Origin of the sequence: Gordoniibacillus kamchatkensis (assembly GCF_000829455.1) — a bacterium.
Taxonomy (GTDB): domain Bacteria; phylum Bacillota; class Bacilli; order Paenibacillales; family NBRC-103111; genus Gordoniibacillus; species Gordoniibacillus kamchatkensis.
In genome coordinates, this window is the sequence record NZ_JXAK01000049.1 from 1 (window position 1) to 54,948 (window position 54,948).

Consider the following 54,948-nt stretch of genomic DNA (forward strand, 5'->3'; position numbering starts at 1 on the left):
GACGAACGGCGCACCGTACAGCGCCGCGCCGATGGTGTTCGCCAGCGCGGAGATGATCCGCCAGTCGGTGCGCTGCGGTCTCGGCTTCGCGTTGCTGCCGCAGTCGGCGGTGAGCGCCGATCTGGCCGCTGGCGAATTCGCCGAGCTGCCGCTCGGCTCCGCCGCTGCAGCGAGCCGGGCCCCAATGGCGGCGCACGGTTCTGCAGCGGCACCCGCCGCGCACAATCCCCCTGCGCGCCCGCCGCCTCCGAGGCGGCACAAAATATCGCCGCTGCACCCGCCGCCCCGGGCGAAGCGCCCGCACCGCACGACTCGCCCGCGCCGCGCGATCCGCTGCTGCTGACGCATGGGCTTATCCGCGCCCGCGGCCGGGAGCTCGCGACGCCGGCGCGGCTGTTCGCCGAGGCGGCGGTGCAGCACTTCCGCCGCGGCGGGGCGCCAAGCTGAGCCGCGGCCCGGGTTGGCGCAGGAGCGCAGCCGATGCCGCGCGCAGCCGCTTGAGACGCGGGCTGCACGCGCGCCCGGCGCGGCTGCAGCAGCGTTTTGGCTCGGTGTGTCGAATACTCGACGCGCAAGTACTCCCGCCATTCACCGGATATTGACACGCGTTCGCCACTGTCCTTTGCTGAATTAAACCGGGAAATAGGATGCGCGAACCCCGAATTATACGGTTGACATCGCTTACAACTCGGCTTATAATGGGGGCAAGTTCATAAATGTGATGGAGAAACGGAGATCACACGAATTGTGTCCAGGTCGGATAATTCGTGTGGTCTCTTTTTTTCGTCCTCTATGACGAACATATAAACGCTATGAGGAGGAGAAAAAATGAAGGACAACAAAAAGGTTGCGCGCTTTCTTGTCATTTCACTGGTGCTATGTCTCATAAGCATGATAGGCGCGTCACTCGTACAAACAGCGGGGGGGAAAGTTACCATCAAAGATTTGCGCTGGGAAACCCCTTCCGGGCATCTGATGAGCGCATTGCTCTTTATTCCTCCGAACGCGACAAAAAATTCGCCGGCGCCCGGTATTGTGACCAGCCACGGCTGGTATAACAACAGGGAAATGCAGGACATGAACTATGTCGAATATGCCCGGCGCGGATACGTTGTCATGTCCATCGATATGTATGGACACGGCGATTCCGATGCCGTCGCTCCGGCCGAATGGCAAAATCGGGGCACAGGAATGTATGACGCGGTTGAGCTTATGTCCGGCCTTCCGTATGTCGACAAAGCGCGTATAGGCATAACCGGTCACTCCAATGGCGCCAGAGCCGCTAACTGGTCGATCGATGCCGATAATTTAAAAGATAAGCCTCTGATTTCGGCTGTTTTGCTCGTTGCCAACGATGCTACCTATGTCAACCCCGAAACAAAGCAATACTACAATAAATATGGCAATCGGAATGTCGGTATCGTCGCCGCCCAATACGACGAATTCTTTTTCCGCACGAAGTTGAAAGACGGTACTATAACAATGCCGCGCGATTATATCAAAACCGATAATGCCCAGTCCTTCTTGAATTTTGGCGCGGATCCAAAATCTGGCGGGGAACCGCGCACCAGCTATACCGTTTACAAGCAAGAAGTGAACGGGAAAATGGCCAGCCGCGTTATTTACAACCCTGCCCAAAACCACCCTTGGAATACGTTTTCTGCTAGCGTTGCTTCGAACAGCATAGATTTTTTCCAGCTTACTTTGGGAGCGCCGAACCCGATACCGTCGGGAAATCAGATTTGGCAATGGAAAGAATTTTTCAACCTTCTAGGGTTAATCGGCTTTGCGATGTTCATTGTAAGCTTCACCAAAGCTATGCTGAACACAGCGGCCTTTGCATCCTTGAAAGCTCCTAAAGAGGCGGTCATCGGGCCGGCTCCGGCGGGCGTAGGCAAGCTTTGGTTCTGGGGAGGTTTGCTTGTCAGCGCACTGATCTCCGGATTCTCCTACATGAAACTTTTCAATTGGTCCAACCAGATTCGGCCGGCATTTTTCCCCCAGGCACCCGTCTTTTATATCGGAATATGGTGCGTGGTTACAGGCCTGACGTCCATCATCATCATGTACTTGTCGTATAAGTTGTTTGCGAAAGGCCAGGGTATGGACCTCCGCGAAACCGGTGTTGCCATCAGCTTTAAAACGCTATGCAAAACGGTCGGTCTATCCTTGATCGTGACGGTAGCGTCCTTTGCTTTGGTTTTCATTGCGGATTACTTCTTTAAGACGGACTTCCGGATTTGGGTACTTGCCGTCAAAGCATTTACTCCGGACAAAATTGTAATATCGCTGAAATACTTGCCATTCTTCCTGGTGTTCTACGTCGCGAACTCCGTGGCGATTAACGCTTTCAACTACACAGGCAAAAAGGAATGGACGAACACGGCTTTGCTGGCGTTGTTCAACGCTATCAGCGGCATTATTATTCTTGTTATTCACTACACGGCGTTCTTTTCGACCGGGCAAGCATACTTCACAAGCGTATCCAATATCGTTGAAATTTGGCTTTACCCGATCGTTGTCATCTTACCGGTTGCCGCCATTATTTCCCGCAAAATTTATAGGGTAACCCGTAATCCGTATCTTGCCGGCATTATTAACGCTCTAATTATTACGGTTATAAGCTGCACGAACACGCTTACGCAGTACTAGTCTTGGTTAATGTCGCGAATCTTTTCGCAAACCGCCCGGTCAACGGGTGGTTTCATTTTTGACTATCTATGCGATCATCGTCTCAATCGGACTCGGTCTGGTGGAAATCTTCCCCTATTTTTATTGATGAAGAGGCGAAAACGCATGACTTTTCACAACCAAACCATTTTGCCGGCAGCTCGCAAAGTAAAAGACTTTGAGAAATTGCTGGATTTATCTTACGAGTACATTGTCATATTGGATACCCATGTCAATCAAATCAAGTCGATCGTCGATTTGGCGAGATCCCGGGGAAAGAAACCGTTGGTCCATGCCGATTTGATCGACGGGCTGAAAAACGACGAGCACGCGGCGGAATACATTTGCCAGATCGTGAATCCGGCCGGCGTCGTTTCGACGAGGGCAGGAGTTATCGCAAAGACGAAGCAGAACGGGCTGCTCGCGATTCAACGCTTGTTTTTGCTGGATACGAATGCACTGGAGAAAAGTTACACGCTGATTGAGAGAACGAACCCCGATTACATTGAAGTGTTGCCCGGCGTCATGCCGCATATCATCTCCGAGGTTTGCCAAAGAACCGGAATCCCGGTTTTCGCCGGCGGTTTTATTCGTACCGTGAACGATGTGGAGCAGGCTTTGCATGCGGGGGCGTCTGCAGTAACGACATCTAATGCGGAGCTATGGAAATATTACGAGAGGATCGGAACGAGGGGAAACGAATGACTCAACCGTATGTACTTGCTATCGACCAAGGAACAACCAGTTCCAGGGCTCTCATTTTCGATAAAAACGGCCGTATCGTCAGTTCGGCGCAGCAAGAAATCAAGCAGCATTTCCCAAAGCCGGGATGGGTCGAACACGATGCGAACGAAATTTGGGTGAGCGTGCTCGGCGTGATCGCCAGTTCAATGTCGAAAGCCGGAATTAATCCCGAGCAGGTCGCGGCGGTAGGCATTACGAACCAGCGGGAGACGACAGTCGTGTGGGATCGCCATACGGGCCGTCCGATACATCGTGCGATCGTGTGGCAATCGAGGCAGACCAATGACATTTGCGAGGACCTGAAGCGTCAAGGGCATGAAGAGTTGTTTCGGCAGAAGACGGGACTCCTGATCGATGCCTATTTTTCCGGGACGAAAATCAAATGGCTGCTCGATCACGTCGAAGGCGCCCGGGAAAAGGCGGAACGGGGGGATCTGTTGTTCGGGACGATCGATACTTGGCTCGCGTGGAAGCTAAGCGGCGGCAAGATACACGTTACTGATTATTCCAATGCGTCAAGGACGATGATTTATAACATTCACGAGCTATGCTGGGATGAACAGTTGCTCCAGATATTAAATATTCCGCGTGCAATGCTGCCGAAAGTGTGTTCGTCGTCAGAGATATACGGAACGACGGCGGGGCATCACTTCTTCGGCAGCGAAGCGCCTATTGCAGGAATTGCGGGCGACCAGCAGGCCGCTTTGTTCGGGCAAGCCTGCTTTGACAAAGGGATGGCCAAGAATACGTACGGTACTGGTTGTTTCTTGCTGATGAACACAGGGACGGAGGCTATAGTATCGAGGCACGGCCTGCTGACGACGATTGCCTGGGGCATTGGCGGCCAAGTCGAATACGCTCTGGAAGGAAGCGTATTCGTGGCAGGATCGGCGCTACAGTGGCTGCGCGACGGACTGCGGATGCTGAAATCCGCGGCGGACAGCGAAACTTATGCGGCCCGGGTAACATCAACGGAAGGCGTATACGTAGTACCGGCTTTCGTCGGCCTAGGCACGCCTTATTGGGATAGCGACGTGCGCGGTGCTGTATTGGGACTGACACGCGGGACGTCGAAGGAGCATTTCGTTCGAGCGACAGTAGAATCGCTTGCGTATCAAAGCAAAGACGTGCTTGACCTAATGGAGATGGATTCGGGGCTGAAGCTCAGATGTTTGCGCGTCGATGGCGGGGCTGTGAGAAACGAGTTCCTGATGCAGTTTCAAAGCGATCTGCTGGGTGTCTCGGTAGAACGCCCGATCGTCAATGAAACGACGGCTTTGGGAGCAGCATACTTGGCCGGATTGGCCGTTGGCTTTTGGAAAAATAAGAGGGAAATTCAGGGCAGCTGGGAGTTGGATCGGAATTTCAGGCCGGCGATGCCGGAAGAGGAGCGCCGCCGTTTGTACAGAGGCTGGCAGAAGGCGATACGGGCCGCGATGGCGTTTAACCCGTAAAAGCCCGCAAGCGGCCGTCTTGAACGGTATTTTTGTTGAGCATCATGAGAAAGAAGGAATTTGAGATGAGGCACTTATTTTCCGGAAAGACTCGCAAAGATAGACTGAAGAAAATGGAGACCGAAGTTTATGATGTGCTTGTGATTGGAGGCGGAATTACGGGGGCGGGTATTGCACTGGACGCGCAGACCAGGGGGATGCGGACGGCGCTCATCGAGATGCAGGATTTTGCGGCTGGGACGTCCAGCCGGTCAACGAAGCTGGTTCATGGCGGATTGCGGTATTTAAAGCAGTTCGAAGTAAAGATGGTTGCGGAGGTCGGGAAGGAACGCGCAGTGGTGTATGAGAACGGGCCCCATGTAACGACACCGGAATGGATGCTGCTGCCGTTTCATCAAGGCGGCACGTTCGGGGCGTTCACGACGTCGCTTGGACTGCGGGTATACGATTGGTTGGCGGGGGTTAAACGTGCGGAGCGGCGGAGGATGCTAAACCGGGAGGAAACGCTCGAAAAGGAGCCGCTATTGAAGAAACAAGGTCTAAAAGGCGGCGGTTATTATGTGGAATACCGGACGGACGATGCCCGTCTGACGATCGAAGTGCTAAAGAAAGCGGTGGATGCCGGAGCGGACGCTGTCAACTATACGAAGGTGGAGGAGCTTGTATACGAGAGCGGCAAGCTGATCGGAGTCAAGGCGAGGGATGTCATCGGCGGGGAAATGCATATGATCCAGGCGCGTAAAGTAGTTAACGCGACGGGACCTTGGGTCGACACGCTGCGCGAACTCGACCGTTCCAAGCAAGGCAAGACGCTGCGGCTTACGAAGGGCATCCATCTCGTGTTCGACGGCAAGCGGTTTCCGCTGCGGCAGGCGATCTATTTCGACACACCGGACGGGCGGATGGTGTTCGCTATACCGCGCGATGGGAAAACGTACGTCGGCACTACCGACACGGATTACGCCGGAGACATTGCCTGTCCGAGAATGACGATTGAAGATCGGGATTATGTAATAGCGGCTGGCAATTATATGTTCCCGGAGTTGAAGCTTGAAGCCGGAGATGTGGAGTCGAGCTGGGCGGGCTTGCGTCCGCTCATTTACGAGGAGGGCAAGCCGCCTTCCGAAGTGTCGCGGCGGGACGAGATATTTCGCTCGCCCTCCGGGATGTTGACGATAGCCGGCGGCAAGTTGACAGGATATCGGAAGATGGCCGAGACGGCGACGGACCTGCTTGCAGCAGAGCTTAAGGCAGACGGATTCGGACCGTTCGCTCCATGCTCGACGAGAACATTGCCGATTTCCGGCGGCGATGTGGGCGGGTCCGAGCAGTTTCCAGCCTTCATCCGTCGTATGACAGAGCGGGGCGAACAGCTTGGCCTTTCGAGGGAGACGGCCGAACGGCTAACCCGTCGCTACGGGACTAACGTTGCTGCAGTGTATGAGCGCATTCCGTCCCGGGAAGAAGAACCGTTGCGGGGACTGCCGGCGGATGTGCATGCCAGTCTCCTTTACGGAATCGAGCAAGAAATGGTAGTGAAGCCGGTCGATTTTTTCATTCGACGTACAGGGGCGCTATTCTTCGACATCGCCTGGGTACGGCGCTGGAAAGAAGACGTTATTCGGGCTATGGCCGAACACATGGGTTACAGCGAGGAAAAATTCAGAGAGTATGAGCTGGAGCTGGAGACCGAGCTTCAGGAGGCTCTGACGCCGACCGGGAGCTAGGCTGCCCTTGCGAAAATTGATTCAAACGACGAGCGCGTTCTTTATTGCGGTCGTCGTTTGTTTTTGCCCCCGTCAGAGGTATGCCGGTCGGCCCGGGCGGTTCGCTGGCTGGCGTGTCCGCATGTATGCTAGAATAAAGTAGATTTGAATCCCAGGATGCAAAGGTAGGGCGATCATGAGCGGTATTATCCATAACGTGTTGATGTTTTTGGAGGGGCTGGGCTATTGGGGCATATTTATCGGCCTTATGCTGGAAGTTATTCCGAACGAGCTGCTGCTTGCCTACGCCGGCAATCTCGTCTCCCAAGGCATCATCAACCCGTACGGCGCGCTCGTCTGCGCGGTTGTCGGCGGGACGCTGGCGCAGATTGTGCTGTACTGGATCGGGCGGTACGGGGGCAGGCCGTTTCTGGACAAATACGGCAAATATTTGCTGATCAATAAGCACCACATCGACGTCGCTGAGCGCTGGTTCAACAAATACGGGGTCGGGATGATCTTCACCGCGCGGTTCATTCCCGTCTTCGCCACGCCATCTCCATTCCCGGGGGCATGGCGCGCATGCCGCTCGGCCGTTTCACGCTGTACACGGCATCCGCGCTCGTGCCGTACTCGATTCTGTACATCTGGCTCGGCTACACGCTGAAAAACAATTGGCAAGCTATCGGTGAAGCCGCGGGTCCATACATCAAACCGATCATCATCGCCGCCGTTGTGCTGACCGTTGCCTACATCGTTTACAAAATCGTCCGCAAGCCGAGCCACGAAGCCGCTTACGGCGACGAAGGCGAGCGCAGCACGGCGCACCAGCTTCGTTATCTCGGCAGCGAATACCGCGTGCTCCATAACCGCCAAGTTCGGGCGGGCGGAGGCTCGCAGCAGTTCGATCATATTGTGGTCGGCCCGAACGGCGTGTTCCATATCGATTCCAAGCATTGGTCGGGCGAAGTTCGCTTCACGGCGCAGGGCGTCGAACGCAGCAAGGAGGGCAGCCACCAGGGCGATCCGACAGCACAGCTATACCGCCACGAGCATGTGTTGAAGGAGCTGCTGCGCGACGGCGGCGTGCAGGCTGATCTCGTCGGCGTCATTTGCTTCACGCATCCGCACTGCGAGCTGGTCGGAAGCAGTCCGGCGTTCCTGACGGTGAAGGTCGACCGGCTGCTGCACGCGATCAAGACGCATAAGCCGAAAAAGCCGCTGTCCGCCGGGCAAGTGGCCGGCATCGAGCGGCTGATCAAGGAGCACAGCTCCGTCCCGCACTGACCGGCAAAGCAAGCCAAGGCACGGGACGCGAGCTTCGCGGCTACACGGATATCGTTGTCAAAACCGCTTCAAGCCGGTCAAAGTTTTGCTCGTTTGCTTCAGGGGCATACTTCCTGACCTGGTCGAATTCAGCCGCACTCTTGAAAAGCTGGCGGAAAGTAAGCTTCGTTTTGCCGCCGAAGTCCTCGAAGGTGGCCATCACTTGAAACCGCGGACCTGACACATGATCAAAAACGATCCGTTCAGGCTGAACAATTTCTGCAAAGACGCTTTTGTTCCGATAATCGACGCCGTCCGGGCCGTGCATGATGAACTGCCATGTGCCGCCCGGCCGCATGTCGAACTCCTGAAACGTATTCGTAAAGCCCTTCGGTCCCCACACTTCGCCAAATGCTCGGGTGACGTCCAAGCCTTGAAAACGACCTCCCGCTGCGCATCGATAATGCGCGTAGTCACAATTTCGTTTTCGCCTATGCTCGTTGCCATTCCAATTCCTCCCGTTTTTAATTTGTACCCGCGCGATAACATGCCTTGGCAGTATCGACGTCCTTACGTTCGCCTATTCGCTTTGCAGTGCCTCGCCCGGCTTGTTCAACAACTTTTTTTGTGGCGTGTTCGCGCTGTGCCGGCATTTCGTTACCGTCGAGGAACGCTCCTTGCTCGCTGAAAATAAGCCGCGTGCCGCTGCCGGCCGGCTCGATCTCCACAGCCGCCGCCGAAACCGATATGCGCTCATTTCTAACAAGTGCGTATTGACGATGCACCGCAGGCATCATAGGTGTAAACCGGTCCTCCCCGCGACCCGCCGCGGTTCGTTCCCCGGCCATTTGGCTATTCCCCGGCAACCTCAATATAAACCATGACGTAGCGTCACGTTCAAGTCCGAAATACGATTTTGCCCAAATATCGGTATTCGAGCACGGATCCGGTCGCGATGGAGCGTGCTTTTTTTGGCGCGGCGTCCGCCATTTTGGTAAAATACAGTCAAACCGTTCCTAAGGAGGCTCGATCCGCATGAGCAAAAATATCGCGAACAAGCTGGGTAAAGGCCTAAAGCCGCAGCAATTCATCGACGGAATGACCAAAAACAAGGAGACGTTCCAATCATGGTACGACCAGTTCGTCTGGACGAACGAAGAGGATAAGGAATTTTTCGGGCAGCTCCAAAACCGGGACGACGTGCGCTGCGTCATTATTGCCGCCGACTGGTGCGGCGACGTCGTCCGCAACGTCCCGGTCGTATTCCGCGCGCTGGAGCCTACGGGCATGCCGGTCGAAGTGCTGATCATGGAGGAAAATCTGGAGACGATCGACCAGTTCCTCGTCATGGGCGGCCGGTCGATTCCGGTCGTTATTTTCGCCGATACGGGCGGCTTTGTGCTCGGCACTTGGGGGCCGCGTCCGAAGTACGTGCAGGAGCCGATGGTGGAGTTCAAGCGGGGCAATCCCGACCGCGAGGCGCCGGATTATCAGGCGAACCTCGACGCCGCCCGGCAGGAAATCCGCCGCCGCTACGGCGAAGGCCGGGACTACCAAGACGTCATCGTGCGCGAACTGCGCGAACTAATCTCGACGTTCTGACTCAGGAGGCTGAACCATTGATCAAGATTGAAACATTTACCCTCGGGCCGCTTCAGACCAATGCTTACTTGCTAACCGATTCGGATACGGGCAAAGGCGTCGTCATCGATCCGGGGATGAAGCCGGAGCCCTTGCTCAAGCGTATCGAAAGGGTGCCGATTGAAGCGATTCTGCTCACGCACGCGCATCTGGATCACATCGGCGGCGTCGATACGATCCGCAAGAGCAAGGGCTGTCCGGTCTACCTTCACGATGCGGAGGCGGACTGGCTCACGGACCCGAAGAAAAACCGCTCGGCGATGTGGCCCGACCTCGGCGGCCCGATCGTAACCGATCCTCCCGAGTTTGCACTGGACGAAGGGATGACGCTGAAGCTGCTGGACGGCAAGCTGCAGCTGCGCGTTTTCCACACGCCGGGGCATTCGCCGGGGAGCGTCAGCTTTCTGTACGAGAAGCACTTGTTCGGCGGCGACGTGCTGTTCAAGCTGTCGGTCGGCCGCACCGACTTGCCGGGCGGCAGCGAGCGCGAGCTGCTCGATTCGATTCACGGCAAGCTGTTCGAGCTTGACGACGACGTGACGGTATACCCCGGCCACGGCGGTCGCACGACGATCGGCTTCGAGCGTGAGCATAACCCTTACGTGTAGGAAAAAGCGGCGGCTGCTTTGAAGCGCGCCGCTTTTTTTGTGCAGACAGCTGCGGTCTTTCCGCAACCCCTAGTTTCGGGACTATTGACTATGACGTTGGTGTTATGGTTTATACTGCCGTTATCGAAGGAAAGAAGGTGAACGGCATGGACCGACATGGTGCCGATGCGATAGTTCTGGGCATATCCGGAAGCTTGCGCGAGCAGTCGTCCAATTCGAGGCTGCTCTCGTCGATACGAGGCTTATTGCCGGACGGTATGAAGCTTCTTCTGTATGATGGGCTTGGAAGGCTGCCGCATTTCAGTCCCGATTTGGACGGCGACGATGCCAGGCCGCACGAGGCGGTGCGCGAATGGCGGGAACAGCTGCAGGCAGCGGATGCGGTCGTGATCTGTACGCCGGAATATGCGCGCGGAGTGCCGGGCTCGCTCAAAAATGCGCTCGACTGGGTCGTCTCCTCGGGCGAATTTCTAAACAAGCCGACAGCTGTCATCAGCGCATCGCCGCATCCCGGGGGAGGCTCGACAGCACTCGCCTCACTGATGCTAACTTTGAACATGATGAGCGCCTCGATTCCGCCCGAAGCGGCGATCTCCATACCGTTCGTCAGTAAAAAGCTCGGCCCGGATGGGAACGTCATTGACGCGAAAACTTTAACGTCGCTGCGTAATCTTGTGCAGACGCTGATCCGGACCGTTCACAAAGGCTAACGTGATTGCGCCGGGGCCGGCGGAATCCTTAATGCGAAAAGTTCGAAAATCCGATGTTCGCGGCTGCCGGAGGCAGGACACCGCCAATACCGAGTTGGCCGAAAAACTCCGGCTAAAATTGGAGACGAAAACCGCCGGCATACGGGCCACGAGCCCTGATAGTTGGCGGATGTTTGGCTTGAGTCCCGTTTTTGCATTGCGGCAAAAACGGGGCTTTTTTGCGCCGGATTCGGTTTTCCCGCACTTGTCCCAGGCTGTTTGTCCGTTTCGGGCGCGTGTCTATTTTGCCGCGCTATGGGTATTTACCGTGTTCGGGACAAAGCCCTACCCATAGACTGTTGTTGTAATCGCAAGCGCACATCCGACTCATCCAAGCACATAGTCCCGAGTTTTTTTGCGAAGGAGGTGACCGATTTGGAAGTTAAGCCGTTAGCTCAAGCTCCGGTCTATATGCCAGCTCCTGCTCCGCTTCCGGCCCCAGTTATGCCGATGGCCCCGGTTATGGAGAAACCGCTGCACGATCACATTCACCTGCATACGTCATACAAGCATACTGCGATCGTCGTTCCGGAAGTGAAGCCGATCGCCCATGTGCCGCATCATCATCATGTAGTCGCGCCGTTCACCTCGACTGCTTCGATTCTTGTCCTATTCATTCTGCTTGTCATCATCTCTCGCGCTTATTGGGTTTAATTCATGCCTATCGAATCCTCGCCCTTGATTGGGCGGGGATTTTCTATTTGATGCTGTTGAGCGGTGCGGTGGCGTTCGGTGCAACGCCTCGTTTTGAATGGAATCGTGGCGCTGATGTGCACGGTGCGATTTTCTTGGACAAGCCGGGAGATTGATTGGCGATGTCGGCGGAGACGGGCAGTTGCGGTTTGTTTTCGCTGCGGGTTTTGGTATGCTAGGGACATTGGCATAACAGTACAGAGTATGGAGGCGTTATCGTTGACGATGAAAAGGACGGTCGTATGCTTAGGGGAGCTGCTTATCGATTTCGTGCCGGAAACGAACGGACAGGCGCTAGCGGACGTGCCCGCATTCAAGCGGGCGGCCGGGGGCGCTCCGGCGAACGTAGCGGCGGCAGTTGCCAAGCTGGGGGGCGCGAGCCGTTTTATCGGCAAGGTGGGACGCGATGCGTTCGGCGAGCATTTGCGGCAGACGCTCGAAGAGGCGGGCGTTGAGGCGGCGCTTGTCGAGACGGACGAAGCGCGGACGGGCATTGCTTTCGTTTCGCTGCGCGAGGACGGGGAGCGGGACTTTCTGTTTTACCGCAGCCCGGCGGCGGACATGTTGCTGCGCAGCGAGGAGATCGGGGACGACTGGCTGAACGATGCGGCTGTGTATCATTTTGGCTCGGTGTCGCTCGTCGCCGAGCCTTGCAGATCGGCAACTCTGGACGCCGCTAGGCGGGCAAGAGGGCTGGGGGCGATCGTATCGTACGACCCGAACGTGCGGCTGCCGCTGTGGCCGAGCGCGGACGCGGCCCGCAAAGAGATTATGGCGCATATGCCGCTTGCGGATTTGGTTAAGGTGAGCGAGGAAGAAGTGGAGTTTTTGTTGGGCAAAGGCAGTCTGGAAGGCGCGCGCGAGCTGCTGGCTATGGGGCCGTCGGCGATTGTCGTTACGCTCGGGCCGAACGGGTGCAGGGTGATAACGGCGACGAGCGATATTCATGTAGCCGGTACACCGGTAGCAGCTGTTGACACGACGGGGGCCGGCGACGGGTTTGTCGGCGGCATGCTGTATCAGCTTGCTTCTCGAGGAATTAGTGCGGAAACTTTGGGGGATACGCTGCGAGATCCAGTTAATTGCGGGGAGATTTTCGGCTTCGCCAACCGGGTTGGCGCTATTACGACGACTCGGCGCGGAGCGATTCCGTCGCTGCCGACACTGGCTGAAGTGAATGGATAGCCTGCTGTGCGCGGGTTGGCGTTGGCATGTACATGCACATGTCGAAAATTGCCCGGGAAATTCGTGTAGGATGATGTTGAACTATTTTCCATAATATGCTATTCTATTTTTGAATCTAGCACGTGCGGAAGAACCGCCTTTGCGAGACGGCTTATGCTGTCTGCAGAGGCGGTTTTATTATTTGTATGAGGTGGATAAATGTGGTAGACGAGGGCGGGCTCGTGTGCCATACTGGTCGTGTTGTAAGGTTGGATATACGGCAAGAGGATGGAAGGGGAGAAAAAGGAGGTTTCTGCTTGCGCTTGCGGTGATGGCTTGGCCAAAGGCGTCGAGCGGGGTCGGGGGGATGTGCAAGAAGGTATTTTAGGGGGGAGAAGGTTCGAGGAACAGGAATGAGATCAGACCGTATAACTGGTGCACAGGATGGTAGTTTGGAAAGGGAGGGCTGGAATCTTATGAAGAGAGAGTGGTATTTGATGGTGTGGAAAAAGGCACTGATTGTGGGAACTGCATTTAGCGCGATAGCGGCGTCTGGCTGTAACGCAAGCGGCAGCGAGCAGGCGCAAGCCGCTGCGGCAAGCACAGCGGAGAAGAGCGTTAACCTGAGCGACATCAATACGCATTGGGCGAAAGATGCGATTGTTCAGGCGGTGAAAAAGGGATATGTCGACGGCTATGAAGATGGGACCTTTAAGCCGGATGCCAATATTAGCCGCGCCGAATTCACGAAGATGCTCGTGACCGCGACGGGAACGAATGCGGGCAGCAAGGGAGCGCAATGGTACGACGCGTATGTCAACGCCGTAACGGATGCGGGAATTTATCATAGCGACGACGATTTTCCCGCGGACAAGTTCGGTGAGCCTCTTACCCGAGTTGAAATGGCGAAGCTGGCAGTTCGGTATTTGAACAATGACGCCCGGCAGCAAGGAGCGCATTTGTATGATGCTTCTGCGATGTATCGCGCGTGCGGCTTGGGAATCATTCAAGGACTAAGCGGCGGGGAGCTCGGGCCGGATCAGCCGACGACGCGGGCGCAAAGCGTGACGATCATCGAGAGGGTATTGTCCGTAGCGGCCGGGAACAAGCTGCCCGTAGACAAGCTGGCACTGGGCAATGCGGACCTAGAGTTGACCGGGTCGAATACGAGGGAGTATTTGCTGACCCCATCGGTGAAGCTTCCTCTTGAATATGACTACAGTGATAGCATCCACGTTATTGTTCATCGAGTGAAGGTTGTCGACATGGAAGATAGAAATGATCCAGTAGCCATGAAGATACTCACAACTGATCAAGGTACTTTGAAGGCAAATGAAGCAATAAAAACTAAGCTAGTTGTTGGATTGTACGTGACGATTGATAATAAATCAGCTGGGTTCGAGACAGGTTTGGATTTATATTCTACTGTTTTAGAGATTGTGGGGACCGGCGTTGCATGGGATGGTACGAGTCTATATGGAATGGATACAACAAAAGTAAGGAAAATAACTGGGTGGATTTACTATACCATTGATAAGAAATTGAATGCTAATTTTCTTAATGGGACATATCCGTTCCCATTATTCTTCACTATCAATGGCAAAGAAATATATCTAACAGACATTAGCAAGAAGAACTAGTTAAGTTAGGGGCTGTGCTTCTCGGACAGCCCTTTATATGTCGCATTCGAATTGACCCGACATCCATATTGGATCAATTCGAATGCGCACATAGAATGAGTAAAAACAGAGGGGCGATAGTATTGCGTAAGAAATCTGTAATTTCATACTTAACTGGAATGGCATTATTCATTCAATCATTGATGATTTCGTTATCATTTCCTGAGACTTTGGCAGCAACTTCGCCTTCCTCGGGGACGTATACCAAATATATTGACCTTTCAAGAGATTCTGTTGTTGATTCTGCACCAATACAGAAATATTATCCGAAAAATTCGTATCAAAAAACAATTGAACTTGGTGGGGGCAATATTACAGGGGTCTCCGTGAAAGTTAATGGTTCTACTGTTTCATCAACTCTGAGTAATAATAAGGTTTCATTTACCGCGAATGGTCAAGGAAATTTGGTATATGGCTGGTCTTACTCTCAACCGGGTCACCATGTCTATCAGGTCTCGAATGAATATGGACTGACGGGAGAATGGGAACATCAAGGAAGTAATCCATCCGACTATTCATCTCAGATTCCGGGATTTTCAAATTATGTGGCTGCATGCACAAAAGCGACCGCCAAGTGCGGGGATGACATACTTTTTGTAGGAGGAGTTGCTTCCCCAGGCCAGATCCCGACCACTGCCAAAAATGTTACTCAGAATAATTCTGCCATTGCTTCGGGGGATTATCCGATTAACTTGCGATATTCTTATAGCAAGGATCCAAATGATAAATTCCCTAACTGGAACATGGAAGGGGCAGCTGTCACAGCATCCTACGATGCACCATCTCCTCCTTCCATGTGCCTAACAAATATTAGTTATGGTGAATCATGTCCAAATTCCATTCCTAATGCACAAGTTGACCCTACCAGCATAACCGTTGTCAATGCGATAGCGGATGAGCGAAACGATGACGCAGAGCCATATTATTGGGGAAAAGGCCCCGACGGTCAAGGTCAAATTTATGTCCGTAGAATGCTCACGGCAACAACGGCTGGTCCTAAGACATTCATCCAAACCGGAAGTGATCGAAACTACTTTATGTCTGCCGACCTATCCTGGCAAGGAACAACTTATCTATACGTCATCACAGTAGACATCACCTACGCACCAATAACCGGCCCCGACTTGGGTGCCATCACCCTAGATCAGCCTGCTTGCGTAGAAACCGGAAAATCCGCCGACTTTACCTACCACTTCACCAACCTGGGGCTAGCTACCACCATACCTTTTAAAGTGAGCGTTAGAGCGGACGGGGTAGAATTTTTCAAAGTTGACATGAACGGAGCTGCAGCCGGTACGTCTTATCAAGGGACGTTCAGCTATACATTCGGGACGACCAAAGTCATCACCGTGGCGCTCGATCCGGATCGCAAACTAACGGAACCGAATACAAGCAACAACACCGAGAATTTTACAATTAGCCCGGTCGCCTCGTGCGGCAGTGGTCCTGGCCCCGTTAAAGTCACTGGCACGCTGAGCGTCAAATACCCGTCCGTAAAATTCGGCTCGGAGCAAGAAATCATCCAAATGAGGAACGTGAGTATCAGCGGGGGCGGGTGCTCGCTCCAGTCCGGAACGATGGTGTTCACTCAAGGGAACATCAAATGGACGCATAAGCTCGATCAATCCGGCAACTTCGACGACACGTTTACAGCAACGACAGGCAACGGCATCGGCCCGGGTGATGTCGATGTCCAGTACGATATTGTGACTACGTGCGGCTGGTCGACGACAATTGGACCTGGACATTTTCAAGTTACAACGGCACCTGGTTTGTTACCTCCGGAGTTTGAGATCGGATGGTTCGACGAGGATTACTACAGTGGCTACAATAAGCCGATCACCATGGTGCCGATCGGAGAAAAGATCAGTTTCGGCTTGATTCGAAGACCGAAAACTCCAACCGACAATGGCACGCCGTATGATCCAAACGGTGCCTCAGTGATGTACACCACAGACATCAAAACGAGCCCAGATCCCTGGATTCAGAGATTGTACTCCGTTCGCGGCTACGGGATACACGACGACCATTTCGATAATGTGTTGGCTGACGTAAAGGGCAGTCATACGATTCATATGACGGCCATCGACGACTTGGGGGCCGCAGCTCCGTCCCAGAGTGCCACAATTAATATAGTCGACCCGAATCCCATTCCGGTCATCACCTTACCGACGGGAAGAATTGTGGAAGGCCGCCCGCTGCCGGGTCCGATTAAGTGCGATCAAAGCTACAGCCCTTACAAAGCCAGAAGCATCGTGGCATGCGACTGGCACGGTACCAAGCAAGACATGTATACGCCTTACGGCGACTACACCATCAAGCTGGACGTTCAAGATAGCGCCGGGCTCTGGTCCTTATCCCCTGACATCAAAACGCTGCATGTAGCCGAAGATTTGCCTCCTACCATTGCAGCCAGTTTGCCTTCCAAAGGGTTGCGGGGCGTTACGATGAATATGAACGACGCAACCTTCAGTCCGGATGGAGATATACTTGTCCAGCACACCGACAAAATTATATGCGACACCAATATTAACGGGAACTACAACGATGATCCGGTCATTACGGTGACGCCGGACAGCAGCGGGAATTTCACGTTCACTCCCACGGTTTTGGCAAACTGCCTATTACGGATTTATGCAAAAGAAGATTGGGGTAAAAGCGCGACCAAGGACTTTCCGTTCACCATCGTGAATCAAGCACCTACCGTCGCACTAAGCCTGAAAGGCGAGCAGCCTTCCCCGCCCAACCTTACAGGGACTAATTACGACCTTGCAACGATGTTGGCAGATAAAAACCGGTTCCAAATCGAGGACTACTATAATTCGTCCCGATATGCCGATCTGTATTACGACTCAAACGAGGGTGCTTTAGCATCACCCGACCGTACGAATATGCTTTTTCTAGCTCCCGCTAATATGGGGGCGAGCTTGACCAATGCCAATCAAGCGTACAATTGTGATCGCTACTCGAGTGGGTGCTATCGTCCTTTGGGCATAAAGGCCACCGACACTTTGTATTACTACGCAGAATCATTTTACAGTTGTAGCGGTGGATATTATTGCACACCTAATGGCATCAATCTTTCCGTACTCAATTCACAGAGCAATACTTTATACGCTATCAAAAAGACTGACGGCAGGGAGTATATCGAGGCACATGTAAATGGTCTTGCCAATATGGTTTGGCTACGAATATCACCTGTTAATGGAGGGAGTTACCCGCAAGCGAGGGACGAATTTTACCGTTTATCCGATATTGCCGCCGGGATTCTTTATCCATACAAGACGGTTCCGTTCACGCCTTACCGTTACTATTACCCAATGCAATATGCGACTTGGGTGGTTCCTGATTATCCGCCGCCTGCGGATTGGGTGCCAGTAAACAATCTGCAAAAACCAGCTAACAATGTCCCGTATACTTGGGATGATGGGACAACTAAGACGGTTAATGCAGACGCGTTGCCGCCTTTTCAAGATAGAGAGGGCAACTTTTACGCATTCAAATGCTCGAAGACTTGGGTTTATCAAGGGTGGGAAGAAGATGATAACGGCAGATCCCATGACATTTATGGATGGCAGTACGATTGCAAGTTAGAGAAAGTCAGCCCTTCCGGCACAGTATTATGGGTTGGTTCGGATATTTACACCAACAAGTACCTCAATTGCTATTATAGTTCCTGTTCTTACGCCTGGACTACGTATCCAAAAATAGGTTTGGGTTACGTCACGGGAGATAATAAAAGATTGTATACCTTCTCGTCAGGCTATAATTCCCCCGCAAAGGTTATAGACAATGATACAGGAGCCGTGTTGGGCAATGGATATGATCTCGATATCAAAAACATTTATAACGATATAGCCATAATAACGTACCAGACCACTTACACAGGAACTTGCGGAAATGTAGATCCGTACGATTGCGATAAATTACTCACACATTATAGGTTCCTGAATCTAAAAGATGGCTCTATCATTTTCGACAGCATTAACTTGCCCGGGAACACATTTAATTACGATCCTTTTCCGGGCGGTGGCACCATTTCCTCGGACGGCAAATATGTTGGTTATCGCACGAGCATAACGAACGAGCTTTATACATGTCCGTGGGGAGGGACGTGTTCAAGGCCAATCATGAACCACACCTTCTATGTCTATGATTTAATGACCGGATCGCATTTATACGATACAGTTATCTCCGGAGGCCAAGATTACGACAGTTATAGGAATGTAATTGCCGGGGACGGTCAAGGTTACTTCAATACATCTACCAGATGCGGAGATTCGTGTTCCACGCTTAAAGGCCAAGGCTGGAAAACCGACATCCCGTCTTCGATGCAAGCCGGCAATTTCAGCTACGGCAACATCATCGATAAAACAAAAGATTTTTATGATGGCGCGATCTACTTATCCATGAAGTACACGAACTCTACGTTTAGTGAGTACAGTGGTGCGGGTATCATTTTCCGCGAGCAGGACAACAAAAACTATTACCAGGCAGCGCTAACTGCAAAAGGCGTTATTTTGTACAAAGTAACCGGTGGTATGAAAACTGTATTGGACAAGCAAACGAATCCTTTGACCGCCGGACAGTACGCAGATTTGAAAGTCATTGCCAAAAAAGACCATATTATCGTTTGCGTCAACGGAGTACCACTGATCGATGTCCGCGACGCCACCTTTACTCACGGCAGGCAAGGCATTTTCGCGGAAGCTCCGAACGTCTATCTGAAAAAGTATCGTATCGAGCAGTATCCTGTCTCGACCACGACCGTTGATGGGATCTCCATCGTGAACACGCCGATTCAATCGAATGTCCTGTTCACGGATCCGGATAACGATCCGCCTATTCCGCCTTTGGCGAAATGGACGTATACGAACACGGCACCCGAAAAGTTCCTCAACGCAGGCGACGGATTTTCGGATACGAATGCCGGCAATTCGTATGTGAATTACACCGTAAGCTCGCCGCTTCCGAAATTGAACAAGGTCGGCGTCTTCAAGGTCGATTTTACCGAGCCGGACGATCCGGCGCCGCCAGGTCACCGGTATCCCGATCCGATGTACGCAAGCTTCAGGCAGTACGCTGATCCGGATACGAAGTATATCATCGTGCACCGCGCGCCAATTAACGCGTTTACGGTGTCGCAAAAGGCAGACTATACCGTATCATGGAATGAGCAGGGCTACGATCCCGACCGATGGCTAAGCCCGACCACCTATTCAACGGAAAAACCTGACTATCAAACGAATCGCGGCATTTATCAAAGGCTCTACAGTTATACGGACCCGGATGGCAATGTTGTAACGGGCAAACTGGTCCGGCCGCAAAAGCAAGGGACGTACACGGTGCGCGAAGCCGTAGCCGATGAATACGGCGCATGGAGCGATTGGTACGAACAGCAAATTTATGTCGCTCTGTTGCCGCCCAATCGACCGCCGTCAGCGACGCTGACCTTCCCGGCAGGAACGCAAAGCAGCCCCGACTACGTAAGCAGCTTAACGCCGACAGTAACTTGGAATCAGTCCGACCCGGATGCCGGAACCGTGTTCTCGCAAGCAAGAATCGTCGTCAAAGACGAATGGGGCAATGTTGTAATTGACCGGACGATCAACCAAAATACGGCATCTGCCTTTGGACAATGGCAACTGGATACCGCCCTTACGATCGGTGCAAAGTACCAAGTTCAGGTGGCAGTTTCCGATGACGGAGGAGCCTGGTCGCCATGGTCAAATGTCGGCTGGATGATTACGAACCAGCCACCGAGCGCTAATATGACTTACCCTTCCGGCACGTCGCCAGATGGCCCGACAATCGTTCCCGTACTCCGGCCTACGTTCGTCTGGAACCAAACGGATCCCGATCCAGGTACGACGTTCACTTACTTCGAGCTTCAAGTATGGGACGAAAACAATGCGACGCTTCTTTTGACATCGGGCCAGCGCTGGCAGGGAACGATTGCGGCGAGTGGTTCTTGGGCCGCAGCCGCTGACTTGCCGGTTAGGCAAAAGCTTCGCGTTCGAGTTCGCGTTTTTGACGGCCGTGCGTGGTCTGCCTGGTCGCCGGATGCTTGGTTTCTCATCAACAGAGCGCCGGTAGCCGATTTTGACTGGTCGCCGAAGCCGGCTTGGGAAGGCGATACTCTCACGCTTATAGATCGTTCGCAAGACCTTGACGGCGACGCATTGTCAAGCGCATGGGTGATCAAACGACCCGACGGCGGCATCATCAATTCCTCGTTGAAAAACGTCGTTCTGCCCGCGGTATCCCCTGGCAAGTACGACGTTAAGTTGACCGTATCTGATGGTCTTGCCTCCGCTTCCGTTACCAAGGCAATCGTCGTCGCCCCGTTAACGATTGGGGCTGAAGTTGCGCATACGCCGGATTGGCTCGCTTATCATGAACGGCAAGACCATGAAACAACATCGGATCCGAAAGATTTTTATTCCGGCGAGAAATTTATTGTGCGTGCGGTCAGCTCGCCTACCGACGTGAAGAGTGTCACGGCATGGATCGATACGGCCGGGAAAGACGGGGGGAGACTGCAAATAGAAGCAGCTTTATCGGTGAACGGGAGTCCATACAGCTTTTCCGGGGAACTTTTCGATCCGAAGCTGCTCTCGTTAACCGAGGGGTTACCGGAAGGGCTTCAGACGATACATTTTCGCATTCGCTATGCCAACGGAGTGGACAAAACGCAGGACATCCCTGTTCGCATTATCGGTTCCGTGCTGGAAACAGTGGGTGTGCATCGAAGACAATAAAGTGAAATACAGAATATGGTAGACATAATAGATGCTGGATGATATAATACAAGTAATCAAACACGCACGCTTTGCGAAGAACGCAAGCTATCGGGTAGGTTCCGTTAGCTTGCGTTTTTTTCATGGTCACAGGGGGGAATGGGATGAATCGTAAACGGAATATCGTTATCGCAATAACAGCAGCCTTATGTTCGATTGCTTTGGTGTATGGGGTGTATGTGCTGCAAGTGCGGCAAATTGCGCTCCAGCAGACGGTGCGGGTGCTCGTGCCGAAAGATTTTATACGAGCCGGCTCGGTCATCACGGAAGATTTGCTGGAGTTCAAGCCGATTTTCTCCGCATCCTATACGCCAAGCATGATTAAGGAGCCTGCGCGGATCGTCGGTCAAGAAACCGTCGTTCCGCTCGGGAGAGGCGAGCCTGTCCTTGCGTGGAAGCTTAACCGGTTTCATCTGCTGCCGCATCCGAACGAAGCTACTTTTCAAGTTCCGAAGGAGTACATTTTGAGCGTTTCAAACGGTATCAGGGCAGGAGATAGGGTCGTATTGTACGCTTCTTCTGCCGATGGCGGTTCAAAGCGGCTGTTCAACACGGACATTACCGTTGCTTCGGTTAAAACTTCAGGCAACGTAGAGATCGACAATCCGAAGTCTCCCAATTTATTGTCCAAAGCGGAAGGAGACGAAGTTAAAATGTACCTTTCGCGCATGGAGGCAAACGGCTCCATCGATCAAGTCAACTTGAACTTGACCGAAGAGCAGTGGATGACGATCGACCGGCTGTGCAGCACGAAAAAAACGAAGCTTGTCATTGCCTTTACGGCATCATCAATAACAAGTGAATAAGAGGAGGAACCTCGAAATGAAAATTGCGTTATGTGTGCAAGACGAACAGTTGTCCGAGAAGTTGGTGCCTTTCCGGGAATCGGAGCAAGAGCAGTGGGCTGCGTTTAACAGTGTGGAGGAGCTCTGCGAATCTACAAAGGAACACGGCTACGAGTATATTATTGTTTCCGATCGGATGACCGACTACGAACGGTTAGCCGACACGCTCGAAACGCTGCGGGAGCGGCAGCGCAAAGCAAAGCTGCTCGTGCTGTTGTCGAACCGCCACCACTCCGGCATTAACGAGCAATATATGAAGCTGTGCTTGGCCAACGATTGCTCATGGGTACCGCCAGGCCGCAGTATTAACGCCATCTGCGAGGAAGTGCGGCGCCATCTCGGGAACGAGGAGAATGCAGCTGGATGCCCTCAGCGGAAAATCGTCCTGTTCCTCGGCTCAACGCCGAACGTCGGAACGACGACGCTGGCGTTCGGTACGGCTTGGCAGCTGGCGGCCACTACTGAGCATAAGGTCGGGTATTTATGTTTAAATCTAAAGAGCTCCAAGCTGCATCGCTACCTTGGTCGCGATGACAAGGTGAACTCGCTCGACGTGCTGCGGGCTGAGCTGAAGTCAAACACGATGCCAAAGGAGCGGCTGCTTCAATATTGCGAGCAAATGAAAGATAATCCCAACCTGCACGTGCTCTATGGCAATATGCTGCGGGAACAGGCCGAATTTTTCACGGCGGAAGAGATCGAGCACTTGCTTAGTATGGCACGCGAAGCATTCGACGTTTGCATCGTGGATGTAAATGCTTATTGGGATAATGCGGCAACGCTTTGCGGAATCATCAAGGCGGATACGCGGTTGCTTGTAACGACAGGGGATATCACCCATTTTCAGGAGGATGTTAACCGCTGGCTGCGTACGTTAGGGAATGTGTTCGGCGTAACGCCATCCGCTTTCGATCTCGTTCTGAACCAATGCGATGCTTCCATGGCTGGAGGAATTCGCGCGCGCGATATCCGCAAGGAGACCGGCATGCACGTGGTGACTGAGGTGAAGCGGCTGCCGGAGCTATTCACGGCGGTGAATCGCGGCCAGCTGGCGGAAGTAATGAAGCAGTCGGAACAGCTGCGGGATAGCCTTTTGCCCTTATGCCAAACTATCGTTACGTTGCATCGCCTGCAAATGAAACAACATCAGCGAAGAAAGCCTTGGCTTAAGAGAGTTTTGGCACGGACAGCCGTGGAGGTTTCGTAAATTTTGCGTAAGGGGGAAGGGGCGTGAACGAGCGCAAATTTTCGGTTACGGTATATGCCGATCGCTGGCGAGGGACCGGGCATGATCGGACACTGTGGCCAACGGGCATCGAGCGGCCGGACTCGGAAGGAAGAAGCGATTTTGCATCCTGCGTCGCGGAAATACGCGGCGAGCTCGTAGCGGGACTAGGAGGCAACGACGAAGAACGGCAGCGTTTCGGGGAAACGCTTAATCGGGCAATTCTCGGCTACGATCAGGAACGCAGGCAGCTGCTTGCCGTCATTCAGGATTTGATCGCCAGAAAAAGAATGACGATCTTGCCTCCTCCGACTTTCGGATATACGACTTTGGCCGAAGCGATATTCGCCGAACTGATCGGCATGGGGGCTCTGGAGGTCATCCTGAAGCAACGGGAAGGTTTGGAAGAAATACAAGTCGTCGGCTGCGACGTTTTCGAAGTGAGGAAAGGAAGGCCAACGTTATCGTCTATACGCCTAGGTTCGGTAAAAGAGCTCGAGCGCATTCAGCAAAACCTGGTTCTGTTTAACAACGAAACATTCAACCCGCGAAAACGTTGGGCTGAGGTCCGGCTGCGCGACGGCTCGCGCGTGACGATGACAGGGTTCGGCTTTACAGCTCAGCCGACGCTGACTATCCGCTTTTACACGATGCGGCATTACGGATTATCCGCGCTGGCGGAACCGGAATTTTGTACTGTCGACGGCCGGATGGCCGATTTGCTGCGGGCCATTCTTCGTGCCGAATTCAACCTTGTCATTATCGGACCGACCAACTCCGGCAAAACGAATTTGATGAAGGCTCTTATTGCCGAGCTTGATGACGACGAACGGATCATCACGATTGAATCGAGATTCGAGCTTATGCTCAAACGGGATTTTCCGGATAAAAATATTGTGGAATACGAGGTCGACGAGGACGACCGCAAGCACTCCGGCGAACAAGCGTTCAAGCTGGCATTGCGTCAGTCCCCGAAACGAATTGTACACGCCGAAATACGCGACGAAGACGCGAATCTGTACGTGCGGGCGTGCACCAGGGGCCACGAGGGGAGTATGACAACAGTGCATGTGAACGAGCTGGAGGACGCGCCAGACGCGATAACGGACATGTGCATGCTTGATGGAAGGGGGATGAATTCGGAGCGGCTGACAAAGCGGATAACGGAATATGTAACTCAGATCGGCCTGGAGATGGCGATCGTCGGCGGCAATAGAAAGCTGGTGCGGATCGGCGAATACGTCTACGAGCAAGGTGAGGTCGTCGTCCGTGACATCGTGCGGTATGACGAAGGTAAGGGTGAGTGGGAATGGCCCGAGCCTTTCTCGGCTCGTGCATCCGAGCGTTTTGGCAAACGGGACCAGCGCACGTATCGGAAGCTGCTGCAAATGGGAGTGGTGACTGCGTGATCATATGGGTGCAGGCCAGCTTGTTGATGCTGTTGTTCCTGCTGTTTTTCTCGGGGGTTTATGCGCTGCTGCAAATACTGGTCCGGAGACGAACGGCCCGTTCCCGATTGCTTCACGTTAAAGAGAGAAAGCTGGACATTCGTGTGGCCGGATGGCTATCTCAGTTTCGCCGGGTGTATGGACATCTGCATTTGTTGCTTGAAGCTTCCCATGCAAAGCTAGGGCTCGGCTGGTTTATCGTCTTAACCGTAATGATGCTTTTGCTGGGCATTGCCTGCGGCGCATTGTTTTTCCAGACTGTCAAAGGAATTGTCGTACTTGCTAGCATGCTTGGCGGGTTGCCTTACGTCTGGTTAAGGATTCATCTGATTAGCCTTCGTTTGCGAAACCGGATGGAATTTTTACCGGCTGTCGAAGTGTTGTATCAGTTTTATCAAGTGTCCGGCGGTAAAAACGTAAAGCAAGCGCTTCAGGTATGTCTCGAAGAAAACCGTATCGTATATCCGATTAAGCCGGTATTCGAACAATTGCACCGGCGACTGCTCACCAGCCGCGATATGGATGAAAGCATGCGGCTGTTCGTCATTTCGCACGGACATATTTGGGCCGAATATTTGAGCGGCATGCTGCGCGTTGCGCTAACGGAAGGCACAGATATTACGGATAATCTGAAAGATCTTATTCAAGACATGCGGCGGGCGCAACGTACCGATCAGGCCGAACGGAATCGTTTGCTCGAGATAAGGATAGCGAATTTCACCCCGCTTGCGTTCCTTGCCCTCTTCATATTTATCAATGTCAAAATGAATTCGTCGAACGCTTACCTGTACTACGTGCTGGACCCGGAAGGGCGCAACCTGATCCTGGATGCCCTGATGCTGATTTTTGCTTCGTTCTTAATGGGAATTTATTTGTCGATGAAACGGATGTGATACGAGTGGGCACCTTCGAGTTGTGGTGGATCGCAGTTCACGGCAGCTGGGGATTGATAGGCGTTACCGGTTACTTAGCGGTTGTTTCCTTATTCCGGGCTTTGCCGCAGCGTGCAGTGCGGTGGAAGCCATGGCAAACGCCTCGCCTCTCCTGGTCAGGACGTTTCGCGAAAACGGTCGCAAAGCTGCTGCTCGTTCCTAGGGAGGAGGGAAAACTGGAGGGGAAAAGACAGCTTCTTCTCGGGGCCGGCATCGGACTGCATCCTGAATTTTACGAAATAGTGCGGCGTTCCTGCATGTTCCTCAGCGGCACACTAGTCTTGTGGGGAATCGCCGGCATGCATTATTCTTCATTCGCCCGTTTCATCGAACCGGCCTATGCAATTTCGGTAGGAAGCTCCTTCCTTCTCCTTTTGGCGGCCGATCGTAAGGTGCTGGAACAACTGAAACTTAGACGCAGCCATCAGATCGTTAAAGAGATATATGTGTTAAGCAGCCAGCTGTTGTATTACACCGGTTCGAAGATGAATTTGCATTACAAACTAATGAGATGCGTACCGCCGACAAGAATCATTCGAGGCGCATTGCAGCGAATGCTGGCGGAATGGTATCAGGATGCGGAGCTGGCGATCCGCGATTTTCAGCGCAGGCTCGGCACGGACGAAGCGCGAAGCTTCGCCGAGACGCTGCAAGCGCTTCGCTTGCACGAACATGGCAGCTATTACGAATTATTGCGGGAGAGAATCCGTGATTACAAGGAAAAGCTGGAGCTGGCGAAAGAAAGCCGCAAGGAGACGGTATCGTATATCCTGTTTGTTTTGGCCGGTCTACCGATCCTCAACACGTTTCGCGTGTTCATGTATCCGTGGATTATGGAAGGACAAAAACTGTTTCAGTCTCTAAATTAAAAAGGAGCGACGTTCCCATGAGAAATATATTGATTACAGTGATGATGATGATAGTTATGGCGCTGCTGTTTACTACGATTATCAACAACAACGGCACGGGCATGAGAGCGAATATACAAACGCACGGCAATACTGCAAACAACAATATTACCAATCTACAGCCGTAGAGGAGCGATTAGCCATGAGATCGATCCTCATTACCGTCATGCTGGTGATGGTGGCGCTTGTCATATACAACTCTGTCGTTGCCGGGCCGTCAGGTACAAGAAGCCTGATCATGAACGGAGGCGGACGGATCAATGAAACGATCGAGCGGATGGACCCATGAAGCAAATTCTCGTGTTCGTACTGTTTGCGAGCATATTATGTTGGCTGTTGTTTGCCCCGATATACAAGCATATCGTTCTGATCAGGCAGGCAGTGCTGCAGGAAGAGGTCGATTATTTGCTGGAGGTGGGAGCTAACGCCAGCCACGGATATGTGGACGCTGCGGCAATAAGCGAATCCCGGCAGCGTCTCGCTGCACGCGGCTTTACCCCCTCGCTCGTGGAATACGTCGTCGATACGACAAGCGGTGTCAACGGTTCGGACCCGAGAGCACCCGTACATCGCGGCACAGGCATCCGATTAAAGATTACGTATCCTTACGAGCGGCTATTTGTCATCGATCGGCTCGTCGGCATGACGCCGCCTGACGAAACGTCTCGGATGGGGGCCGTAGGGATGAAAATGAGCGAGTATGTACCGTAAGGAGGACGGGCGCGCATGTATAAGCTGCTGCTTTTCCCGCTTATGGCCGTCTGCTTCTTCGCACTTTACGCTTTGCAAACCGACGAAGAGCTGGCGATGTTTACGTTATTCCACGGCAAACGAGCGCTGAATTACGCTGTGCATGCCGCAGCTCAACAAAGCGATATGGACAAGCTGGCCGACGGAGTGCGTTCGATCGATCCGATTCGGGCGCAAGCCGCCGCACGCGATTACTTGCGAGCGAACTTGCGGCTGGATGCGAACAACGATCCGCTTCCCGGTACGCTTTTGCGCAATAGGGTTGAGTGGCTTGATTGGGCCGTCATTAACGAAAACAATTCGTTTCCTTACACTTATACGAATAATCTCTATGGTTACTCGGTCACTCTGCATAAACCCGGCGTAGTGGCGATCGTTCGACTACAGTTCCCTCGCAGCTATACGGTGCTGCAGCCGATTGCTTGGACGATTAAGGCGGCCGCGGAAATAACGTACTAGGCGTTAAGCTGGAGGTGTAATGTAGAGCAACGTGCAGGGCATCTCACAGCCAGCTTAACGCCTAGCGGCTTTGCATTTTCGCTTCGTGAGCGTTAATGTAAAGAGAGAGTATCCGGTACTGTACGGGAAAGGGCGTGTCGTACGTGAGCGAGCGTCAGCATCGGCGATTAGCCGCGAACGTTGCAGGGTCATTCTATGTTAATTCGGCTTGCATCGACTGCGATACGTGTCGTCAGCTGGCGCCGGACGTATTTCGCGAAGCTGGCGGATATTCCGCGGTAGCAAAGCAGCCGGGCAGCGATAGCGAGCGTCGGCAGGCGCTCCAAGCGCTCCTTAGCTGTCCGACGAATGCGATCGTGTGCGAGGAGAAGTCGGGGACGGCGGAAGTGATGGAGGACTTTCCGCTAAGACTGGATGAAGGCCTTTACTATTGCGGTTTCACTTCACCCAAATCGTATGGAGGCAGCTCCTACTTGCTTCTTCGCCCGGATGGAAATTGGCTCATTGACGCGCCGCGTTACGTGCCTCACCTCGTACGGCGGTTCGAGCAGATGGGCGGCGTCGGCACGATATTCCTGACGCACCGGGACGATGTAGCGGATGCGCAGCTTTACGCCGAACGATTCGGCGCGAAACGAATCATTCATGCACTTGAGCGATCGGCCCAGCCGGAAGCCGAGCATTTCATCGAAGGTGTGGCGGATGTGCAATGGGACGCGGATACGAAAATTATCGTCGTTCCCGGTCATACGCGGGGCTCGATGGTACTGTTATATCGGAGCCGGTACTTGTTCACCGGCGATCATCTCGCCTGGGATCGGGAACGAGGGATGCTAACGGCTTTTGACGATTTCTGCTGGTATTCGTGGGAAGAGCAGGGCAAATCGATGGAACGGTTAGCGGCAGAAACGTTTGAGTGGGTGCTGCCCGGTCACGGAAAACGGGTACATCTTACCGCAGATGCAATGAACCGGGCCATGCGACGTCTTGTTGAGGAGATGCGGAGCGGGGCTTAAGGAGCTTGGAGCTTAGTTGATACACGAAGAAAGGGCGATTGAACGGCGATGACGGAGCAAAATAACGAAACGGCCGAAATGTACCGCGAGCGTTGGGTAAGGCTGCAGAAGAAGATGCGGGACAAAGGGATCGACGCATTTCTGGCGACGCAAAACGTGGACATCTATTATTTGACCGGCTCGATGCAGACCGGATATGCGTTCGTACCCGCGGCGGGCGATCCGGCGCTGTTCGTCCGGCGCAGTGTCACTCGCGCTATGACGGAAGCGAAAACGGACGTCGTGCCGCTCGCTTCGCTGCGCACGTTCGCATCCGAACTGAGCGCACGTTACCCGGCCCTCTTTGCTGCCGGATCCGTTACGCTGGCTACCGAATTTGATGTGCTGCCGGTACAGGCGTATATGCGGCTGCAAAGTGCTTTTCCCGGGGTGACTTGGACGGACGGCTCCTTGCTCATTCGGGAAACGCGCATGATCAAGTCGGCCCCCGAGCTGAAGCTCATTCGCCAAGCGGCTGCAGTTATCGATACGGCGTTCGAGGCGGGAGTTGCTGCGCTTCATGAAGGAATGACGGAGCTGGAGCTCATGGCCGCGATCGAGCATTCGATCCGGCGCAAAGGCCATCTCGGCCTTATGCGGATGCGAGGCTACAATCAGGAGCTCATTACCGGCATGGTTGGAGCGGGGGCGGCTGCGGCGCTGCCCACGTATTTTGACGGTCCCGCTGGAGGCGAAGGATTGAGCGCCGCCGCGCCGCAAAGCTCCGGACGGCGTCGGATTGGCCGCGGCGAGCCGATCCTGATCGATATCGGCTGCTGTATCGAAGGCTATGTCATCGATCAGACGCGCACTGCCGTCATCGGCGAATTGCCGGATGACCTTGCGAGTGCTTACGAGCAAGCGGAACAAGTGCTGCGCCGCACGGAAGAACGGCTGAAGCCGGGTACCATATGCGAAGATCTTTATGCAGCGGCGCTAAAGCAGGTGAAGGAAGCCGGGCTCAGCGATCATTTCATGGGCTACGGCTCCGATCAGGTCAAATTTCTCGGACACGGGATCGGCCTTGAAATCGATGAGCTTCCCGTACTCGCCAAAAGCTTCACGTATCCGCTCGAGCCCGGCATTGTCATCGCCATCGAACCGAAGTTTACGTTCCCCGGACGCGGTGTCGTCGGCATCGAGAACAGCTATGCGATTACGGAGAACGGCTATGAGCAGCTAACTCGTTCGCGGGAAGGGCTCATTCGTCTCCCCTAGCTGCTCAATACGCGTAAAATCCGGGCATGCTGTCCGCAGCATAGAGGCGGAGGTCGCGTTGCGGCGCAGCATGGTACGGTCGAAGCTCGTGCCCATAAAAAATGGCCGACTTGCCGATGTCGGGCCGCCGGCCAATGCGTCTTATATTTTCTGGATCACTTTGTCTACAATTCCATACGCTTTCGCCTCTTCGGCGGACATGTAGTAGTCGCGGTCCGTATCCTGCTCCACTTTTTCCAGTGGCTGGCCGGACGTTCTGGCGATAATTTCGTTGAGTTGCCTGCGTGTCTTGATGATCCAGTCGGCGCGAATTTTGATGTCGGCTGCCTGCCCTTGGGCCCCGCCCCAAGGCTGATGGATCATAATCTCCGAGTTCGGCAAAGCGAAGCGCTTGCCCGGCGCGCCCGACGTCAATATGACAGCTCCCATGGAAGCGGCCATGCCGACGCATATTGTGGATACATCCGGCTTGATGAAATTCATCGTATCGATGATGGCCATGCCGGCTACCGTTGAGCCACCGGGGGAGTTCACGTAGAGCGAGATGTCTTTCTCCGGGTCGTCCGCCGCGAGAAACAGCAGCTGAGCGACAATGGCATTGGCTGTATGGTCGTTAATCTCCGTCCCGACGAAAATAATGCGGTCTTTCAGCAGCCGCGAATAAATGTCGTACGAGCGCTCGCCGCGCCCTGTCGATTCGACCACAATCGGTACAAAGCTCATTGGTAATACCTCCTCATATTATAATGACGATCAAGCGGCCATGCTGCGTACCGTATCCTGCCAAGCCCGTGAGGGAAGGCGCCCGAAGCCGGAAGATACTTTCACGATATGGACGGTCGGCTGATCCGGTGTTTCGCTGCCGGGAAGCAGCGGCAGCGTGACCTGTTCCCACACGTGCTCGCCGGCTCCGCCGGCCGCAGCCGATTTGCGGCGAAACGATTCCAAATCGATGACGTTGTCTTTGCGTTCTTTTTCTTCACTCATCGCTCTCACTCTCCTGCATCCGGTTTCGGATATACGGTTAGCACAGCCTGATAAAGGATTTTTTCTTTGTCACCAGTGGAACCGGCTGCAGCGTACTTGCGGACGATCGCCTGAACGGCCGCCACATATTCCTCGATAAAAGCGGCCCGCTGCGTTTCGTCGCCGAGCGGCACTTGCAGTTCCAGCGCAGCGCTCGGCACCTGCTCGGCGGCGTCGGACCTCTCCATTAGCAGCAGCGCATCCTGCTTTACTCGCTCCGCCGTCCGGATCAAATGAGCCAGAGCACCTTGATCCTTCAGCTTTTGCAGCGTCTCCGGCTTCATGCTGAGCGCTTCCGCCAGCACAAATGTTTTGGCAACGGCTTGATACAGCACCTCTACCAGATTACGCACTTGGCGTGTCCCGGTTCGCCTGACTAGCCCGACTTTCTCCAACGCCTTCAAATGGTAGTTGATACGCTGCGGCGTCTCGCCCAGCATCCGCGCCACCTCGGCGGCAGACGCCGGTTCGACGAGGCGGGCCGCAATTTCGCCGCGCAGCGGATTGAGCAGCACGAGAGCCTGCTCGGGAGCTTCGACCCGGTATGTTTCCTGGATGTCGTGAACCATCTGTGAGCCTCCTCGCGTATGGCTACAGTACAATTATATGTTACGTAAAAACATTTTATTACGTTGGGCTTGAAATGTCAAACGGCATTGGCCCAGTGAGATGATCGCCAACAAATATGTTTTGAAGTATGCAAAAAAAGTTTTGAAGTAGACAAATAAAGTTTTGAAGTAAGGTTTGTATGTTAGTTTATATGCAGAAATGGATACCATTCAGACGCAAAACAGCACGTAAGTTTTGAGTTCTAATTCAACATTGCCCTTACCACATGGTATGGGCATTTATCGTTTTAAGGACGGGTGAGGATAATCATTGACCCTCAAACACCTGTAAATATGGTTCGAAATATTGATTGGATGATTGAAGAGAGATTTTTAGATACTCGGCCTGGTTTAGACGATGATTTGGTGGAGAACATTTGGAAACTGTTCATAAAATATAAATAGAAGATAGAGCTTCAATGCCATTTCGTTCATCACACCCTCCGGCTAGTTAGCAATAATGTCATTTTAAAAGATACAACAATCGAAAATGTATGACAAAACAAAAAAAACGAATGGTATGTTAGGTTAAAAAACAAAAAAAGTTATTAATAATAATTTTACAAAACATAAAATTATATACAAACACTAGAAAATGTTTTTATTTTAGGTATAATAAATAGCGAACATAGTTAGTTTCGGTTTGTCGAAATTACATATCTAGAGGAGGGCTGACAACGTGTACTCAAATGAAAAAGCACAATATCTACAAAACAGAAATTCATGAATGACACAAAATGACTAATCGTAAAAGGAGGTTAAAGAATGAACAGGAAACCCAGATGGTTGACGTACTTACTTGCAGCAGTCATAGCCGTTACACCTTTTTCTCCCATTATGGCATCGTCAGGCGGAACTCAACCCATAGGATCCCCCTTGTTCAGTGATATGAAAGGACACTGGGCAGAAAGCCGTATAGAAAAATGGACTTCGCAAAGAGTTGTAAGCGGTTACCCGGACAACGCCTTTCATCCTGATGAAAAAATTACGAGGGCTGAATTTGTTACCTTACTCAACAAATTGTTCGGCTTTTATGTAAAGTCGGAGCAACATTTTTCCGATGTCGATGCCGGCAGTTGGTATGCTGACCAACTATCACTTGCCCGACAGGCCGGTTATTTTGATGGATATCCGGGTAACAAAGCGCAAGCTAATGATTACCTTACCCGTCAAGATGCAGTAACGCTACTGACTCGTGTATTTTCCCTTAATCCGTCACGAAAGGATTCAAATACAACCGAATTTAAAGATGCAGATGAAATTGCAGCTTACGCGCGTAGTTCGGTGAATGCGCTTGCAAAATGGATTGATGGATACGAGGACGGGACCTTTCGCCCTAGAGGTACGATTACTCGTGCTGAAACGGTTAAACTCATCGACAGCTTGGTTTCCAGCTTTTATAACAAGGAAGGCGACATCGAGGGGGGAATCATCGACGGCAATGTTGTCATCAATAAAGAAGGCGTAGTCCTTAAGAATGCTCGTATTCTAGGCAATCTGTACCTCGCGGCAGGGATCGGCAACGGTGAGGTTACGCTGCAGGGAACCAAGGTAAAGGGAATCACGTTCGTGGAAGGTGGCGGCCCCAATACAATCATCTTCAATGACTCTGAACTTGACGAAGTTTATGTGAATCGCAAAGAAGGTGAGGTTCGGGTACTTGCGTCGGGTGATACTCAAATATCCCAAATTACCGTCGATAAATCCTCCAAGCTTGAACTTAGCTCAGGAACGAAAGTTGATTCGGTTCAGCTGAACAAACCGACGATACTTACAGTGGCGGAAGGGGCCGAAATCAAAGCAATGGACGTGGCAGCCGCCGCTTCCGGCACTTCCATTTCCAGTCGCGGAACAATCGTGAAAGCGAACATTGAGGCTGAGGGGGTAACGATCAACGGAACTGCTGTCCCAGCGGGCCAATTGACCGTCACAAAGGGGGAGGTAAAGCCGTTCCAACCGAATCCCACGCAAATGCCGGCCCAATCCAGTGGCTCCTCCTCCAGCACGGAAACATCGGTTAGAAGTGTCGATCTCGCCGATGCACGGGCAACTGCGGAGACAAGATCGTTGTTCGCTTATCTGAATGACGTTCGAGGTAGGGAGATATTATTCGGACAACAGCATGCGACTACGGAAGGCATCTCGATTACCGCGAAAGATGGAACTCAATCCGATGTGATGAATGCCGTTGGCGATTTCCCAGGCATGTTCGGATGGGATACCTTGAGCCTGGAAGGTTACGAAAAACCGGGCATGGTCGGTGCTTCCCAGCAGCAAAACCGCGATAATCTGATCGCTGTCATGAAATCGGCCTACGAGAAGGGAGGTGTGCTCACGCTCAGCTCCCACATGCCGAACTTCGTCACCGGCGGCAGTTTCTATGATACAAAAGGTATGGTAATCTCACACATCCTTCCAGGGGGGGATAAGCAAGCACAGTACAATCAGTTCCTCGATATGGTCGCTGACTTTGCCAACAACCTCAAGGATGATAACGGCAAGCTTATCCCGGTCATTTTCCGGCCTTTCCACGAACAGAATGGCGGCTGGTTCTGGTGGGGGGCGCCATACAGGACGAAAGATCAATATAAGGAGATTTACCGTTATACCGTTGAATACCTGCGTGATAAGAAGGGGGTACACAATTTCCTCTATGCCTTCTCGCCGGGCAGCCCGTTCAACGAGACGAATGACGTGTACCTGGAGACGTATCCTGGGGACGATTACGTTGATATTCTCGGCTTCGACACATACTATGACGGCAAAACCCCCGGCTGGTTCGACGCTGTGGTAAAGGATGCGAAGCTAATCTCCAAGCTGGCGGATTCGAAGGGAAAAGCAGCGGCCTTCACGGAATTCGGTTATTCGAATGTGAAACCGACCGGGACCCAGGATTTACAATTTTTCACGAAGCTGCTAAATGCGCTCAAATCGGATCCGGATTCGAGACGGATGGCTTATATGCTGACATGGGCTAATTTCAATACGGATTCGATTTTCGTTCCGTATAAGAATGCGCCGGGACTCGGTGATCATGAGCTTCTGCCGAATTTCACGGCATACTACAACGATCCGTACACGGCTTTCAGTAAAGAGGTGAAGGCGGACCAGCCGTATAGCCGGCAGGTTATAACGACCGGGGAAAGGCCGTTCCTGCACATCACATCTCCGACGGCAAATGAAACCATTCCTGCGACAAGGTCAACCACAATACGCGCGCGTGTATTAAACCAGAACGTGGAACGTGTCACTTTCCGAATAGGCGAGAATGGAATGGAAACCGGCATGAAGGCAGATGAGGAAGGATTCTATTATACAGCCGATTGGACGCCGGGGCCATCGCTTGACGAAAAGGGAACGAGCTTAACGGTAACCTCATATGCGAAGGACGGCTCCAAACTGTCGCAAACGATCCGAGTTTTTATCAGCGATGTACCGCCTAACTCCGACCCTCATGTTGTGGATACATTCGAAACGTATATGGGAAGCAATGATCTGCTGGATGCAGCCTATAGCGCTCAAGGTGATTTGAACACAATTACGCTCGATGCCGACCATAAGTACAACGGGAAGTATGGCTTGAAACTGGCTTATAACGTGAACGGTCAAGGTTATACCGGCGAAGTGAAGAACATGAACAATGTCGACTGGTCGGACGCCAATAAGCTGAAGTTCTGGCTGCAGCCCGATGGTAGCGGTCAGAAGCTGGTGATTCAAGTGAATGCCAGTGGTATCTCGTTCGAAGCGTATCCGTCTCTTGCGAGTACAACGGAAGGCGTGGTCGAAATTCCGTTCAGTCAATTCACACCGGCTCCATGGGATACATCGAATGCCGGAAAAGTAATGACTAAAGAAAACTTAAAAGATATTCGTTCCTTCGGTATTTACGTGAACAAGAAGGAGACGGCATCAAGCACTACGGGAACCCTCTATTTTGATGACATTCAAGTTTATAACGACGGTACCGGCGGTGTACCGGACGGCGGCACGGGCAGCATGCCGGCGCCGGCGGGACTGTTGTATGGCTTCGAGTCGGATACGCAGGGCTGGAATGTAGACGTGAATAACGCAAGCGCAGGAACATCTTCGGTCACTCATGACGTGTATGCGCAAGGCTCAGGCTCACTCAAGGTGGATTTCTCGCTCTCAGGCTCGGACTTTGAAATCGTGAAATTCGAGAACATAGATTTATCCGGAGTTAACGAATTGAGCGCGAAACTCAAACTAAAGAGCGGTACAGCCAAAGCACGCTTGTATATTAAAGCAGGGCCTAACTGGACCTGGACGGATAGCGGTATGGTCGACATCAACGCCGATGATTTCACAAACGTGATGATTCCGCTTGCAGGAATTGCGAACCTAAGTAACGTAAAGGCAATCGGTATCAAGCTAGAGCAATTTTCCGGATCAGGGATAACATCCGTATATCTGGACGATGTGCGACTGGTTGCAAGTACGGCTTCTCAGTCAACCGTTTATGGTTTTGAAGATGGAACCTTACAAGGCTTCTCGATCAATGTAGATAATAACAATCAGTATAACACGGCAGAAGCCTCAGGACTGGCTGTCACTGATTCCGTATTTGCCGCGTCAGGTATGCACGCGGTAAAGGCCGATTTTGCTTTGAATGGCGGTCAATTCCAGCTTCGTCGTATGGCAACCGTAAACCTTTCCAACTTCACCAAGATTTCCGTCAAAGTAAAAGTCGTGCCTGGAGAAGGTGCTACCGTCGGCAGCGGGGTTAAGGTTCAATTGTTTATGCAGAGCGGGGCCGGGTGGGAAACGTGGACGGCTTCAAACGCAACCCCTGTGGATGCCGGCGGATACTCGACGATAGATGTGAATATCAACAGCGTAACGAATAGAAATTTGACGCAAGCCATCGGTGTGCAGGTGATGACAGCGGCCGATTCCTCCGGGAAAGCGACTGTGTATGTTGATGACGTAACGATCTCATAGCCATGAAATTAAAGGACGATAGGCGGCAACGGTTACAGCGGAATTCGAAAGTATTGGGTGGGAACGGATTGTGTTCGGCTGCAACAAAATAAATTTGGGCTGACGTCGGACCGGCTTGAATTAGAAGCTCGACATCCAGCTCGATGGGGTAGACGTGGTTTTAATCATGCTCCCAGAACGATTTCATCTAATACGAAGGGAAGATCAAATGTATGGATCGGACCGTAAAAAGGAGTAGATTTATTACTGCATATATGCTACTGCTTACTTCTGTTGCCTTTGGCTTCCGCCCAGATGTCTCGAGTGCCGTGTCGACCGGGTTTGGTTATACTAGCGGGCAACATTTTATGTTAAACGGGACCTCCTTTTATTTTCAAGGGAATAATACATATTACGCAGGCTTGCTTGACGGTTAACTCACGCAAAGTTGAAGTAGACTCGGTAATGGCACACAAAATGCCCAAAAAAGCATCAACGTCCTACGCATGTGGGGGGGGGACAACGGAAGTTCGACGGGCACCATTCAACCGACGCTCGGCTGTTACAACGAAACTGCCTTGCCGATTAGATTATGCCATTAAAAAGGCTGGCGACCCCCGCAACGAAAATGACGATAAAACAGGGACGAAATTGTACAACTGGGTTAGTGAGATGGACGGTTTCGTCACTCTGGTGCTGTAGCCTTTCTAAAATAAAGATAATACAAGAAAAAAAGAATCCTACATTTCTTTTCCGCACGGCGGAACCTATACTGATTCAGAAACTACGATCACTCATTGGAGGTTTTCGCGATGAATGTAAGCCGCATTGTTGTTTTTTACGATGTTTCGTTTCCATATGAAGGTCAGCGACCGAATGTTTCGGCCCTCAAGAAGCTTCAGGACAACTACCATGTAGCGGATGCTGAAAATCTCGCCGAAGCGCTTGTGGACGCGGATGTTCTTGTGCATTTGCACGGCTCATATTTCCCAAAGGAGGCCTGGAATGCCATACTGGCTCATCTTCGTGTGGGAAAAGGCCTGTTGTCCGTGGGCGGGGCTCCATTCAAGAAGCCGGCAATCAAAATGGACGGCGAGTGGAAAGTGGAGAAAGCGCAGACCGGTTATCACCAGCAGCTGCAAATTCATGAAGCGCTTGAGGTCGATCCGGCTCCGATCGCGAAGCTCGTTCACCACCGAGATATCCCGCTTCTGCAGGATCACGAGTCGCTATTTACGGTCGAGCCGACTTACGGCCTGGTTCTGCACGTGACCCGTACCGACGACAAGCCTGGAGAGCTCGGTTCGTCAGGGCCGATAGACGCGCACATTTACCCTTTGCTGAAAGGTATCAGCGGCGGCTCGATCGAACGCGAAGTCGCGGCCCCCGTCGTACTGATCGAGAATACGAAAGGGGACTTTGCCGGCGGCCGCTGGATTTTTGTTAATCAGCCGTTGCGTGAGGCATTCTGGAGCAATGGCGGAGCGGATGCGCTCGGCCGGTGGGCGGACTTCGCGGCGCTAGGCGTCACGGAGCTGTGGCTGAAGCCGAATTATGCCTCGTACGAGCCGGGGGACCGGGCGACGCTGATGCTGCAAGCGCAGCGACTCGGAGCGCGCAAGGAGAAGGCGGAATGGACATTCAAGCTTCGCGTACTGAAGGCGAAGGACACAGTCGTTCAAACCCCGACACCGGACTTTATCTATCGTCCTAAACAATTTGCCGAGGTTTGGAGCACGGAGCTCCGTCTTCATGCGGGACGCGAGCTTGAGTTTGGGAAGGTCCGCATTCCGGAGCCAATTCAAAGAGGCTTCTACGTTGCGGAATGCGAAGCCGTGTCTTCGCTCGGCGAAAGTCGCCTGCTGCGCCAAGGATTCTGGGGTTTCGATGCGGAGCTTCTGAAGCAGGGCGACTATTTGACCTGCGACCGCGATTATTTTTGGAAAGACGGCAAGCCGCTCCCGATCGTTGGCATGACGTATATGACGAGCGATGTTGCGCGCAAATATTTATTCCTTCCAAACGCAGCGGTATGGGATCGCGATATGGCCCAGATGAAACGCGCCGGCATCAATTTGATCCGGACGGGCATTTGGACCGCGTGGCGCCAAATCATGTTTGTCGACGGGCATGCTTACGAAGAGGTGCTTCGCGCGGTCGACGCCTTTATTTTAACAGCGAAGCGTTACGATCTTGAAGTAACCTTTAACTTCTTCTCGTTCACTCCGGAGAACTGGGAAGGCGTGAACCCTTATCTGGATCCGAGAAGCGTGGAAGCGCAAAAACGGTTCATCTCAGCGATTGTTTCCCGTCATACCGATTCGAAGCACGTTCATTGGGATCTGATCAACGAACCGTCGATGTTCGACCCGAAACGGATTTTCAAGGGACCTCGTTCCTTACATGACCGGTTCGAAAAGGACGCATTCATCGAATTCCTGAAACAGCGGCACGGTACTCTGAGTCTTCTTCAGGAGCGTTGGAATATGACGCCAGACGATCTTCCTGCCTTTGAAGCAGCGCAGCTACTGGAGCCGGACGACATCAACTTCGGTACGACGGAAACGCTGGCGAAGAAAGGCGGGCCTTGGCTCGATTACACATTGTTCACGATGGAAATGCACAACCGTTGGGCCAAACAGCTGTTGGAAACGATTCGCGCAATCCAGCCGAAACAGTTGGTGACGGTTGGGCAGGACGAGGCTCTGACCGCGCAAAGACCATCGCCGTTCTTCTACGCAGACGAAGTTGATTATACGACCGTGCATTCGTGGTGGAGCATGGACGATCTTGTATGGGACGGCGTATTTACGAAAGACGCGCATAAGCCGAATTTGATCCAAGAAACCGGCATCATGTATGTGGAAACGCCGGACGACCGAGCGAAACGCAGCGAATCCGAGCTGCGAAACATTCTCGAGCGCAAATACGCGTATGCCTTCTCGACCGGCGGGGCCGGAGCGGTTCAGTGGATTTGGAACATTAATTTCTACATGAACAACGTCAATGAATCGAACATCGGGGCACTTCGCGCAGACGGAACAGAGAAGCCGGAAGCGGACGTTTCGTATGATTTCGGGTCGTTTATGGAAAGCATTCGGGAACTGTTCGTCGGCCGCAAGCTCGAAGATGTCGCCGTCATTTTCCCTTACTCCAATGATTTTTCAAATCGAAAGCTTGTGACGGAAGCGACCGCACGCGCCGTTCGAACGCTCGTCTATGACATGAATGTGCACGTCCGAGGGTTCGGCGAGTATCATCTCGATTCGTTAGCCGATTCTAGTCCGAAGCTCATCCTTGTACCTAGTGCCCACAACTTCAGCGATGAAGCGCTGGAGCGACTGATTGGCCACATCCGGACGAACGGAGGGACGTTGCTCTTCACCGGACCGGTTGGATTGGATGCTTACTGGCGTCCGGTTCGCCGTTTGGAGAGCGAATTGCAGGCCGGGGAAATAACGAACGTGCGCCGGGAAGAAGCAATTGAGATCGAAGGGCGCATCTACCCAGTTTCCTTCGGAGGAGCCCGCATTGCGGATACCAATAAGCAGCTGGTGAACGGCGTCGCCGCAAAGCAGGCTACAAGGCTCGTGGAAGCTGATCTCGGTAAAGGGCGAATGATCTGGTGCCCGCTTCCTGTGGAACTTGGCTATCGCCCCGATGTGCTGAAGGCGCTATACAGCTTAGCGCTGAATCGGGCTGGCGTAACTGCCGAGCTCGAATGGTTGGAAGGCGGGGAACTGCCGGGCGTGTACGGGCGCAAAATCGAATACGCCGGCGGTGCACTGTACGTTTTCGTCTCCGAATACGGCCACGCTGCACGGATTCATGTCAAAGATCCAGCAACAGACCGCTCGTACGCCTTCACGTTGGATAGCGAACGCTCCGTGCTGTTCGCCACGGATGCGAAAGGCGAGTTGACGGCGGTATATCGTCCTGCCGAGGTTTCAATCGCGGTAAGCTAAGTGTCGAGAAAGAAAAGACCGGTATCGCGCAATGTCCAATCTACTCAACCGTCTGTAAACAGCTGCATCAAGCTCTTCGAGAAAAACGGCAGCCGAAGGCGTCAAGCCTTACCGGCTGCTGTTCCTTCTATACGGGGAGCATCGGTGGAAGCTGATCCGGCGCAGCATTCGATGACCGAGCTCTTTTCATATTTACTTGCAATTGTCGTCATTATTGCGCAAAATGTGCCGACTCATCCGCTCTATATCGAATATACGAGGTAGGAGCGTACGAAGAACTTCTTGCCCTAAAGAGGTGTTTTATGAGATAGAGTCGATGCAGGCGTAATCCCGAAAAAGGCGTACAAATGGAGACCTCATTTGCCATGCCTTTTTTGTTAGGCAAACTTTTTGGGTTCGATTGCAAAAGAATAAAAAAAGTCCAATAAATCGCGACTCCGTACAAGTTAGGCTCCTCACGTGTGGAAGAATAAATGTGCTCATCAATTCGCCGAAATCACGTAAATCTCTTCCAGCAGACGATTTTCAATGCAGGAACGATGTGAAACAATGTGTTAGTCAAAAACTCGATAAAAGTTATTGAAAAAAACATTTACAACAAAAACATGATGTGTTACATTGTACATAGTTAGGCTAACAAATACCGAGGTTAGGGGCACTGAAATGGGTATCATCATCAACGAAGACTCGCAATGTTTTCATTTGCAGGCAAAGGATACGAGTTACATCATTCAAATTCATGACGCTGGTTATCCGCTTCATGTATATTGGGGCCGTAAATTACATAGCAGCTGCACGGCCGACGATTTAATTCCTCATCTGAAGCTGCAGAACAATCTAGACAAGCTTCCCCAAGAATATCCGCAGTATGGTACAGGGGATTTTAGAAACCCCGCTTACCAAGTGGAATTGGAAGATGGAAGCCGAATAACCGAGTTCATCTACCGCAGGTATCGATTGCTGGAGGGCAAGCCCGCTTTGGAAGGGCTCCCTGCTACATATGTTGAACTTGCTTCGGAAGCGCAGACGCTGGAGCTTGAACTGCAGGATGCATACTCGGGCTTGATTATGCAGTTAAGCTACACCGTATTCGCCGACCATAATGCCATCGCAAGGTCAGTTCGTTTTTGTAACAAGGGCTTGAAAACGCTTCAATTACAGCGTGTTTTAAGTGCAAGTGTTGACTTCGGCCGAGATCATTTCGAAGCCGTCTATTTGTCGGGAGCGTGGACGAGAGAGGGGCATATTCAGAGAAGGGCGCTAGGTCCCGGCATCACGCGGATTGAAAGCAGAAGAGGAGCAAGCAGTCATCAGCTGAACCCATTCATAGCGCTTGTATCGCCGAATACAGGAGAGGATCAGGGAGATGTATACGGCTTCAGTCTCGTTTATAGTGGCAACTTTGTAATTGATGCGGAAGTGGATTCGATGCATTCAACCCGCGTATCGATAGGGATTAATCCTTTCGATTTTTCATGGCAGCTACAGCCAGGAGAGTGTTTTCAATCGCCCGAAGCCGTGCTTGTGTATTCGGCAAACGGCCTGGGGGAAATGTCCAGAACGTATCATTCCCTTTATCGAACCCGTTTATGCCGGGGATTATACCGGTACAAGGAACGTCCGATCCTGGTCAACAACTGGGAAGCTACTTATTTTCAGTTCGATGTCGGCAAATTGGAGGCGATTGCAAAGGCGGCGGCTGAGCTGGGCATCGAGCTGTTTGTTTTGGATGACGGCTGGTTCGGCAATAGGAATGACGACACGACCTCGCTTGGGGATTGGAGTGAAGACTTCCGCAAACTTCCAAATGGATTACCGGATTTGGCGGCAAGAATCCAGGGGCTCGGGCTGCAATTTGGGCTGTGGGTAGAGCCGGAAATGATATCGCCGGACAGCGAGCTTTACCGTCGGCATCCGGATTGGTGCCTTCATGTGGATGGTCGACGTCGTACCGAAGCGCGAACTCAGCTGGTCCTGGACTACTCCAGGGAAGAGATCGTCGATTACATATTTGAAACACTTAGCAGCCTGTTTGAGAAAGCGCAAGTGAACTATGTGAAATGGGACATGAACCGGAATATGACGGAAATCGGATCGGTAAATCGGTCTCCGGCACAGCAAAAAGAGACGGCCCATCGCTATATTCTCGGATTATACAGGTTGTTGGAACGACTTACTGCCCGTTTTCCTCACATTCTGTTCGAGAATTGCGCAAGCGGCGGCGGCAGATTTGATCCAGGTATGCTCTATTACATGCCTCAAACTTGGACCAGTGATAATACGGATGCCGTTGAACGTTTGAAAATCCAGTTCGGCATGAGTCTCGTCTACCCGATTAGCGCAATCGGTGCGCACGTATCTGCGGTACCGAACCATCAAGTCGGAAGGATTACGCCCCTTTCTACTAGAGGCGATGTGGCTATGTCAGGAAACTTTGGCTACGAGCTTGATTTGACCAAGCTTTCCAAAGACGAGAAGGGCATTGTTATACAGCAAGTCAACCAGTACAAGAGGTTCCGTCATTTGGTGCAGACCGGCAATTATTATCGGCTCCTCAGCCCTTTCGAAGGCAACGACACCTCATGGATGTTCGTATCCAATGACCGGACCGAGGCTCTGGTCTACTATTTCAAGGTGTTGGCTGAACCTAATGTTCCCGTCAAGCAACTGAAACTTCAGGGCTTGGACCCTACTTTTACCTATAGAGTATCCGGAACGAATCTAACGATAACCGGTGACCGCCTGCTGCATGCCGGAATACAGGTACCGGCGATGGAGGGCGACTTCGCCAGCGGCTGGATTTATTTGCTTGCATCCCCCCGGCGGTAGAGGAAAGGAGCGAATCAATATGGCAATGGAAAACGGAACTGCCCTTCCGAACACAACCCCGAAACGCAGGAAATCCAAATGGTCCGTCGCACTCGAGCAGAAGTATTTGTTCTTCATGTCGGTTCCGTTCGTCATCTGGATTATCATCTTTAATTATATTCCCGTTTGGGGTTGGACAATGGCTTTCCAGAAATTTAGACCCGGCTTATCCTTCCGTGAGCAAACTTGGGTCGGTTTCGACAATTTCGTCGCCTTGTTTTCGGAACCTCATTTTTATCTCGTTCTGCGCAATACGCTGGCAATGAGCATAATGTCGTTGGTTGTCGGTTATACGGTACCGGTCCTGTTCGCTATACTTCTGAACGAACTACGGCATATGGCCTTTAAACGCACGATGCAGACGATCTCGTATTTGCCGCATTTCGTATCTTGGGTCGTAGTAGCCGGTTTGATTACGAAAATGCTGTCCACAGACGGCGGGATCGTGAACCAGCTGCTCATCGCGATCCACGCGATCGACAAGCCGATACAGTTTATGGCTCACGGGGAATGGTTCTGGGGGATCGTCACGATGTCCGATCTATGGAAGGAGATGGGCTGGAACTCCATCATCTATTTGGCGGCGATCTCCGGAATCGACCCCGAATTGTACGACGCCGCCAAAGTCGACGGGGCCGGGAGGTTCAAGCGGATCTGGCATATTACCCTGCCTGGCATACGGCCTACGATCATGGTCATGATGATTTTATCTATCGGATGGCTCACGAGCATCGGCTTCGAGAAGCAGTTCTTGCTCGGGAACAGCATTGTGCAAGATTACTCCGAAGTGCTTGATCTGTATGTGCTGAACTATGGAATAAAGATGGGGCGTTTCTCCTTTGGGACTGCCGTCGGCATCGTAAATTCGATCGTGAGCATTATGCTGCTGCTTATATCGAACCGTGTGTTTAAGCGGTGGACGAACGAAAGCGTTATTTGAAAGGAGGAAAGCGCTACAATGGCGGCAAAGAGTACAAACTCCGAAAGCGTTCTATTCGACATTTTTTTATATGCCTTTATGATTTCGGTCGGTATCGTGACCGTTTATCCGTTCTTAAACGTACTGGCAATATCGTTCAATCAAGCGATGGACACGGTCAGGGGAGGCATCTATTTATGGCCAAGGATCTTTACACTGGACAACTACAAAGAAATTTTCATCTACAACAATTTGATAGTGGCCTTTAAAAATTCCGTCCTTCGGACGGTGCTCGGCACTTTGCTAGGCGTGTTCAGCGCGGCGATGGTGGCCTATGTGCTTAGCCGGAAAGATTTTATCGCGAGGAAACAAATTTCCTTCGTGTTTGTTCTGACGCTGTATTTCTCCGGCGGGATCATACCGGTCTATATGCTTATACGCGACCTGCATTTGATGAATACCTTTTGGGTTTACATTTTGCCGGGGCTGGTTAACGCTTGGAATATTTTCGTGATCCGTTCCTATATAGACGGATTGCCGATCAGTCTTCAGGAATCAGCCAAGATTGATGGCGCGAACGACTTGGCGATTTTCTTCAGGATCATTCTTCCGCTCTGCAAACCAGTGCTTGCGACCATAGCGCTCTTCATTGCGGTGGGACAATGGAATTCCTGGTTCGATACGTTTCTTTACAACAGCAATTCCGACGATTTGACGACACTGCAATACGAATTGATGAAAATATTGGCCAATACCACGGCGGGGGCCAGCAGTGCCGATATGGCTAGAAGCGGCAATCCCGAGCTGACTACACGCGTATCGCCAGAGTCGATTCGGGCTTCGATTACAATCGTGGCGACACTGCCCATTTTGGTCGTGTACCCCTTCCTGCAAAAGTATTTTGTGCAAGGGCTTACGCTGGGGGCCGTAAAAAGCTAGAGAAGTTTCTATTCGGTTGTAACAGATATTTCTGTTATATACAAACCAAGATTATTAAGGGAGGCACAAAGATGGGAAACGCAAAGACGTGGGCTGCAGTTACGTTGGCTGCGGCGCTAATCGGGCTCACGGGGTGTACGAATGCCAACAAAAATGAGGGCGCGTCCGTGGCGACGACAAGCGGGGACGACAAAAAGCCGATCACGATTACGATGTTCAGCGAAGATCTCAACTCCAACTATGAGAATATGCAAAGTCCCGTCGGAAAAAAAATCACGGAACTCACAGGCGTTACGCTGAAAATCGATTATCCGGTCGGCGATCCGAAGCAGAAAATTGCGCTTATGGCCGCTAGCGGCGAATACCCGGATCTGATCTTCGCCAAAAACGATTCCAATTTGATCGTTAACGCCGGCGGTTTTATCGATCTTGCACCACTCATCGACAAGTATGGACCGAATATCAAAAAGCTGTACGGTGACTACCTGAACCGTCTGCGCTGGAGTAAGGACAACCCAGCGATTTATTTTTTGGGTACCTATGGCGTCAACGAGAAGCAGTGGGAACCGAAGGACGGCTTCATGCTGCAGCATCAGGTTGTAAAGGAACTGAACTATCCGAAGCTCAAAAACTTGCAGGATTTTGAAAACGCTATTAAAACGTTCAAGGAAAAGCACCCGACAATCAACGGACAGCCTACAATCGGATTAACCTTGATCGCCGAAGACTGGCGCATTGCGCAGAGCGTAACGAATCCGGCCGTATTCTCCACTGGCGGTTCTGATGACGGCGAATGGTACATCGACGATAAAACGCAAAAACCGGTATTCCATTATACTCGTCCGGAAGAGAAAGAATATTTCAAATGGCTGAACCACATGTATGCAACAGGTCTGATGGATCCGGAAAGCTTCACCCAAAAATACGATCAATATAAGGCAAAGATCGCTTCCGGTCGCGTCCTTGGTCTGATCGATTCCAGGTGGCAGTACCAGGAGCCGGAACAAGCACTGAAGCAAGCCGGCAAACCGGAGCTGACTTACGGCATTTATCCGATCATGCTCAATGACAGTCTCAAAAACCGCAATTTCCAAGACGCCGGATACTCGGCCGGCTGGGGAATTGGCATCTCCAAGAGCGCCAAGGATCCGGTCCGCATTATCAAGTTCCTGGATTGGCTCTGCTCGGACGAAGCTCAGATTTTGAACAACTGGGGCATTGAAGGCGTCAATTATAAGGTCGAGAACGGCAAGCGTGTTGTAACCGACATGGACCTGCGCAACTCGGATCCACAGTATGGCAAGAAAACCGGTATCGGCGTATATGGCTATCCGTTCCCGCAGTATGGCAATGGTGTAAAGGATTCTTCGGGACAAACGTATACGATCAAGAGCGAACAGCAAATAATGGACGCTTATACGGCGCCTGAGAAAGACGTACTTTCTCACTACAACGCTAAGATGTGGCAGGATTTATTCCCGAAAGCATCGGAATTCCCGGTCAAGCCATGGGGGGCCGCTTGGCAAATTAATATCCCGTCGGATACGGAAGGTGCAGTCATATTCCAGAAGCTTGAGGATATCGTAAGGAAACGCATCCCCGAGATGATTATCAAATCGCCGGACAATTTCGACGCTCTATGGGACCAGTTCCAGCGAGAGATGGATCAAGCGGGCGTTCATAAGCTGGAAGGCCAGTTTGATCAATTACTAAAGCAGCGAATTGAGCTTTGGAATAATAAGTAGCTTATTAGGTAGGAAGACTGTCCGAAAAGGTAAACTTCGGGCGGTCTTTTCTCATATGGAACCAAACGTAAATAAAAGGTAGATGTGTAGAAGCTAACAATTCTTTAATTTTGTTTGGTGAACCGTTAATTGTATGCTACAATAGACGATGTAGCTTAAGATGGAGTGATCGCGTATGAGAAGAGTGACGATGCAGCAAATCGCCGATCAGGTTGGTGTCTCCAAATTCGCTGTTTCACAGGCACTGTCAGGCAAACCCGGTGTAGGGGATGAAACGAGAGCGAAGATTATTCAGACTGCTGCCGCTCTCGGATATAACCTGTCGTCCCAATGGGCGATAAAGAAGCAAAGCGGAGAGCCACCGATTCATGAGCGCAAAACTTCCGCAGTATCCAAGAATACGGTGATCGTTCTGCTGCCTAACGTACGCTTTCAAGAGCGGGGGGCCGTATTTTGGGGAAGAATCATCGACGGCGTTTCTTCCGAATTGGAGAAACAAGGAATAAGGGTGATGATGGTAACGGAGAACAATGCCGAAGGCTTCATCGATATTATTAATCCATCCGCCGTTCTCGGTCTAATCGGGATCGGTTATATTCCGAGCCAGTTATTGCTGGAGATACGAAAAACGGCCATCCCTTTCGTCCTTATTGATCACGAGGATCCACTGATTCCTTGCGATTCGGTGTTTATGAACAACTATGACTGCTTCCGAAAGCTGACTACGAATTTGATCGCTTTAGGTCATCGTCGAATGCGATTTATCGGCAATCCGACGTACTCGCGGAGTTTTCATGAACGGTGGCTCGGCTTTCGCATGGTACTTGAGGAGAACCGTCTCTCCGTTCCCTCAACGGATGATCCTCTATTGAATCTGGATGAGAATGCACAAGACGTTATCGAACAGACCATCAATCAATTGATCGAAACGAATGAGCTTCCGCAAGTTTTTGTTTGCGCCAACGATTTTTATGCCCATATGACGATTCGCCTGTTGATCATGCGAGGAGTCAGGGTGCCGGTGGATGTTTCGGTCACCGGCTTTGATAATACGCAGGAGTATCGAGATCTTCCCAGTCTGAGTACTGTAGAAGTGCACAACGAATTAATGGGGATTCGTGCTGTCGAGGTGCTGCAAAAACGATTGAAGAACCCTGATTTGCCCTATGAGAAAACATTGATTTATGGCGAAGTGCTTTTCCGACAATCGGTAGCAAGGTGCGACATTAAAGAATGATTTGCCGGTCTAGAGCATTTAAACGGATTTTCCTAAATGCATCCCAACTAAGCAAAAGCGGCTGTCCAAAAAGCCATCTATGATGACTTTTTGGACAGCCTGTTCCATGTTAAGAAAGATTTTTTCCGTGATAAGCAGGGAAGGAAATCCGTAATAGAGGCTATAACGCGTTATCGCACACATTGACCGACAGATGGAGGAGGAGCTTCGGCTACCCGATCTTTTTCATGACGTTCCTTTTGCCGGAGCGGTATTATTTGGCATTGTCAGTCATTCTTATGCGAAAATGGTGGAAGCGCAAGGCAAGCCGTTCGTCATGCTCGAATCGTACCATCGCGGTATTAAAGTACCAGATGTTACCTCGGCCAACGGCAATTCGGACTAGATCTGCACGAATTCTGCAAATGCTACTTTTAACGGAAGATCGCTCACGTTTGTGGTACCAGCTAGGCAGATGCTTAAACAGCTTTACCGCCGAATATTTCATTCATCTGCAGCGTGAAGAAGGACTTGGAATGGAAGCGTTATGGAACCATCTGGACGATGAACAAATCCATGATTTATCCGTAAAAATACGCTCTTCCATTTCCCCGCATGCCATGATGATTTTCCTTCACTATATGCTTCCCGCAATTTCTCACGCAGATCGATTCGTGATTTTAAGCGACATGAAACGGTTTGCTCCGCGGGAATTTTATGAAGCGGTTTTTCAATTGGCAGAAAGCCGATTAGAACAGCAGAGCTTTTCCGCGTTAAAGTCGGCATTAGATACTATAGAAGCGGCGAGTTAGATATGACTGTTTAGTTATGGAGCAGCGGCGGCAATTAATTGTACTTCCGTGGATGGAATATCTTCGCCGTTATAGCCAGACATGAAGAAATCCAGCAAATCCTAGATTTTGCTGGATTTCTATATTTATCAACGATGTCCTTTCCAATACCCGGAGGAAAACTCAAATAGGGTTTACTATCCATAGTACACAATCCCATTGGTCCCGTCTACGGTGACTTCGTCCCCATCCTTTAATTTGGAGGTTGCCACCTTCGTTCCGACAACGCCGGGAAGCTTATATTCCCTGGCAACGATACTGGCATGCGACAGGATTCCACCGGCATCGGTAATGAGGGCGCCGGCGGTGGGGAATAGAACCGTCCATGGCGGTGTCGCTGTTTTACAGACGAGGATATCGCCTTTTTTTAGCTTAGCAAAGTCTTCTTGTCCGTGAATGACCTTAACCTTGCCAGTATAAATGCCCGCAGAAGCTGCATAACCTTTGAAGGATTTCGCCGGATCTCCTGCAAGGCCGTGGGGCAATCCGAAAATACGCTCGATGACCGGATCGCGCAGCATGCCCGATGGGGTGCCAAAGAATGGCTTCGGCTGTCTGCTCAGATTTTCTTTAAAACTATTTTTGTTCTGCTCCACGACTTTATGAAGAGGTACAGGCTCCTGTAAAGCCTCCAACAAATCGTCCAAGTATAAAAAGAAAATGTCCTCTTCGCATGCAAGAATCCGATGCTGAACCAAGGTACGTCCTACATTCTTTAGGAAGTAACGGGATTTGGCAGCTATCATCTCGTCGATGTAGAAATGGTGATCCTCATCTGCACCCCAACAAGATATTGCCCATCCGTAGACTTCTTTAAAACGGTTCGTCATTTTGCCTTCGGGAAGGCGTTCGAAAAGCTCCTTCACCTTTGCTTGGCGTTCCGCTACGATTTGTCTGAATATCTTGTCGAAATCGTAGTCGTGTTGAACGTAATTCGTAATCATTGACAAAGCATAGGAAGGATTCTCAAACCAAGTTTCTTCCGTGAGCTCATGGGTGATCGCTGTACGGTGACCATAGATGTTTAAGAAATCGTGCAGATCCCTCAAAAATTCCCTGCCCTCAGCGGTTTGCCCGAGCGTTTCTACCGGATTCCCGGAATACGTTAGGGCAGAACGCAGCAATGCGGAGGATTTGACTTGATTGGCCAAGAGCCATAGCCCGCGATCGGTTTCGAGGGACATATTCATAATCCCCTTCAGTAAATCATATACCTCCTCAGGGTGCTCCGCGCCGGTCGCCCGTCCGTATGCTTCTTCCAATGTAATCGCCAAACAGGTTCGAGGTATCGTTGTTTCAAAGTGGTACTGCCATGCTTTCATATAAAATTGCTGCAATTCTTCTACATACTGGTGGGCTTCTTTTATCGCCAAACATCCCGTAGATCGTTCAGACAACTTATTATAGAATGGCATGAAGAACTCATTAACCCTGCTTTCAAGATAAGACTGGATCTGAGGGTAAAGCTCCTCCATTTTTTTCTTATGCTTGGCCATTCTTTCTTCGATTGGTTCGGGATGAGGGGGCATTGTCTGATAAAAATACCCTCGATCGGTCTTGACGATGAATTGGGCGATCGCATCTTCATATTTTCAAACGCTCTCTTGGTTCCTATCGTTACGGCAGGTATCATAAAAGAAGCAAACAGAGGAGATAACGGTCGGGAGAAGTGAGTATCATCCAGCATCCAAAATGCTTGCTCTTTATCGTTTTCGCTTAGGATTAAGCTTGTCTTCCAATCCGATAAACGGTTCGTCATTTTTCTCACCCTCCATTGGTTATGTTTCTTGCCTGCAGGATATGGAGCTTTCCGTGCCGGTATGCAAATTCAACATCAACGGGGTACCCAAATAGCGTTTCAATACCCATGATCATGGCCCGAAGTTCATGCAGCTGTTCGTCATTTAAACTAAAACTCGATTGTTCTTGACTGGTCGTTTCGGCTATGCGTGTCCCATACCGATCGAGGATAGTCTTGCAATCTTTATCTCCGAGATCCCTTGCAACGATTGCATTCCTTTGTTTGGAAAGAGCGAAGACGTCCGGCGTCACCAGGCCGGATACTACCGCCTCGCCTAATCCAAAATTGGCATTTATGATAATCTCATCATCATTTCCTGTAATCGGGTTTTTGCTGAAGGCAACTCCGGCAACGTCCGCATGGACGAATTCCTGAACGATAACGGACATTGCCGGTGCTTGGCCGCCTGCAGACCCTCTTTGTGTCAGATAAGATTGGGCATGGCCCTGATACACAGAAAGCCAACAGCGCTTAATCGATTCCAGCAAGTTAACGAAATGAACGTTCAGAATGGTTTCATATTGTCCGGCAAACGAGGCCGACTCCAAGTCTTCTATGGAACAGGAGGAGCGAACGACCACGGGAGGCTGCACATATTTTTTATAAGCTGCCTCAATTTCTTGACGCATGTACTCGGGGAAAACCCACCCATAAGGGTCCTGATCGCTCTGAACGGCATGCTCGAAAGTTTGAGCCGGGATGACGAATCCTTTAGGAACGGGAAATCGGGATTGAAACAGAAGCGCAAGGTTCTTGGCCTTACCTCCGATTTCGTCCTCTGTCCGTGCATCCGTAAAGGGAATCATCTTGGGCACCAACTAACACTCCTTACCGATCATGATGCTTAAGACCATATTACGTGAATTGAAGTCGTTCATCTATCGGGAAAATTACGTATACGTCAAAGGGAAATTTTCGAAATGCGCAGAACATATATCTTGAAATACCGAATAGCCGCGACTCTCCAAAGAAGGGTTGTTTTCGAATCATGTTGATAAAGAAGTTGCAAATGGTGGAGAGGGAAAAGTTCGTAAATCAAATTCCTGCAATGCTTGCGAACCTTATGGATGGCAAGGGTGCGATTGTTTCCATCGCGGGCGAACCCGGAATCGGGAAAACCAGACTATCCCAGGAAATCATGAATATCGCAAGCGAGCATCGGTGCAAAATTTTGCTTGGCCGCTCTTATTCCGTCGGCAGCGATACGGCCTACACTCCGATTATTGAAATGTTGAACCAAAGCTTCCGAGGCGTAGCTCCGGAGAAGATCGCCGCGTGGACGAAGGATTTGCCCGACTTGGGGAAGCTGCTGCGCCGGTTTCAACTCCCTGAACCGCCGAAAGTAGGAGATCCGGCATTGGAAAAGACCCGTCTTTTCGAGTCCTTGGCTTGTCTTGTGGAACGGATGGCGGAAAATCAGCCGCTTGTCATTGTGCAGGAGGATCTGCATTTCACCGATCCCGCTTCCCTGGAATTTCTCCACTACTTGAGCCGCGGCATGAACATCTTCCCTCTCGTGATGATTTTTACGATCGATACGTTCGGACTATCTCTCAATGCTAAGGCAAACGGGTTTATTCAGTCCTTGCGAAAAGAAGAGTATTTTAAAGAATTCCGCCTACAGCGCCTGAGCGAAAACGGGGTCGCCCGTCTGCTTGCAGACCGGCTTGGACCGGCTCTCCCTGAAGGTTTTATTCCTTTCATTATGAAGCATTCCGAAGGAGTCCCCTTGTTTATAGACGAATTGCTTCATTCGTTGCTTGAAACGGGAGTGTTATCGAAGCAAGACGGCGTTTGGACACTTTCTGTTCAGTCGATCGAAGCCATCCCCTCCCGAATTAAAGAGCTGATTAAAGAACGTATTGGGCGAATCGATGCCGAAGATCGAAAAGTGCTCCTCTATGCAGCTATTTCCAAAGGTACTGTAGCCCACCGAGTTGTCCATCGCCTTACGCAAATGAGTGAAGACGACTTTCTATTTGCCATTCAACAGCTCAAAACTTTAGGGCTTATTTATGAAGAGCTTCAAGAGATGGAGGTCCATTACGGCTTCTGCCACGCTTTGGTGAAGGAAGTCGTTTACGAAGAGTTTCCGATTATGGTCCGCCGGCGCGCCTACAAGCATTTTATTGAGGTGTTGGAAGAGAGCGGCTATGAAGATGTGGAGCATTTGGCTCATTTGTATTATGGTGCGGGAGCTGAAGTGGATCCCGCGCGAACGATTCGCGTTTTCCTGAAGGAGGCGGAGAGGGCCCATTTGCTGCATGCTTATGCATCGGCTGCAAAGTATTATAAATCGGCCCTGCAGCTTATCCATACAAGCAAGCTGCCGGAGGAAAAAGGCCGGATTCCCTGGCTCCTCCAACGGTTGGGGGAAGTCCATAGAATGCTGGGGGAGCGAAACGAAGCCGAGAGATATTGTCTGGAGGCCATTCGCACTTATGTTCAATACAACGACCAGAAAGAAATAGCGCGATTACATGGATTATTATCGGTTATTTGTTGGGAATCGGGGGAGATCGAGCAGTCCCTGCAATATTTGGAGGACGGCTTGACGATAGCAAGAAAGCAGCCGGATATTCCTGAAGTACGCATTCAACTTTTGCATACAAGTCTGACGTATTTAAGCCGGCTCAAAAGGCCCGAGGAATACTGCCGGGTCTATGAAGAAATTCAGCTGGTGCATAAGCTGGTAGGAACCTCCCAGGCTGCGGCTCAAGCGAAAGTAGCGGAAATCGATTATTGGACGAGCTGCGTCTATAAAGAAAATTACAGGCCTGACAAGGTTCGAGTTTTGATCGATAGTCTGGAGAAGATGGAGGCCCAAGATGAGACGCTATTTCGCGGCTACTTCGTAAGCGCCATTAATTTTACTTTTTGCGGCCAGTACGAGATAAGCAGAATCTATTCGCAGAAAGCTTTGGAAGTCGCGCGGCGCATGCATACTCTTGAATATGAAAACCGAAGTTATTGGGTACAGGTCAAAGCAGATCTCTTAAGCGGCAATTGGAAGCTGGCTGTGCCCAAAGTTGATATCAGTCTGTCCAATGCAAGGAGAATCGATGTTGGAAGGACGTTAATCTTCGCCTATATGACTAAGGGGCTTGTTTATGCATGGATGGGGAAATACGCGGACGCTCAGTTTTGCCTGGACGAAATGAAGAGGCTTGTCCCCGCTTTCCCGACTAAAGATGGCCATATAACGGATATGGTTGCCCCGATCGAGATGATGATTGCGTTAGGTACGCATAGGGCGGCAGACTATTATGCTTCCATTGGTCAAACAAGACCTCATTACGTCGTCTTTCCATGGTTTAACCTGGCCCTGTGGGGGGAGATTCAATTGTCCGCAGGCGATCAGGCCGGGGCGCTGGAAACAGCCGAGGAGCTTCTTGCCGTCAGGAAAGAAGATAACCTCTTCAGTTGGGCATTAGGAAAACGACTATATAGTAAAGTGGATTTTGCGGATGGCAATAGGGAAGCAGCTTTAGTTCACATCCGGGAAGCAGCGGACTATTTTGTACAGTTATCAATGCCCCTGGAACATGCACGCTCACTACTTGTTTATGCCGAAATGATACTGGAGAACGATACTGAAGAAGCCAAAAACCTGTTACTCCAATGTATGGAAATATTTGAACATTTGGAAGCCGAACATGATTTGTACACGACGCAGTCACTTATGAAAAAGCTGGGGGTTCGTACGGCAAAGCCCAACACGACGGGCGCCGCGAGCAAGGAACCGGACTTAAGCAAAAGAGAAATGGAGGTCGCCCGGCTCGTAGCCGAAGGATTAACGAACATCGAAATTGCCGAGGTGCTGATGATAAGTCCGCGTACCGTAAGCACGCATCTTGAGAACATTTACCGGCGACTCGGCATCAACTCCAGAGCCTCATTGGTTAAATATCTGATGAAAGCTTAAATGTGAAAAGCCGCTAATCACCCGATCTAAAAAGTGGTCAAGACCCCAAATAGCGGACATTGAAAAAAGCCCTAAGCTGCTAGCTGACGTCGGTACTCTGCCGGCGTCAGCTTGTTTAGCTTTCTTTGCGCTC

Annotated in this window: 40 protein-coding genes and 1 pseudogene; 34 read left to right on the top strand and 7 right to left on the bottom strand. The window is 51.6% G+C overall.

Annotated features, from left to right (window positions below):
- The first annotated feature begins 52 nt into the window (after positions 1 to 52).
- The 7 genes and pseudogenes from SD70_RS40480 (at position 53) to SD70_RS38510 (ending at position 7,861) form a co-directional block, all read left to right on the top strand.
- A complete protein-coding gene (locus SD70_RS40480) occupies positions 53 to 343 on the top strand; it encodes a hypothetical protein (protein ID WP_394298007.1) in 291 nt (96 codons plus the stop codon).
- A 485-nt stretch (positions 344 to 828) separates the two neighbouring features.
- A complete protein-coding gene (locus SD70_RS23590; RefSeq protein ID WP_197081127.1) occupies positions 829 to 2,652 on the top strand; it encodes a dienelactone hydrolase family protein in 1,824 nt (607 codons plus the stop codon).
- A 144-nt stretch (positions 2,653 to 2,796) separates the two neighbouring features.
- Positions 2,797 to 3,375, top strand: a complete 579-nt coding sequence (locus SD70_RS23595) for a glycerol-3-phosphate responsive antiterminator (protein WP_041050281.1) — start codon at positions 2,797 to 2,799, stop codon at positions 3,373 to 3,375.
- The gene (gene glpK, locus SD70_RS23600) at positions 3,372 to 4,868 is read left to right on the top strand and encodes a glycerol kinase GlpK (protein ID WP_041050283.1); all 1,497 of its coding nucleotides are present in this window, start codon (positions 3,372 to 3,374) and stop codon (positions 4,866 to 4,868) included. The genes SD70_RS23595 and glpK overlap by 4 nt, the downstream gene beginning before the upstream one ends.
- Before the next feature lie 65 nt (positions 4,869 to 4,933).
- Entirely contained in the window at positions 4,934 to 6,595 is a 1,662-nt protein-coding gene (locus SD70_RS23605) for a glycerol-3-phosphate dehydrogenase/oxidase (RefSeq protein WP_041050285.1), read from the top strand.
- A gap of 172 nt (positions 6,596 to 6,767) precedes the next feature.
- Positions 6,768 to 7,351, top strand: a pseudogene (locus SD70_RS36290) (DedA family protein); the annotation flags it as partial.
- Positions 7,340 to 7,861 (top strand): nuclease-related domain-containing protein, encoded by a 522-nt coding sequence (locus SD70_RS38510; RefSeq protein WP_394298008.1) that lies wholly within the window; start codon positions 7,340 to 7,342, stop codon positions 7,859 to 7,861. The pseudogene SD70_RS36290 and the gene SD70_RS38510, both read left to right, overlap by 12 nt.
- A 40-nt stretch (positions 7,862 to 7,901) precedes the next feature.
- On the opposite strand, the gene SD70_RS23615 is transcribed toward SD70_RS38510, so the two are convergent.
- Both SD70_RS23615 and SD70_RS33865 read right to left on the bottom strand, forming a co-directional pair.
- Complete coding sequence (locus SD70_RS23615) at positions 7,902 to 8,270, bottom strand: SRPBCC domain-containing protein (RefSeq protein WP_331436832.1); 369 nt, start codon at positions 8,268 to 8,270, stop codon at positions 7,902 to 7,904.
- A gap of 94 nt (positions 8,271 to 8,364) precedes the next feature.
- The gene (locus tag SD70_RS33865; protein WP_156158159.1) at positions 8,365 to 8,637 is read right to left on the bottom strand and encodes a hypothetical protein; all 273 of its coding nucleotides are present in this window, start codon (positions 8,635 to 8,637) and stop codon (positions 8,365 to 8,367) included.
- Between the two features lie 238 nt (positions 8,638 to 8,875).
- Here SD70_RS33865 and SD70_RS23625 point away from each other — a divergent pair, with 238 nt between their 5' ends.
- The 18 genes from SD70_RS23625 to SD70_RS23705 all read left to right on the top strand — a co-directional run bounded on the left by SD70_RS23625 (position 8,876) and on the right by SD70_RS23705 (position 30,014).
- Positions 8,876 to 9,442, top strand: coding sequence for a thioredoxin family protein (locus SD70_RS23625; protein ID WP_041050286.1), 567 nt, complete (start codon positions 8,876 to 8,878; stop codon positions 9,440 to 9,442).
- Between the two features lie 17 nt (positions 9,443 to 9,459).
- Entirely contained in the window at positions 9,460 to 10,089 is a 630-nt protein-coding gene (locus SD70_RS23630) for an MBL fold metallo-hydrolase (RefSeq protein ID WP_041050288.1), read from the top strand.
- A gap of 146 nt (positions 10,090 to 10,235) precedes the next feature.
- Positions 10,236 to 10,799: an NADPH-dependent FMN reductase gene (locus tag SD70_RS23635; RefSeq protein WP_041050323.1), complete on the top strand. Its 564-nt coding sequence runs from the start codon at positions 10,236 to 10,238 to the stop codon at positions 10,797 to 10,799.
- A gap of 591 nt (positions 10,800 to 11,390) precedes the next feature.
- Positions 11,391 to 11,492 (top strand): YjcZ family sporulation protein, encoded by a 102-nt coding sequence (locus SD70_RS39920; protein WP_156158161.1) that lies wholly within the window; start codon positions 11,391 to 11,393, stop codon positions 11,490 to 11,492.
- A gap of 264 nt (positions 11,493 to 11,756) precedes the next feature.
- Positions 11,757 to 12,716, top strand: a complete 960-nt coding sequence (locus SD70_RS23650; protein ID WP_041050325.1) for a PfkB family carbohydrate kinase — start codon at positions 11,757 to 11,759, stop codon at positions 12,714 to 12,716.
- Between the two features lie 455 nt (positions 12,717 to 13,171).
- Positions 13,172 to 14,335 (top strand): S-layer homology domain-containing protein, encoded by a 1,164-nt coding sequence (locus tag SD70_RS33870; protein ID WP_052487810.1) that lies wholly within the window; start codon positions 13,172 to 13,174, stop codon positions 14,333 to 14,335.
- A 122-nt stretch (positions 14,336 to 14,457) separates the two neighbouring features.
- The gene (locus tag SD70_RS23660) at positions 14,458 to 21,135 is read left to right on the top strand and encodes a glycoside hydrolase family 78 protein (RefSeq protein WP_197081135.1); all 6,678 of its coding nucleotides are present in this window, start codon (positions 14,458 to 14,460) and stop codon (positions 21,133 to 21,135) included.
- A 143-nt stretch (positions 21,136 to 21,278) separates the two neighbouring features.
- On the top strand, positions 21,279 to 21,980 hold the full coding sequence (locus tag SD70_RS23665; protein ID WP_041050295.1) for an SAF domain-containing protein: 702 nt from the start codon (positions 21,279 to 21,281) through the stop codon (positions 21,978 to 21,980).
- 16 nt (positions 21,981 to 21,996) lie between these two features.
- Positions 21,997 to 23,226 carry an AAA family ATPase gene (locus SD70_RS23670; RefSeq protein ID WP_052487811.1) on the top strand — a complete coding sequence of 410 codons (1,230 nt, stop codon included), beginning with the start codon at positions 21,997 to 21,999 and terminating at the stop codon, positions 23,224 to 23,226.
- A 23-nt stretch (positions 23,227 to 23,249) separates the two neighbouring features.
- The gene (locus tag SD70_RS23675; RefSeq protein ID WP_052487812.1) at positions 23,250 to 24,653 is read left to right on the top strand and encodes an ATPase, T2SS/T4P/T4SS family; all 1,404 of its coding nucleotides are present in this window, start codon (positions 23,250 to 23,252) and stop codon (positions 24,651 to 24,653) included.
- Positions 24,650 to 25,585, top strand: coding sequence for a type II secretion system F family protein (locus tag SD70_RS23680; RefSeq protein ID WP_052487813.1), 936 nt, complete (start codon positions 24,650 to 24,652; stop codon positions 25,583 to 25,585). The genes SD70_RS23675 and SD70_RS23680 overlap by 4 nt, the downstream gene beginning before the upstream one ends.
- 5 nt (positions 25,586 to 25,590) lie before the next feature.
- On the top strand, positions 25,591 to 26,493 hold the full coding sequence (locus tag SD70_RS23685) for a hypothetical protein (RefSeq protein ID WP_052487814.1): 903 nt from the start codon (positions 25,591 to 25,593) through the stop codon (positions 26,491 to 26,493).
- A 17-nt stretch (positions 26,494 to 26,510) separates the two neighbouring features.
- Positions 26,511 to 26,660, top strand: a complete 150-nt coding sequence (locus SD70_RS37135) for a hypothetical protein (RefSeq protein WP_197081137.1) — start codon at positions 26,511 to 26,513, stop codon at positions 26,658 to 26,660.
- A gap of 14 nt (positions 26,661 to 26,674) precedes the next feature.
- On the top strand, positions 26,675 to 26,821 hold the full coding sequence (locus SD70_RS37140) for a hypothetical protein (RefSeq protein ID WP_197081139.1): 147 nt from the start codon (positions 26,675 to 26,677) through the stop codon (positions 26,819 to 26,821).
- On the top strand, positions 26,818 to 27,243 hold the full coding sequence (locus tag SD70_RS23690) for a hypothetical protein (RefSeq protein ID WP_041050297.1): 426 nt from the start codon (positions 26,818 to 26,820) through the stop codon (positions 27,241 to 27,243). Before SD70_RS37140 ends, SD70_RS23690 begins: the two co-directional genes overlap by 4 nt.
- Positions 27,244 to 27,258: 15 nt before the next feature.
- The gene (locus SD70_RS23695) at positions 27,259 to 27,741 is read left to right on the top strand and encodes a hypothetical protein (RefSeq protein WP_041050298.1); all 483 of its coding nucleotides are present in this window, start codon (positions 27,259 to 27,261) and stop codon (positions 27,739 to 27,741) included.
- Between the two features lie 143 nt (positions 27,742 to 27,884).
- Entirely contained in the window at positions 27,885 to 28,757 is an 873-nt protein-coding gene (locus tag SD70_RS23700) for an MBL fold metallo-hydrolase (RefSeq protein WP_197081140.1), read from the top strand.
- Between the two features lie 48 nt (positions 28,758 to 28,805).
- Positions 28,806 to 30,014 carry a M24 family metallopeptidase gene (locus tag SD70_RS23705; protein ID WP_052487815.1) on the top strand — a complete coding sequence of 403 codons (1,209 nt, stop codon included), beginning with the start codon at positions 28,806 to 28,808 and terminating at the stop codon, positions 30,012 to 30,014.
- Between the two features lie 141 nt (positions 30,015 to 30,155).
- Here SD70_RS23705 and clpP read toward each other — a convergent pair whose 3' ends face one another.
- Genes clpP through SD70_RS23720 form a run of 3 tightly spaced genes read right to left on the bottom strand, consistent with a single transcriptional unit; the run spans position 30,156 to position 31,609 of the window.
- Positions 30,156 to 30,737, bottom strand: a complete 582-nt coding sequence (gene clpP, locus SD70_RS23710; RefSeq protein WP_041050300.1) for an ATP-dependent Clp endopeptidase proteolytic subunit ClpP — start codon at positions 30,735 to 30,737, stop codon at positions 30,156 to 30,158.
- 30 nt (positions 30,738 to 30,767) lie between these two features.
- Positions 30,768 to 31,001, bottom strand: coding sequence for a hypothetical protein (locus SD70_RS23715; RefSeq protein ID WP_041050301.1), 234 nt, complete (start codon positions 30,999 to 31,001; stop codon positions 30,768 to 30,770).
- A gap of 5 nt (positions 31,002 to 31,006) precedes the next feature.
- A complete protein-coding gene (locus SD70_RS23720; RefSeq protein ID WP_041050303.1) occupies positions 31,007 to 31,609 on the bottom strand; it encodes an ArsR/SmtB family transcription factor in 603 nt (200 codons plus the stop codon).
- Between the two features lie 804 nt (positions 31,610 to 32,413).
- On the opposite strand from SD70_RS23720, the gene SD70_RS35235 reads away from it, so the two are divergent.
- From SD70_RS35235 to SD70_RS37145, 8 genes are all read left to right on the top strand, one after another.
- On the top strand, positions 32,414 to 36,607 hold the full coding sequence (locus tag SD70_RS35235; RefSeq protein WP_082053608.1) for a glycosyl hydrolase: 4,194 nt from the start codon (positions 32,414 to 32,416) through the stop codon (positions 36,605 to 36,607).
- A gap of 791 nt (positions 36,608 to 37,398) precedes the next feature.
- Positions 37,399 to 40,551 carry a cellulase family glycosylhydrolase gene (locus SD70_RS23730; RefSeq protein ID WP_041050304.1) on the top strand — a complete coding sequence of 1,051 codons (3,153 nt, stop codon included), beginning with the start codon at positions 37,399 to 37,401 and terminating at the stop codon, positions 40,549 to 40,551.
- Positions 40,552 to 41,214: 663 nt separating this feature from the next.
- Positions 41,215 to 43,380, top strand: a complete 2,166-nt coding sequence (locus tag SD70_RS23735; protein WP_041050306.1) for an alpha-galactosidase — start codon at positions 41,215 to 41,217, stop codon at positions 43,378 to 43,380.
- A 19-nt stretch (positions 43,381 to 43,399) separates the two neighbouring features.
- Positions 43,400 to 44,359 (top strand): ABC transporter permease, encoded by a 960-nt coding sequence (locus SD70_RS23740; RefSeq protein ID WP_156158160.1) that lies wholly within the window; start codon positions 43,400 to 43,402, stop codon positions 44,357 to 44,359.
- Positions 44,360 to 44,377: 18 nt separating this feature from the next.
- On the top strand, positions 44,378 to 45,277 hold the full coding sequence (locus SD70_RS23745; protein WP_041050308.1) for a carbohydrate ABC transporter permease: 900 nt from the start codon (positions 44,378 to 44,380) through the stop codon (positions 45,275 to 45,277).
- A 71-nt stretch (positions 45,278 to 45,348) separates the two neighbouring features.
- The gene (locus SD70_RS23750; protein ID WP_041050310.1) at positions 45,349 to 47,022 is read left to right on the top strand and encodes an ABC transporter substrate-binding protein; all 1,674 of its coding nucleotides are present in this window, start codon (positions 45,349 to 45,351) and stop codon (positions 47,020 to 47,022) included.
- Between the two features lie 175 nt (positions 47,023 to 47,197).
- A complete protein-coding gene (locus SD70_RS23755; RefSeq protein WP_041050311.1) occupies positions 47,198 to 48,259 on the top strand; it encodes a LacI family DNA-binding transcriptional regulator in 1,062 nt (353 codons plus the stop codon).
- 257 nt (positions 48,260 to 48,516) lie between these two features.
- On the top strand, positions 48,517 to 49,050 hold the full coding sequence (locus SD70_RS37145; RefSeq protein ID WP_197081141.1) for a hypothetical protein: 534 nt from the start codon (positions 48,517 to 48,519) through the stop codon (positions 49,048 to 49,050).
- 176 nt (positions 49,051 to 49,226) lie between these two features.
- On the opposite strand, the gene SD70_RS23770 is transcribed toward SD70_RS37145, so the two are convergent.
- Positions 49,227 to 50,585 carry a PEP-utilizing enzyme gene (locus tag SD70_RS23770; protein ID WP_197081143.1) on the bottom strand — a complete coding sequence of 453 codons (1,359 nt, stop codon included), beginning with the start codon at positions 50,583 to 50,585 and terminating at the stop codon, positions 49,227 to 49,229.
- A 268-nt stretch (positions 50,586 to 50,853) separates the two neighbouring features.
- On the bottom strand, positions 50,854 to 51,696 hold the full coding sequence (locus SD70_RS23775) for a PEP/pyruvate-binding domain-containing protein (RefSeq protein ID WP_231571475.1): 843 nt from the start codon (positions 51,694 to 51,696) through the stop codon (positions 50,854 to 50,856).
- 182 nt (positions 51,697 to 51,878) lie between these two features.
- On the opposite strand from SD70_RS23775, the gene SD70_RS23780 reads away from it, so the two are divergent.
- Complete coding sequence (locus tag SD70_RS23780; RefSeq protein WP_041050318.1) at positions 51,879 to 54,815, top strand: helix-turn-helix transcriptional regulator; 2,937 nt, start codon at positions 51,879 to 51,881, stop codon at positions 54,813 to 54,815.
- The last annotated feature ends 133 nt before the right edge of the window (positions 54,816 to 54,948 follow it).

What these genes read in the sequence shown, in the direction of transcription:
- SD70_RS23740 (WP_156158160.1), top strand. Translation starts at nt 43,400, where the DNA reads ATGGCAATGGAAAACGGAACTGCCCTTCCGAACACAACCCCGAAACGC.
- SD70_RS37140 (WP_197081139.1), top strand. Translation starts at nt 26,675, where the DNA reads ATGAGATCGATCCTCATTACCGTCATGCTGGTGATGGTGGCGCTTGTC.
- SD70_RS23720 (WP_041050303.1), bottom strand. Translation starts at nt 31,609, where the DNA reads ATGGTTCACGACATCCAGGAAACATACCGGGTCGAAGCTCCCGAGCAG.
- SD70_RS23625 (WP_041050286.1), top strand. Translation starts at nt 8,876, where the DNA reads ATGAGCAAAAATATCGCGAACAAGCTGGGTAAAGGCCTAAAGCCGCAG.
- SD70_RS23590 (WP_197081127.1), top strand. Translation starts at nt 829, where the DNA reads ATGAAGGACAACAAAAAGGTTGCGCGCTTTCTTGTCATTTCACTGGTG.
- SD70_RS23695 (WP_041050298.1), top strand. Translation starts at nt 27,259, where the DNA reads ATGTATAAGCTGCTGCTTTTCCCGCTTATGGCCGTCTGCTTCTTCGCA.
- SD70_RS23745 (WP_041050308.1), top strand. Translation starts at nt 44,378, where the DNA reads ATGGCGGCAAAGAGTACAAACTCCGAAAGCGTTCTATTCGACATTTTT.
- SD70_RS23780 (WP_041050318.1), top strand. Translation starts at nt 51,879, where the DNA reads ATGTTGATAAAGAAGTTGCAAATGGTGGAGAGGGAAAAGTTCGTAAAT.
- SD70_RS33870 (WP_052487810.1), top strand. Translation starts at nt 13,172, where the DNA reads ATGAAGAGAGAGTGGTATTTGATGGTGTGGAAAAAGGCACTGATTGTG.
- SD70_RS23755 (WP_041050311.1), top strand. Translation starts at nt 47,198, where the DNA reads ATGAGAAGAGTGACGATGCAGCAAATCGCCGATCAGGTTGGTGTCTCC.
- SD70_RS23705 (WP_052487815.1), top strand. Translation starts at nt 28,806, where the DNA reads ATGACGGAGCAAAATAACGAAACGGCCGAAATGTACCGCGAGCGTTGG.
- SD70_RS23650 (WP_041050325.1), top strand. Translation starts at nt 11,757, where the DNA reads ATGAAAAGGACGGTCGTATGCTTAGGGGAGCTGCTTATCGATTTCGTG.
- SD70_RS23690 (WP_041050297.1), top strand. Translation starts at nt 26,818, where the DNA reads ATGAAGCAAATTCTCGTGTTCGTACTGTTTGCGAGCATATTATGTTGG.
- SD70_RS23715 (WP_041050301.1), bottom strand. Translation starts at nt 31,001, where the DNA reads ATGAGTGAAGAAAAAGAACGCAAAGACAACGTCATCGATTTGGAATCG.
- SD70_RS35235 (WP_082053608.1), top strand. Translation starts at nt 32,414, where the DNA reads ATGAACAGGAAACCCAGATGGTTGACGTACTTACTTGCAGCAGTCATA.
- glpK (WP_041050283.1), top strand. Translation starts at nt 3,372, where the DNA reads ATGACTCAACCGTATGTACTTGCTATCGACCAAGGAACAACCAGTTCC.
- SD70_RS23735 (WP_041050306.1), top strand. Translation starts at nt 41,215, where the DNA reads ATGGGTATCATCATCAACGAAGACTCGCAATGTTTTCATTTGCAGGCA.
- SD70_RS23730 (WP_041050304.1), top strand. Translation starts at nt 37,399, where the DNA reads ATGAATGTAAGCCGCATTGTTGTTTTTTACGATGTTTCGTTTCCATAT.
- SD70_RS23595 (WP_041050281.1), top strand. Translation starts at nt 2,797, where the DNA reads ATGACTTTTCACAACCAAACCATTTTGCCGGCAGCTCGCAAAGTAAAA.
- SD70_RS40480 (WP_394298007.1), top strand. Translation starts at nt 53, where the DNA reads ATGATCCGCCAGTCGGTGCGCTGCGGTCTCGGCTTCGCGTTGCTGCCG.
- SD70_RS23670 (WP_052487811.1), top strand. Translation starts at nt 21,997, where the DNA reads ATGAAAATTGCGTTATGTGTGCAAGACGAACAGTTGTCCGAGAAGTTG.
- SD70_RS23775 (WP_231571475.1), bottom strand. Translation starts at nt 51,696, where the DNA reads ATGATTCCCTTTACGGATGCACGGACAGAGGACGAAATCGGAGGTAAG.
- SD70_RS23605 (WP_041050285.1), top strand. Translation starts at nt 4,934, where the DNA reads ATGAGGCACTTATTTTCCGGAAAGACTCGCAAAGATAGACTGAAGAAA.
- SD70_RS23770 (WP_197081143.1), bottom strand. Translation starts at nt 50,585, where the DNA reads ATGGCCAAGCATAAGAAAAAAATGGAGGAGCTTTACCCTCAGATCCAG.
- SD70_RS23635 (WP_041050323.1), top strand. Translation starts at nt 10,236, where the DNA reads ATGGACCGACATGGTGCCGATGCGATAGTTCTGGGCATATCCGGAAGC.
- clpP (WP_041050300.1), bottom strand. Translation starts at nt 30,737, where the DNA reads ATGAGCTTTGTACCGATTGTGGTCGAATCGACAGGGCGCGGCGAGCGC.
- SD70_RS23665 (WP_041050295.1), top strand. Translation starts at nt 21,279, where the DNA reads ATGAATCGTAAACGGAATATCGTTATCGCAATAACAGCAGCCTTATGT.
- SD70_RS23750 (WP_041050310.1), top strand. Translation starts at nt 45,349, where the DNA reads ATGGGAAACGCAAAGACGTGGGCTGCAGTTACGTTGGCTGCGGCGCTA.
- SD70_RS37135 (WP_197081137.1), top strand. Translation starts at nt 26,511, where the DNA reads ATGAGAAATATATTGATTACAGTGATGATGATGATAGTTATGGCGCTG.
- SD70_RS33865 (WP_156158159.1), bottom strand. Translation starts at nt 8,637, where the DNA reads ATGATGCCTGCGGTGCATCGTCAATACGCACTTGTTAGAAATGAGCGC.